The sequence below is a fragment of the Microbacterium sp. genome, assembly GCF_047605725.1.
In the GTDB taxonomy this organism is placed as follows: domain Bacteria; phylum Actinomycetota; class Actinomycetes; order Actinomycetales; family Microbacteriaceae; genus Microbacterium.
This window is the reverse complement of the sequence record NZ_JASGFE010000001.1, coordinates 112,013-167,458: the sequence shown is the minus strand read 5'-3', so window position 1 is coordinate 167,458 and position 55,446 is coordinate 112,013. Positions and strand designations below refer to the sequence as shown.

Annotated in this window: 48 protein-coding genes (1 of these 48 running past the window's edge); 24 read left to right on the top strand and 24 right to left on the bottom strand. The window is 71.3% G+C overall.

Features of this window, described 5'->3' with window-relative positions:
- The coding region (gene groL, locus QM641_RS00780; RefSeq protein ID WP_415112448.1) for a chaperonin GroEL at window positions 1–1,214 on the top strand (1,214 nt) is incomplete at its 5' end.
- 129 nt (window positions 1,215–1,343) lie between these two features.
- Here the strand turns inward: groL and QM641_RS00775 are convergent.
- From QM641_RS00775 to QM641_RS00745, 7 genes are all read right to left on the bottom strand, one after another.
- The gene (locus tag QM641_RS00775; RefSeq protein WP_415112446.1) at window positions 1,344–1,772 is read right to left on the bottom strand and encodes a TA system VapC family ribonuclease toxin; all 429 of its coding nucleotides are present in this window, start codon (window positions 1,770–1,772) and stop codon (window positions 1,344–1,346) included.
- Window positions 1,773–1,774: 2 nt separating this feature from the next.
- On the bottom strand, window positions 1,775–2,014 hold the full coding sequence (locus QM641_RS00770) for a ribbon-helix-helix protein, CopG family (RefSeq protein ID WP_415112444.1): 240 nt from the start codon (window positions 2,012–2,014) through the stop codon (window positions 1,775–1,777).
- A gap of 80 nt (window positions 2,015–2,094) precedes the next feature.
- A complete protein-coding gene (locus QM641_RS00765; protein ID WP_415112441.1) occupies window positions 2,095–2,487 on the bottom strand; it encodes a type II toxin-antitoxin system VapC family toxin in 393 nt (130 codons plus the stop codon).
- 37 nt (window positions 2,488–2,524) lie between these two features.
- Window positions 2,525–2,740 carry a type II toxin-antitoxin system Phd/YefM family antitoxin gene (locus QM641_RS00760; RefSeq protein WP_415112439.1) on the bottom strand — a complete coding sequence of 72 codons (216 nt, stop codon included), beginning with the start codon at window positions 2,738–2,740 and terminating at the stop codon, window positions 2,525–2,527.
- Window positions 2,741–2,787: 47 nt separating this feature from the next.
- Window positions 2,788–3,075: a WXG100 family type VII secretion target gene (locus QM641_RS00755; RefSeq protein WP_415112437.1), complete on the bottom strand. Its 288-nt coding sequence runs from the start codon at window positions 3,073–3,075 to the stop codon at window positions 2,788–2,790.
- A gap of 127 nt (window positions 3,076–3,202) precedes the next feature.
- Complete coding sequence (locus QM641_RS00750) at window positions 3,203–4,870, bottom strand: sensor histidine kinase (RefSeq protein WP_415112435.1); 1,668 nt, start codon at window positions 4,868–4,870, stop codon at window positions 3,203–3,205.
- A gap of 84 nt (window positions 4,871–4,954) precedes the next feature.
- On the bottom strand, window positions 4,955–5,647 hold the full coding sequence (locus QM641_RS00745) for a response regulator transcription factor (protein WP_415112433.1): 693 nt from the start codon (window positions 5,645–5,647) through the stop codon (window positions 4,955–4,957).
- Between the two features lie 119 nt (window positions 5,648–5,766).
- Here QM641_RS00745 and folP point away from each other — a divergent pair, with 119 nt between their 5' ends.
- Entirely contained in the window at window positions 5,767–6,681 is a 915-nt protein-coding gene (folP, locus tag QM641_RS00740) for a dihydropteroate synthase (RefSeq protein WP_415112431.1), read from the top strand.
- Complete coding sequence (locus tag QM641_RS00735) at window positions 6,681–7,397, top strand: pyrimidine reductase family protein (RefSeq protein ID WP_415112429.1); 717 nt, start codon at window positions 6,681–6,683, stop codon at window positions 7,395–7,397. The genes folP and QM641_RS00735 overlap by 1 nt, the downstream gene beginning before the upstream one ends.
- 190 nt (window positions 7,398–7,587) lie before the next feature.
- Here QM641_RS00735 and QM641_RS00730 read toward each other — a convergent pair whose 3' ends face one another.
- A complete protein-coding gene (locus QM641_RS00730) occupies window positions 7,588–8,331 on the bottom strand; it encodes a class I SAM-dependent DNA methyltransferase (RefSeq protein ID WP_415112427.1) in 744 nt (247 codons plus the stop codon).
- A gap of 71 nt (window positions 8,332–8,402) precedes the next feature.
- Between QM641_RS00730 and QM641_RS00725 the strand changes: the two genes are divergently transcribed.
- The 6 genes from QM641_RS00725 to QM641_RS00700 all read left to right on the top strand — a co-directional run bounded on the left by QM641_RS00725 (window position 8,403) and on the right by QM641_RS00700 (window position 11,932).
- Window positions 8,403–8,627: a type II toxin-antitoxin system VapB family antitoxin gene (locus QM641_RS00725; protein WP_415112425.1), complete on the top strand. Its 225-nt coding sequence runs from the start codon at window positions 8,403–8,405 to the stop codon at window positions 8,625–8,627.
- Window positions 8,627–9,037 (top strand): PIN domain-containing protein, encoded by a 411-nt coding sequence (locus QM641_RS00720; protein ID WP_415112423.1) that lies wholly within the window; start codon window positions 8,627–8,629, stop codon window positions 9,035–9,037. Before QM641_RS00725 ends, QM641_RS00720 begins: the two co-directional genes overlap by 1 nt.
- Before the next feature lie 23 nt (window positions 9,038–9,060).
- Complete coding sequence (locus tag QM641_RS00715) at window positions 9,061–9,507, top strand: methyltransferase family protein (protein ID WP_415112421.1); 447 nt, start codon at window positions 9,061–9,063, stop codon at window positions 9,505–9,507.
- 5 nt (window positions 9,508–9,512) lie between these two features.
- Window positions 9,513–9,848, top strand: coding sequence for a YchJ family protein (locus tag QM641_RS00710; protein ID WP_415112419.1), 336 nt, complete (start codon window positions 9,513–9,515; stop codon window positions 9,846–9,848).
- 3 nt (window positions 9,849–9,851) lie between these two features.
- Complete coding sequence (locus QM641_RS00705) at window positions 9,852–10,253, top strand: GNAT family N-acetyltransferase (protein ID WP_415112417.1); 402 nt, start codon at window positions 9,852–9,854, stop codon at window positions 10,251–10,253.
- A 110-nt stretch (window positions 10,254–10,363) separates the two neighbouring features.
- Window positions 10,364–11,932, top strand: a complete 1,569-nt coding sequence (locus QM641_RS00700; protein ID WP_415112415.1) for an HNH endonuclease signature motif containing protein — start codon at window positions 10,364–10,366, stop codon at window positions 11,930–11,932.
- A gap of 44 nt (window positions 11,933–11,976) precedes the next feature.
- Here QM641_RS00700 and QM641_RS00695 read toward each other — a convergent pair whose 3' ends face one another.
- Genes QM641_RS00695 through QM641_RS00685 form a run of 3 tightly spaced genes read right to left on the bottom strand, consistent with a single transcriptional unit; the run spans window position 11,977 to window position 15,772 of the window.
- Window positions 11,977–13,620: a DNA repair helicase XPB gene (locus QM641_RS00695; RefSeq protein WP_415112413.1), complete on the bottom strand. Its 1,644-nt coding sequence runs from the start codon at window positions 13,618–13,620 to the stop codon at window positions 11,977–11,979.
- A gap of 42 nt (window positions 13,621–13,662) precedes the next feature.
- Window positions 13,663–15,498 carry a helicase-associated domain-containing protein gene (locus QM641_RS00690; RefSeq protein WP_415112411.1) on the bottom strand — a complete coding sequence of 612 codons (1,836 nt, stop codon included), beginning with the start codon at window positions 15,496–15,498 and terminating at the stop codon, window positions 13,663–13,665.
- Between the two features lies 1 nt (window position 15,499).
- Entirely contained in the window at window positions 15,500–15,772 is a 273-nt protein-coding gene (locus QM641_RS00685; protein ID WP_415112409.1) for a multidrug ABC transporter ATPase, read from the bottom strand.
- Between the two features lie 102 nt (window positions 15,773–15,874).
- On the opposite strand from QM641_RS00685, the gene QM641_RS00680 reads away from it, so the two are divergent.
- Together QM641_RS00680 and QM641_RS00675 are read left to right on the top strand one after the other, a co-directional pair.
- A complete protein-coding gene (locus QM641_RS00680) occupies window positions 15,875–16,258 on the top strand; it encodes a cold-shock protein (RefSeq protein ID WP_415112407.1) in 384 nt (127 codons plus the stop codon).
- Window positions 16,242–16,862: a DUF3027 domain-containing protein gene (locus tag QM641_RS00675; RefSeq protein WP_415112405.1), complete on the top strand. Its 621-nt coding sequence runs from the start codon at window positions 16,242–16,244 to the stop codon at window positions 16,860–16,862. Before QM641_RS00680 ends, QM641_RS00675 begins: the two co-directional genes overlap by 17 nt.
- A gap of 71 nt (window positions 16,863–16,933) precedes the next feature.
- On the opposite strand, the gene QM641_RS00670 is transcribed toward QM641_RS00675, so the two are convergent.
- Both QM641_RS00670 and serC read right to left on the bottom strand, forming a co-directional pair.
- Complete coding sequence (locus QM641_RS00670) at window positions 16,934–18,220, bottom strand: oligosaccharide MFS transporter (RefSeq protein ID WP_415112403.1); 1,287 nt, start codon at window positions 18,218–18,220, stop codon at window positions 16,934–16,936.
- 122 nt (window positions 18,221–18,342) lie between these two features.
- Window positions 18,343–19,455, bottom strand: a complete 1,113-nt coding sequence (gene serC, locus QM641_RS00665) for a phosphoserine transaminase (RefSeq protein ID WP_415112401.1) — start codon at window positions 19,453–19,455, stop codon at window positions 18,343–18,345.
- 102 nt (window positions 19,456–19,557) lie between these two features.
- On the opposite strand from serC, the gene QM641_RS00660 reads away from it, so the two are divergent.
- The 6 genes from QM641_RS00660 to QM641_RS00635 all read left to right on the top strand — a co-directional run bounded on the left by QM641_RS00660 (window position 19,558) and on the right by QM641_RS00635 (window position 28,777).
- Window positions 19,558–20,265: a metal-dependent transcriptional regulator gene (locus QM641_RS00660; RefSeq protein ID WP_415112400.1), complete on the top strand. Its 708-nt coding sequence runs from the start codon at window positions 19,558–19,560 to the stop codon at window positions 20,263–20,265.
- 209 nt (window positions 20,266–20,474) lie between these two features.
- Window positions 20,475–21,359: a M23 family metallopeptidase gene (locus tag QM641_RS00655; RefSeq protein ID WP_415112399.1), complete on the top strand. Its 885-nt coding sequence runs from the start codon at window positions 20,475–20,477 to the stop codon at window positions 21,357–21,359.
- Window positions 21,360–21,534: 175 nt separating this feature from the next.
- Entirely contained in the window at window positions 21,535–22,863 is a 1,329-nt protein-coding gene (locus QM641_RS00650) for a carbohydrate-binding domain-containing protein (protein WP_415112397.1), read from the top strand.
- 222 nt (window positions 22,864–23,085) lie between these two features.
- A complete protein-coding gene (locus QM641_RS00645) occupies window positions 23,086–23,826 on the top strand; it encodes a hypothetical protein (protein ID WP_415112395.1) in 741 nt (246 codons plus the stop codon).
- The gene (locus QM641_RS00640) at window positions 23,826–25,352 is read left to right on the top strand and encodes a DNA polymerase Y family protein (protein ID WP_415112393.1); all 1,527 of its coding nucleotides are present in this window, start codon (window positions 23,826–23,828) and stop codon (window positions 25,350–25,352) included. The genes QM641_RS00645 and QM641_RS00640 overlap by 1 nt, the downstream gene beginning before the upstream one ends.
- The gene (locus QM641_RS00635) at window positions 25,352–28,777 is read left to right on the top strand and encodes an error-prone DNA polymerase (protein WP_415112391.1); all 3,426 of its coding nucleotides are present in this window, start codon (window positions 25,352–25,354) and stop codon (window positions 28,775–28,777) included. The genes QM641_RS00640 and QM641_RS00635 overlap by 1 nt, the downstream gene beginning before the upstream one ends.
- Before the next feature lie 68 nt (window positions 28,778–28,845).
- Here QM641_RS00635 and QM641_RS00630 read toward each other — a convergent pair whose 3' ends face one another.
- The 9 genes from QM641_RS00630 to QM641_RS00590 all read right to left on the bottom strand — a co-directional run bounded on the left by QM641_RS00630 (window position 28,846) and on the right by QM641_RS00590 (window position 38,902).
- Complete coding sequence (locus QM641_RS00630) at window positions 28,846–29,637, bottom strand: polyphosphate polymerase domain-containing protein (RefSeq protein WP_415112388.1); 792 nt, start codon at window positions 29,635–29,637, stop codon at window positions 28,846–28,848.
- Window positions 29,634–30,230: a DUF4956 domain-containing protein gene (locus QM641_RS00625; protein WP_415112386.1), complete on the bottom strand. Its 597-nt coding sequence runs from the start codon at window positions 30,228–30,230 to the stop codon at window positions 29,634–29,636. The genes QM641_RS00630 and QM641_RS00625 overlap by 4 nt, the downstream gene beginning before the upstream one ends.
- Complete coding sequence (locus QM641_RS00620; RefSeq protein WP_415112460.1) at window positions 30,227–31,348, bottom strand: glycosyltransferase; 1,122 nt, start codon at window positions 31,346–31,348, stop codon at window positions 30,227–30,229. The genes QM641_RS00625 and QM641_RS00620 overlap by 4 nt, the downstream gene beginning before the upstream one ends.
- Before the next feature lie 5 nt (window positions 31,349–31,353).
- Window positions 31,354–32,319, bottom strand: coding sequence for a phosphodiester glycosidase family protein (locus QM641_RS00615; protein WP_415112384.1), 966 nt, complete (start codon window positions 32,317–32,319; stop codon window positions 31,354–31,356).
- 78 nt (window positions 32,320–32,397) lie between these two features.
- Entirely contained in the window at window positions 32,398–34,398 is a 2,001-nt protein-coding gene (locus QM641_RS00610) for an ABC transporter ATP-binding protein (RefSeq protein WP_415112382.1), read from the bottom strand.
- Window positions 34,395–36,128 carry an ABC transporter ATP-binding protein gene (locus QM641_RS00605; RefSeq protein ID WP_415112380.1) on the bottom strand — a complete coding sequence of 578 codons (1,734 nt, stop codon included), beginning with the start codon at window positions 36,126–36,128 and terminating at the stop codon, window positions 34,395–34,397. Before QM641_RS00605 ends, QM641_RS00610 begins: the two co-directional genes overlap by 4 nt.
- A gap of 2 nt (window positions 36,129–36,130) precedes the next feature.
- Window positions 36,131–36,712, bottom strand: a complete 582-nt coding sequence (locus QM641_RS00600; protein WP_415112378.1) for a TetR/AcrR family transcriptional regulator — start codon at window positions 36,710–36,712, stop codon at window positions 36,131–36,133.
- Between the two features lie 85 nt (window positions 36,713–36,797).
- Complete coding sequence (gene fbaA / locus QM641_RS00595; protein WP_415112376.1) at window positions 36,798–37,820, bottom strand: class II fructose-bisphosphate aldolase; 1,023 nt, start codon at window positions 37,818–37,820, stop codon at window positions 36,798–36,800.
- A gap of 17 nt (window positions 37,821–37,837) precedes the next feature.
- A complete protein-coding gene (locus QM641_RS00590) occupies window positions 37,838–38,902 on the bottom strand; it encodes a LacI family DNA-binding transcriptional regulator (protein WP_415112374.1) in 1,065 nt (354 codons plus the stop codon).
- 80 nt (window positions 38,903–38,982) lie between these two features.
- On the opposite strand from QM641_RS00590, the gene QM641_RS00585 reads away from it, so the two are divergent.
- From QM641_RS00585 to QM641_RS00565, 5 genes are all read left to right on the top strand, one after another.
- On the top strand, window positions 38,983–40,020 hold the full coding sequence (locus tag QM641_RS00585) for a substrate-binding domain-containing protein (protein ID WP_415112372.1): 1,038 nt from the start codon (window positions 38,983–38,985) through the stop codon (window positions 40,018–40,020).
- Between the two features lie 79 nt (window positions 40,021–40,099).
- Window positions 40,100–41,095 carry an ABC transporter permease gene (locus QM641_RS00580; RefSeq protein ID WP_415112370.1) on the top strand — a complete coding sequence of 332 codons (996 nt, stop codon included), beginning with the start codon at window positions 40,100–40,102 and terminating at the stop codon, window positions 41,093–41,095.
- A 15-nt stretch (window positions 41,096–41,110) separates the two neighbouring features.
- Entirely contained in the window at window positions 41,111–41,908 is a 798-nt protein-coding gene (locus QM641_RS00575) for an ATP-binding cassette domain-containing protein (protein WP_415112368.1), read from the top strand.
- The gene (locus QM641_RS00570; RefSeq protein ID WP_415112366.1) at window positions 41,901–42,812 is read left to right on the top strand and encodes a PfkB family carbohydrate kinase; all 912 of its coding nucleotides are present in this window, start codon (window positions 41,901–41,903) and stop codon (window positions 42,810–42,812) included. The genes QM641_RS00575 and QM641_RS00570 overlap by 8 nt, the downstream gene beginning before the upstream one ends.
- The gene (locus tag QM641_RS00565) at window positions 42,809–43,498 is read left to right on the top strand and encodes a nucleoside/nucleotide kinase family protein (protein ID WP_415112364.1); all 690 of its coding nucleotides are present in this window, start codon (window positions 42,809–42,811) and stop codon (window positions 43,496–43,498) included. The genes QM641_RS00570 and QM641_RS00565 overlap by 4 nt, the downstream gene beginning before the upstream one ends.
- Window positions 43,499–43,597: 99 nt before the next feature.
- On the opposite strand, the gene QM641_RS00560 is transcribed toward QM641_RS00565, so the two are convergent.
- Window positions 43,598–45,859 (bottom strand): hypothetical protein, encoded by a 2,262-nt coding sequence (locus QM641_RS00560; RefSeq protein WP_415112362.1) that lies wholly within the window; start codon window positions 45,857–45,859, stop codon window positions 43,598–43,600.
- Window positions 45,860–46,189: 330 nt separating this feature from the next.
- A complete protein-coding gene (locus QM641_RS00555) occupies window positions 46,190–46,633 on the bottom strand; it encodes an NUDIX domain-containing protein (RefSeq protein WP_415112360.1) in 444 nt (147 codons plus the stop codon).
- A 156-nt stretch (window positions 46,634–46,789) separates the two neighbouring features.
- On the opposite strand from QM641_RS00555, the gene QM641_RS00550 reads away from it, so the two are divergent.
- A complete protein-coding gene (locus tag QM641_RS00550; RefSeq protein WP_415112358.1) occupies window positions 46,790–50,671 on the top strand; it encodes a hypothetical protein in 3,882 nt (1,293 codons plus the stop codon).
- A gap of 4 nt (window positions 50,672–50,675) precedes the next feature.
- A protein-coding gene (locus QM641_RS00545; protein ID WP_415112356.1) for a hypothetical protein crosses the window boundary here: on the top strand, window positions 50,676–55,446 show its 5' portion. It continues 113 nt past the right edge of the window; 4,771 of the gene's 4,884 nt are visible here — the first part of the coding sequence; it begins with the start codon at window positions 50,676–50,678; its stop codon lies beyond the right edge, outside the window.

Genomic DNA, 55,446 nt, shown 5'->3' with positions numbered 1-55,446 from the left:
AGGTCGAGTCGAAGGAGCAGATCGCCGCGACCGCATCGATCTCGGCCGCCGACACCGAGATCGGCGAGCTCATCGCCGAGGCCATCGACAAGGTCGGCAAGGAGGGCGTGGTCACCGTCGAGGAGTCGCAGACCTTCGGCACCGAGCTCGAGCTCACCGAGGGCATGCGCTTCGACAAGGGCTACATCAACCCCTACTTCGTCACCGACCCGGAGCGTCAGGAGGCGGTGTTCGAGGACCCGTACATCCTCATCGCCAACCAGAAGATCTCGAACATCAAGGACCTGCTGCCGATCGTCGACAAGGTGATCCAGGAGGGCAAGGAGCTCGTCATCATCGCCGAGGACGTGGAGGGCGAGGCCCTCGCGACGCTGGTGCTGAACAAGATCCGCGGCATCTTCAAGTCGGTCGCCGTCAAGGCGCCCGGCTTCGGCGACCGCCGCAAGGCGCAGCTGCAGGACATCGCGATCCTCACCGGCGGCCAGGTCATCACAGAGGAGGTCGGCCTCAAGCTCGAGAACGCGACGCTGGACCTCCTGGGCCGTGCGCGCAAGGTCATCGTGACCAAGGACGAGACCACGATCGTCGAGGGTGCCGGCGACCACGCGCAGATCGAGGGCCGCGTGACCCAGATCCGTCGCGAGATCGACAACACCGACAGCGACTACGACCGCGAGAAGCTCCAGGAGCGCCTCGCCAAGCTCGCCGGCGGCGTGGCCGTCATCAAGGCGGGCGCGGCGACCGAGGTCGAGCTCAAGGAGCGCAAGCACCGCATCGAGGACGCCGTGCGCAATGCGAAGGCGGCCGTCGAAGAGGGCATCGTCCCCGGTGGTGGTGTCGCGCTCATCCAGGCCGGCAAGAAGGCCTTCGGCGGGCTCTCGCTCGTCGGTGACGAGGCGACCGGTGCGAACATCGTGAAGGTCGCCATTGAGGCCCCGCTCAAGCAGATCGCCCTGAACGCGGGACTGGAGCCCGGTGTCGTCGCCAACAAGGTGGCGGAGCTGGAGGCAGGTCACGGACTGAACGCGGCGACCGGCGAGTACGGCGACCTGTTCGCCCAGGGCATCATCGACCCGGCGAAGGTCACCCGCTCGGCGCTGCAGAACGCGGCATCCATCGCCGGCCTGTTCCTGACGACCGAGGCGGTCGTCGCGGACAAGCCCGAGAAGACCCCGGCCCCGGCCGGCGACCCCACCGGTGGCATGGACTTCTGATCCACCGCTCGTACGAAGGGCCCCTCCTCCGGGAGGGGCCCTTCGGCGTTCCCGCGCGCAGGCTCGGGCATCGGCATACCGCGCGTGGGACGTCATCGCGCGCACGACGTTCGGAGTGGACAGTGACGGTCACTGCGCAGGGTCGAACCAGCGCAGGCCGGGGAAGCGCGCGAAGCCTCGATCGCGGGTCGCGAGCCGGGCACCGTTCGCGAGGCACAGTGCGGCGATGTAGGCGTCGGGGACCAGATTGCCGCGGATGCCGGGATCCTCGACTGCGAGGCCGCCGAACTGCTTCCAGACCGGAGCGCCGTGCGTCAGCCACGTCGCGCGCGGGCTTTCGGCGAGTCGCTCGGTGAACTCCACGGCGCGTGCGATCGGGGCCGGTGCAGTGGTGATGCGGGAGTGCGTGACGATCCGGACGAATCCGCTCAGGATGACGTCGGCGAGGCCGATCGGTTCCGTCCCGATGGTGCGATTCAGCCATGCCGCGTATGCCTCGTGCTCCGGAGCGTCCGCACGGAACGCGTAGACGAGGACGTTGACGTCGGGGACGATCACGGTCAGGCGCCGCCGTCCAGGGCGTCCCAGAGGGCATCGCGATCGTCGATGTCGACGAGGAAGCGAGACGTCCCGGGATCGCCGAAGGTGGGGAGCGGCATGTGCGGTGATTCTGGTGTCTGACGGCGGAGACGGTCGCGGAGGGCTTCTTCGATGAAGCTGGTCAGCGTCCGGCCTTCGGCCGCGGCGCGCGCTTTCACCTCGCTGGCGAGAGCATCGGAGAGGTTGAGCGTCGTTCGCATGCATATCATCATACGATCCGGCGCAGATGTCTGACTATGCAGCATCACGGGACCCGCAACGAGACTCACGGCGGTCAACGCTATGACGGGGAGGCGACGTGCAGTCCGGCATCACGCGCGGCCGCGAGCTGTCGGCTTTCATACGAGATGAAGAGGTCTGCGCTGAGGCGGAGGGCGGTCGCGACATGCAGCGCATCCAGGGAACGGCGGGCATCGCCCGGGAGCAGTCCCGCCTCGACGAAGAGGGCGCGGTCCGCCAGGCCGAGTGAGAGCGCATCCAGCACAGTCGTCGCCTCGGCTTGAGTATGGCCATTGCGCTGAGCCATGCGGCGGAGCTCTGTCTCGAGCAGCACGCTCGACCAGACCGAGTCGCCGCCGTCCGAGGACTCCGCCAAGCAGGTCCGAAGCGCGAGGCTCTCTGCCTCCATCGTCATGAGTTTCGCTGCCGCGGATGCATCGAGGTAGACCTTCATCGATCGCCCCGGAGATCGTCAAGGATCGCGGCCGTGCTCAGGCCGTTCGGCGCCGGGCGGGGACGGAGCTGGCGCCAGCCGCCCGGGTTGCGCGCGGGGTACACGCGCAAGGGGGCTCCTCGGCCTGCGGCGGGATGAGGGTCGCGACGACGACGCCGTGGTTGGTGATGTGGATCGTCTCGCCGCGGCGGACCTCGTCGAGGATCCGGCTCGAGTTGTTGCGCAGCTCGCGATGCGGGATCGTGCGTGCCATGATCGCTCCCTCCGGTGAAGGTGTAGCAATCGCAGCAACGCCCCGCATCAGCGGAACAGGCCGGCCGCCGCCAGCTCGGTCTCCGCGTAGTGCTGGCCGGCCACGGCGAGCGCGCCGCTGATGTCGGTCAGCGCCGATTCGACCTCGTGCTGCGCGACCCGCCAGCGGTCGATGACCGACTGGAACGCGACGGCGGCACCGCCCGTCCAGCTGCCCTGCAGTTGGGTGAGCTGGGCCAGCATGGCTGCCGTCTCGCCCTGCAGTCGGTCGCCGGTGGCGCGGACGGCCGCGGTGGCGGCGAGGACGGCGTCGCTGTCGACGGAGTACATGACCATGGGAGGGCTCCTTCGCGGGTGTTCGTGCGGCCACGGTAGTCCGCGGCATCCGCGTGCGAAGGCCGATGCGGGCGATCCGTGGACAGCCGGGCGGAATCCGCGATCGGGGAGGGATCCTCGCGCAGGCTCAGAGCTCTGCGCCGCGCACGCGCGGCATGGGGCGCGTCTCGATGTGCAGGTGCTCGTCGGCATCCCGCTCCTGCGCCAGCGGGAACGCGACGCGGAACGTCGCGCCGCCCCCGGGCGTGTCGCCGACGTCGATCGAGCCGTGCAGCGCCTCGACGATGGATGCCACGATCGACAGGCCCAACCCGGAGCCGCCGGTCTCGCGCGTGCGCGACGTGTCGGCCCGCCAGAACCGTTGGAAGATCTGCTCGCGGATCTGCTCGGGGATCCCCTCGCCGTGGTCGATGACTGCGATCCACCCGGCGCCGGCCTCGCGGTCGACGCCGACGGCCAGCTCGATAGGCGAGTCGGGCGGACTGTAGCGGCGGGCGTTTCCGAGCAGGTTGGCCACGACCTGCCGGATGCGATTCTCGTCGCCGAGCACGATCGGCGAGGGCTGCTCCTCGGGCGCGGCCGCCGCGGCCGGCGGCGGGGCCGGCTCGTGACCCGCGGAGACGACCACGGGCCGCGGCCTGCGCCGCAGCAGCGACAGCCGTGCGGCCGCGAAGCCGGTCGTCGGGGTGGCGCGTCCGCGGCGGGCGGGCTCGGCCGCCGCGATGGTGCGCGGCACCGGCGCGGGTGCAGGGGAGCCGAACGCGTGCGGAAGGTCGACCACGGTCACGCTGCGCTCGGGCGCCGCCGCCCGCGCGTCGAGAGCGGCATCCGAGGCGATCAGACGCAGATCGACCGGGGCGACGGCGAGGCCGCGGCGTTCGTCGAGCCGGGCGAGGGCGAGGAGGTCCTCGACGAGTGCGCCCATCCGGGTCGCCTCCTTCTCGATGCGCGTCATCGCCTGGGCGGTCTGCTCCTCGCCGCTGATGGCGCCCATGCGGTACAGCTCGGCATAGCCGCGGACGGTCACGAGGGGAGTGCGCAACTCGTGGCTGGCGTCGCCGATGAAGCGGCGCATGTGCTGGACCGTGGTGTCGCGCTGGGCGATCGCGCCGTCGACGCGGTCGAGCATCGCGTTGATGGCCGACTTGAGCCTGCCGACCTCGGTGCCCGGGCTGATGTCGCTCATCCGCTGCCCGAAGTCGCCCGCGGCGATCGACATCGCCGTCTGCTCCACCTGTCCGAGCCCCCGGAAGGTGAGGGTGACGATGCCGCGCGTGGTCAGCGCTGCGGCCAGCACGGTCAGCAGCGCGAGGATCGTGTAGATGCCGATGTAGGTGCCGACGGTCTGGTTGACGGGGGCCAGCGGGAGCGCGACGAGCTGGGTGAGGAGGTCGCGCGCGCCGGGCACCTGCAGCGTGTCGACGCTGGCGCGGAACGTGGTGTCGCCTTCGGTCGCGTCGAGGGCGAAGGGCTCCACGCCGCGCGAGACGGTCGTCGCCAGCGGGAAGGTCTCCGGGAAGGCCGCCGTGGCACCGGCGCTGCCGCCGGCAGTGGCAAGCAGGTTTCCCGCCGCGTCGTACACGGCGACCTGGAACTGCGTCGGCGCGGCCGTCTGCTTGAGGCGGAACGACGGCACGCCGTCGTCGACCGAGACGTCCAGCAGCGAGCTGGTCACGTCGTTGGAGACCAGGGAGCGCAACTGATCGTCGAGGGCGGCCTCCTGGGCGTTGCGGAGGAAGACCATCGTGCCGACGCCCGCGGCGAACAGGCCGAGCGTGAGGACCGCGACGGTCACCCCGGTGACCTTGGCCCGCAGGCTGATGCTGCGCCACCACCGGGTGACCCGGTCGGACTTCTTCGCGCTCAGTGGGACGCCTCGTTACGCGCTCTTGCCGGCTTTGAGCATGTAGCCGAAGCCGCGTTTGGTCTGGATGAGGGGCTCGGTCGAATGCGGGTCGATCTTGCGGCGCAGGTAGGAGATGTAGCTCTCCACGATGCCGGCATCGCCGTTGAAGTCGTACTCCCACACATGGTCGAGGATCTGCGCTTTGCTGAGCACCCGGTTCGGGTTCAGCATGAGGTAGCGCAGCAGCTTGAACTCGGTGGGAGACAGGTCGATCGGCACGTCGCCGACGAGCACGTCGTGGGTGTCCTGGTCCATCGTGAGCTCGCCCGCGCGGATCGACGACTCCTCGTCGGCCTGCATCGTGCGGCGCAGGATCGCCTGGATCCGCGCGACGATCTCGTCGAGGCTGAAGGGCTTGGTGACGTAGTCGTCGCCGCCGGCGTTGAGCCCTTCGATCTTCGCGTCGGTCTCATCCTTGGCGGTCAGGAACAGGATCGGAGCGGTGTAGCCGGCACCGCGGAGCCGCTTGGTGACGCTGAAGCCGTTCATGTCGGGGAGCATGACGTCGAGGACGATCAGATCGGGCTCCTCCTCGAGGACGGCGGAGATCGTCTGCGCGCCGTTGGCGACGGCACGGACCTGGAAGCCTGCGAAACGGAGACTCGTGATGAGCAGGTCTCGGATGTTGGGCTCGTCGTCCACGACGAGGATGCGCGGTGCGGTCATGTGCTCATTATGGTGACCGAATCGATGCATGTGCTGGAAATCGGGCGGGATCGGACGGAATCGCGCCCTCCCGGCAGGGGAGGGAGTACGTTCTGGCATAGGCGAGAGAGGCGGGGCGCATGACGGATGCCGTCGACCCGGGGTCGACGCGCGCCGGTGCGCCGGCCGTCGTCCGCCTCGGCGACCACGCGTTCGACCTCTCGCGCCGCGTCGCCGTCATGGCGATCATCAATCGCACGCCCGACTCGTTCTACGACCGTGGCCGCACCGACTCGCTCGACGCGGCCGTGCGAGCGGGTGCCGCCGCGTTCGACGCGGGTGCCGACCTGGTCGACGTCGGCGGGGTGAAGTTCGCGCCCGGCCCGCCGGTGCCGGTCGAGGAGGAGATCGCCCGCGTCGTGCCGGTCGTGCGCGAGCTGGCACCGCTCGGCGCGGTGAGCGTGGACACCTTCCACCCCGAGGTCGCCCGCGCCGCGATCGATGCGGGGGCGAGCGTCGTCAACGACACCACAGGCATCCACGATCCGCGCATGGCCGACGTCGTCGCCGACAGCACCGCTGCGATCGTCGTCGCGCACAGCCTGGCCGCGCCCCGCACGCAGTTGCCGCTGCCGCACTACGACGATGTCGTGGCCGAGGTGGCCGTGTTCCTGCGGCAGCGCGTCGCGCTCGCGGAGGAACGCGGCATCCCGCGCGAGCGCATCGTCGTCGACCCCGGGCACGACCTCAACAAGAACACGCTGCAGACGCTCGAGCTGACCCGGCGCCTGGACGAGGTGACCGATCTCGGCCTGCCGCTCCTGGTCGCGCTCTCGAACAAGGACTTCGTCGGCGAGAGCATCGGCCGCGACCGCGACGACCGCCTCGCCGGGTCGCTCGCAGCGGCGGTCTACTGCGTGCTGCACGGGGCCCGCATCGTGCGCGTGCACAACGTGCGCGAGAGCATCGACGCCGTGCGGATGGTCGAGGCGATCCTGGGCTGGCGCGAGCCGGTGCTGCTGCGTCACAACCTCAGGCCGGAGGGGAACGACTGATGAGCGGGATGCCGGCTCGCGACGAGCTGCTCGCGGCCTACGCGCTGCCCGACCGCGACACGCCGCGGCTGCGGATGAACGTCGTCGCCAGCGCCGACGGCGCGGTCGCGCTGGAGGGCCGGAGCGGCGCGCTGGGGGGCGCGACCGACCGGCGGCTCATGCAGGTGCTCCGCGCCATGGCCGATGTGATCCTCGTCGGCGCCGGCACGGTGCGCGCCGAGGGGTACGGCGGCACACGGGTGTCCGAGGCGGACGCCGAGTGGCGCGTCGCGCGTGCACTGCCGCCGCAGCCGCGCCTCGCCGTCGTCTCGCGCGCGCTGGAGTTGGAGCCGCGGCATCCGTTCTTCGCCGAGGCGGTCGTCCGACCGGTCGTCGTGACCTGCGCGGCCGCGCCCGCCGGGCGCCGGGCGGTGCTGGCGGAGGTCGCGGACGTCCTCGTGTGCGGCGAGGAGACCGTCGACCTCGCGGCGGTGCGCGCCACGTTCGCGGATCGCGGCTGGACCCGGACGCTGTGCGAGGGCGGCCCGCACCTGTTCGGCACGCTCCTGGCCGCGGGGCTCGTCGACGAGGTGTGTCTGACGCTCGCACCGCGGTTCGTCGGGGGAGACGCGCAGCGCATCGTGCGGGGTGCGGCCGAGGCCGACCGTCGCTTCGCGCTCACCGGGGTGCTCGCCGACGACGAGGGCTTCGTGTTCCTCCGCTATGCGGCGCGCTGAGCGGATCCGGCGGTTCACACGTCCCGCTTACAGGGCCAAGTGCGCCTATCCGTGCCCTCCGGGCGTCATCGCGCCGATTCGCCCTGTAAGCGGAACAGAGAACTCGCTTGACCGGACGGCTCGGACCTGCCTCCAGCCCGGCACGGCGCTGTCCGGATGGTCGTGACCGTGCGCGACCGGCACGGCGCGGTCAGCCCGGCTTCCGCCATACCGAGACGTGCGAGGTGCTCTCGGAGTCGAACGGCGCGCGGTCCCAGTCCGCGTAGCGAGCCTCGAGCTCAAGCCCTGCGAGCTGGCCCATGAGGTCGAGCTCGGAGGGCCAGACGTACCGGTAGTTGTGAGGCGCATACCGGAAGGCGCCGTCTGCCCGGCGGAGGTAGTGGTGCGAGACGGCGCGCTGTGTCGATAGATCGAACGTGTCCAGGCCGACATGGTCCTCCGCGACTGCGAATGGGACCGCGGACTGTCCCGGTGGCAGTGAGCGCAGCGGCGGTACTCCCACCTCGACGACGAAGCGTCCTCCCGGCCTCAGGTGCTTCGCGGCGTTGCGGAAGCACTGCACCTGGGCCTGCTGGGTGTAGAGGTTGCCGATGGTGTTGAACACGAGATACACGAGCGTGAAGTCGCCGTCGACCTCGGTGGTCGCCATGTCGCCGATGACCACCGGGATGCCGGTCGTCTTGCGCCTGAGGACGTTCGCCATGGCTTCCGAGTATTCGATGCCCTGAACGGCGACGCCCTTGCCGCTGAGCGGGATCGCGATCCGGCCGGTGCCGATGGCGAACTCCAGTGCGGGTCCGGAACCGGCCAGTTCCGCCAGGAAGCTGCTCGTCCGCTCGATCACCGCCGGAGAGAACGGGCCGTCCGTCGCGTCGTCGTAGGTATCCGCCTGCACCTCGGTCCACAGGTCGCTCGGCACGTCTTCGTCGTCCATGCGGTCATCCTGGCATCCTTCCGGCATCATGACCCGCAGTGATGTGTAGAGTCCTGTGTAAGGAGGCGCACATGGCGACGAACCTGGGGATCGACCCGGTCCTCCTGGACCGCGCACTCAAGGCCGGTGGCGAGCGCACGAAGAAGGCGACTGTCACGGTGGCGCTCGAGGAGTACATCGCGCGACGAGAGCAGGCGAAGATCGTGGCGCACTTCGGTTCCTTCGACTGGGACGAGGGCTACGACTACAAGGCCGACCGCGCCGCTCGTGAACGCCGGAGCGGGGCCGCGAGCTGATGCCGCTGCTCGTGGACACGAGCGTGTGGTCGCTCGCCTACCGGCGTGATGCCCTGCCCGATGTGCCCGAGGTTCGCGCTCTGCGCGAAGCGCTCGGCGGCGGCGATGCCGTCGTGACCACCGGAATCATTCTGCTCGAACTACTGCGTGGCTTCGTGCCCGAGCGCGCGCAGCAGACGATCTGCGCAGACCTCGGCGTGCTGGAGTCCGTCGAACCGCGCTGGGCGGACTACGAGGCGGCGGCAGAGCTGCGCAACGCCTGTCGCAGGCACGGTGTCCATCTCGGCGCGGTCGACTCGCTTCTCGCGCAACTCGCGATCGCGCATGAGTTGACGCTGCTCACGACCGACCGCGACTTCGTCCACGCCGCCGCGTGTATCCCGCTGCGGGTCTGGATGCCAGGACAGTAGTGCAGTCGGGTTAGCGTCGAGGCATGACGAAGACTCCTCTTCCTCCTCCCGTGTGGGCGGCGGCGACCGCCGCGGCGCAGCTCGTGATCGTGAGGCGGCGGCGGGCCACCACGGCATCGGCGACCGCTGCCAGCCTCTTGGCCGGCGCGGCCGGAGCCGTCGCGTTCGCCGCGGTCTCGGAGTTCGCGCACGCTCGCACGACGATCGACCCCGAGCATCCGGACCGGGCTTCGGCGCTCGTCACCGGCGGTCCGTTCCGGTTCACGCGCAACCCGATGTACGTCGCGCTGACCGGCCTGCTCGTCGCCCATGCCGTCTACCGGCGCTCGTGGTGGGCGCTTCTCCCCGCCGTCGGGTTCGTCGCGGTCATCGACCGGATGCAGATCCCCAGCGAGGAGGCGGCGCTTCGCGCGCGCTTCGGGCGGCGCTACGACCGGTACCGCTCGCGCGTGCCGCGGTGGCTGGGGTAGGGCGGATGATCGACGAGCCGCGGACCGCCGAGGAGCTCATGCGTTCCCGGTTCGAGGCGTTCCGGCGGGCGGATGCCGCCTGGTTGCTGCGCACGTGGCATCCGTCGACCCGGCCCGCAGACCTCGATCTGACGGACAACCCGCGCTGGCGCGGACTGCAGATCGTCGCCACCGAGCGCGGCGGGGTCGCCGATGCCTCCGGCGTCGTGGAGTTCCGCGCGACGTTCCTCGCCGACGGCGGCGGCGTCGGCATCCTGCACGAACGCTCCCGCTTCGTGCGCGAGGACGGACGCTGGTTCTATCTGGACGGCGATATCGCGCCATCCGAGGGGAGCAGGTGACGGATGCCGCTGGAGTTCCGCGTCTCACCGGCCGTCGATGACGAGCGGCTGTCCGACCTGCACCGCCGCGCGTTCGGTTCCGGCTCGGCGGCGTCGACGCCGTGGTCGGTGCGCCTGCACCGGCACAGCCTGCTGTGGGTCACCGCCGAGGACGAGTCGGGGCTGGTGGGCTTCGTGAACGTCGTCGGCGACGGCGGCGTCCACGCGTTCCTCCTCGACACGGTCGTCTCTCCCGATCGCCAGGGCGAGGGGATCGGTCAGAGGCTCGTCGACGTTGCGGCCGCCGAGGCTCGCGCGCACGGCTGCGAGTGGTTGCACGTGGACTTCGAGGCGCCTCTCGCGGGCTTCTACCTGGAGGGATGCGGATTCCGTCCGACGGTTGCGGGACTGCTCCGGCTTCTCTGACCGCCTGCGATTCGGGCGGGCTTCGATTCGTTATCGTCTTGTGATCTTTTCGCGCACTCGCGGGCTCGTACGGAAATACGAATGTCGGTGGTTGGTGAGATGCTTCAGCTATGGAGTTCTTCACGGAGATGGCGCGAGAGGTCGACGACCTGCGGGCGCTGCTCGGCGACCGCGTGTCGGTCGACGAGTTCGGTCGTGTCGTGAACGGGCTCGACGACGACGGCGTCGTCGCGGTGCTGGCGCAGACCACGGCCATCTGCCGGCTGGCGGAGACTCTGCGGATCGTCGCCTCAGGGGTCGCTGGGGCGAGGTCGACGCGCGAGCACGGACACGGAGGGCTCACGCAGAAGCGGGGGCATCGCAACGTGGTCTCGCTGGTGCAGGAGATCACGGGTGGTTCTCGCGCCGATGCGGCCAAGACGGTGCGGTTGGGGGAGTCGCTGCTGGAAGCGGCCGCGCCGCGAGAGCCCGATGACGATCGTCTGCTCGGCGAGGAGGTGGCCGCGGCCGTCCGCGCGCCGTGGCACACGCCGTTGTCGGAGGCACAGCTGGTGGGGACGATCTCCGCGACGCAGCATGACGTGATCCGGCGCGGACTGGGGGAGCCCCCGACCGCGAACCCGGCTGACATCGTGTGCGCGTGCGGAGCGGGGCGCGCGACGATCGACGACCCCTGCGAGCGGTGCACGACGGCGGCGAACCGCGCCGCCGAAGAGGCGTGGTCGACGGCGGCGGCAGAGCTCATCGCGGAGGCTGCGCATCGGACGGTGGAGGAACTGGGCGTCGCGGCGCGGACGGTGCGCGATCTGCTCGATCCCGAGGGCGCCGAGCGGCGATTCACCGAGCAGTTCGAGCGCCGGTCGTTCCGCGTGTGGACCGACCGCGACGGTGTGCGCCGTGGCTCGTTCGTCTTCGACCCGCACGGCGGATCGTGGGTGATCGCGTTGATCCAGGCGGCGATGCGTCCCCGCCGAGGCGGTCCTCGGTTCGTCGATCCCGACGAGAAGGCTCGCGCGCAGGAGCTGACCGACGACCCCAGGACGAACGACCAGCTCGTGTACGACCTGATCATCGACACCCTCCGCGCCGGTTCTCTCGCCGATGCGGCGAGCGTGTTCGGGACCAAGCAGGCGGGCGTGCGGGTGATCGCCACCGCCGACACGATCGAGAAGGCCGGAGCCGGTGTCGCGACAGCCGCGGTCGTGGAGGACGACCTGACGACGGTGCCCGGGTGGGTGGCTCTCATGCAGGCGTGCGACACCGGAACCACGGAGTTCACGGTCGACCGCGACGGGAACCCGCTGTATCTGGGCAGGGAGGCACGACTGTTCAGCGCACGGCAGAAGGTCACGCTTGCAGCACGGGATGGAGGATGCCGGTGGCCGAGGTGCGACCGGCCCGCGTCGTACTGCGAGTCCCATCACATCGACCACGTCAGCGAAGGCGGAGCAACCGATGTCGACCGGGGAATTCTCCTCTGCCGGTTTCATCATATGGTGCTGCACAACGGCGGGTGGCGCATCACTCGGGAGGGACTCGGCGAGTTCGTGCTGCATCCCCCGCCCGGCACGGGTCGCCCCATCGTCATGAAACCGAGACTGGCGCTCGCCTACGCATGGGCCGATCTGGATCCGCCGCCGCGCCGGTTCAGGCCTGGTTCGGTCGGTGCCGCCGCATGAACGGCCCGATGTGCGCTGCCCGCCGTGCGACGCATTGTCGGAAGCTACGCGGCGCGGACCTCGTCGGCGTCGAGGATCGTGTACGAGTACCCCTGCTCGGCGAGGAATCGCTGACGGTTCTGCGCGAAGTCCTGGTCGATGGTGTCCCGCGCGATGAGGGTGTAGAAGCTCGCCGTGGTGCCGTCGGAGGTCGGGCGCAGGAGGCGCCCGAGCCGTTGGGCCTCTTCCTGGCGGGAGCCGAAGGTCCCCGACACCTGGATGGCGACGGATGCTTCGGGGAGGTCGATCGAGAAGTTCGCGACCTTCGAGACCACCAGGAGCGGGATCTTCCGCTGCCGGAACGCGCTGTAGAGCAGCTCGCGCTCATCGACCGGCGTCGTCCCCGTGATCTGCGGGGCGTCGAGCGCGTCGGCGAGCTCGCCGATCTGGTCGAGGTACTGACCGATCACGAGGATCTGCTCGCCGGGATGCCGTGCGACGAGGTCGCGGACGACGTCGATCTTCGCTGCGGCCGTCGCCGCCAGGCGGTACCGCGCGTCGTCGGGGGCTGCGGCATACTCCAGCCGATCGTCCGGGGGCAGGTCGACGCGCACCTCGTAGCAGACCGCGGGCGAGATGAACCCCTGCGCCTCGATCTGCTTCCACGGGGCGTCGAAGCGCTTGGGGCCGATAAGGCTGAAGACATCGCCCTCGCGCCCGTCCTCCCGCACGAGCGTGGCCGTCAGGCCCAGGCGGCGCCGGGCCTGGAGGTCGGCCGTGAGCTTGAAGACCGGCGCCGGGAGCAGGTGCACCTCGTCGTAGACGATGAGCCCCCAGTCCAGGGCGTCGAGCAGCGCGAGGTGCGCATACTGCCCCTTCCGCTTCGCGGTGAGGATCTGGTAGGTCGCGATCGTGACCGGCCGGATCTCCTTCAGCTGCCCGGAGTACTCGCCGATCTCCTCCGGCGTGAGCGAGGTACGGGTGAGCAGCTCGTCCCGCCACTGCCGAGCGCTGACCGTGTTCGTCACGAGCACGAGGGTGGTCGTCTTGGTGCGCGCCATCGCGGCGGCCCCGACCAGGGTCTTGCCGGCGCCGCAGGGCAGCACCACGACCCCGGACCCGCCCTCGCTGAAGATGTCGACGGCCTGCCGCTGGTAGGGACGGAGGGTCCAGCCGTCCTCGCGCAGCTCGATCTCGTGCGGCGTGCCGGGCGTGTAACCGGCATGGTCCTCCGCGGGCCAGCCGATCTTCAGCAGCTCCTGCTTGATGTGCCCGCGCGCCCACGGGTCCACGACGTATGCGCCGGGGGAGGGATGGCCGATCAGCAGCGGCTGGATGCGCTTGTTGCGGGCGACCTCGGCCAGCACCGCGGCATCCGTCGAGCGGAGGATCAGAGCACCCTCGGCGTCGCGCTCGATCACGAGCCGGCCGTAGCGTCCCACGGTCTCACGCACGTCGATCGATACCGACGGAGGCACCGGGAACCGCGACCAGCGCTCGAGCGCGGCGAGCATGTCGTCGGCGTCGTGGCCGGCCGCCCGCGCGTTCCACAGGCCGAGCCGTGTGATGCGGTAGGTGTGGATGTGCTCGGGGGCGCGCTCCAGCTCGGCGAAGATCGCGAGCTCGTGGCGCGCGGTCTCGGCATCCGGATGCGCGACCTCCAGGAGCACGGTGCGATCGCTCTGCACGATGAGGGGGCCGTCAGCCATAGCGTTCGATTCTACCGGCGGCACCGCACCGTGCGCGCCGGCCTACGCGGAGCGGATGCTCACGATGCTGGCGACCGGGAGCGTGCGCTCGACGTCGGCGCCCTGGTCACGGCCGCGCAGGCGCCCGCCGCCGAGGCCGGTCACCTCCATCGTGAACGGTCGTTCGGAGCCGTCCGGCAGCCGCACGACCACGGTCATGACGGCGCGCGTGCGCACGGCGTGCTCGAGCTCGCGGCCCAGCCAGGCCGCGTCGGCATCCTCGCCGTGTGCAGCTCGCAGTCGGTCGATGAGGGGCCGGTAGACGTCACCGGCGTCGGGGCCGGGGGTCGACGGCGCGAGGCGGTGGCGATCGAGCACGCGCGTCATACCGTCCACGTCGACCGCGACGACCGGGTAGCGCGCGTCGGCGAGCATCCAGAATGCCGTCTCCGGCGCGGTGCGGGTCACCAGGGTCCCGTCCGCGTCGGTGATGAGCCCGAGCGGCCGCAGCGACTGGTCGACCACAGCGGTCTGCAGCAGCTCTGCGTCTCCCGACACGCGCGTGCGCCCTGACGCGTCCGGGCCGACACGCAGGCTCCCGTGCCGCGCGGCGGCCCGGTCGATCTCGTAGGCGAGGGGTTGCGGCAGGCCCGTCAGCGACAGCGACCCGAGGAACGCCCGCAGTGACGCAGCGGTCTCACCGGCGGCCAGGGCCGCATCGATCGTCTCGGCCGTGAACCGGTACATCGACGCCTGCGCGCGCGACTCACGCCGCGCCATCATCCGCAGCCGCACGTCCAGCTGCGGGGCGAGTGGCCCCGGTGCGATCGCGGTCAGGTCGTTCTGCAGGTAGAGGCGGTCGACCTCCGACGGCACGAGCGCCTGCAGAGCCTGCTCGTCGGCACCCTCGCCCGCGGCCAGGCCCGCCGCCCACGCCGGCGGCGTGTCGCCGATGACCATCGCCCACCGGCGCAGCAGCGCGCGAAGACGATCGCTGCGGTCCGGCCAGGTCAGGTCGAACGGGTAGGCTCCGCGCCACTGCGCGAGCGGCATCCATCCTGCGTCGCGAACGCGCACCCCGTCGGGGAGCGCGTCGCGCACGGCGCGGGCGACGAGGTGCCAGCGGCGCACCGCGCCCTCGTGCGTCCACGCGCGGCCCGCTTCGGTGACGAGCCAGCGTCGGTCCACGGATGCGACGAGCCCGGCGAGGTCGGCGATCGCCAGAAGCTCCTCGGCCTCGTCGCCGTCCTGGACCGCGCCGGAGTCGACGAGGCGGCGGCGGTCGGCGGCGCCCAGGGTGCCGGAGCCGACGCGCGCCAACGGGGCCGCGAGCGCGAGCTGCAGGATCTCAGCGAGCGCCGCCGATGCCGCGAACGCGCGTTCCGCCGCGTGCGCGTCGCTCTCGGCGGACGGCGCGTCGCTCTTGTCCGTGGCGGGCGTGTCGCCGGTGGCGGGTTCGTCGCCTGGGGTGGGCTTGTCGTCCGTGGCCGGCGCATCCTCCGTGGCCGGCTGCGCGCCCTCGGCCGGGTTCTCGCCCTCGGCCGGCGTGTCGCGGTCGGACCCGTCAACCGGGCCGGGCGGCCACGCGCGTGCGACCGCGGCGAACGGGATGCCGTCGGCGTTGCCGAGCCCGTACGCGGCCAGCGCGTCGCGCGCGGGGCCCTCGGCGACCGGCGCGCCGGTGCGCAGCGCCTCGGCGAGCGCATCGGCCTCGGCGCGGGTCAGTGCGGCAAGGCCCCACGCGAGCGAGGCGGGCTCGAGCATCGCCTCGGCGGCGTCGAAGAAGTCGGCCCACGCCGCCGACGGCGGCACCCGGCGCACCTGGAGCAGCCGGGCGAGGTCGTCGTCGCCCCGTGCCGCGAGCTGATCGGCGAAACCGCGCGCATCCGAGACCGCCATGTCAGCGCCTGTTGGCCCGTGCCCTCCGCACGAAGGTCATGACCAGCACGGTGGCCAGCATCACGAACGCGACGATCGGGGCGATGTAGACGGTCGTGCCGACCGCGGGCCACAGCCCGCCGGCGAAGTCGTCGTGCTTCATGCCGGCGGCGGTGCCCAGGAGGATCGCGAAGAAGCAGCCGATCGCCAGCACCAGCAGCCCGAGCGACATGAACGCGAGGATGCGGTCGATCCTGCGGACCGGAACGTCGTCGCCGTGGTTGCGCGTGCTCATCCGCCTCAGCCTACTGCGTCGCAGTGGTGCCGTAGGCTTGAGGAGGGGCCGGATCGGCCCCGGTAGCATGCCCGCGACGCGGGCCGACGCAGCGAGGTCACGATGCCCACCGGCAAGGTCAGGTTCTACGACGACGAGAAGGGTTTCGGCTTCATCACCACCGATGACGGCCAGGATGTCTTCCTGCACGCCACGGCCCTTCCTGCGGGCACTACCGGGCTCAAGCCCGGTACTCGGCTCGATTTCGGCGTCGCCGACGGCAAACGTGGACTGCAAGCGCTCGCGGTGCGCGTGCTGGAGGCTCCGGTCAGCCTCGCCAAACGCAGTCGCAAGCCCGCCGACGACATGGCGGTGATCGTGGAGGACCTCGTCGGCCTCCTCGACGGCATCGGCGCGGACCTCCGTCGCGGCCGTTACCCCAGCGGCGTGCACAGCAAGAAGGTCGCCGCGGTTCTGCGCAAGGTGGCCGATGAGCTCGACGCTTGAGCCGGCCGACGAGCGCCTGCTGAACGCGCACGACCTGGCGCGCGCCGCGTTGGGCGAGATCACCCCGGCGGCGACCGTCGGCGATCCGGTCGGGCACACCATCGAGGACGACGGCGTGGTCTCGCTGCGGTTCCAGAACCGCCTTCCGGGCTACCCCGGATGGTTCTGGACGGTGAGCGTCGCGGTCGTCGAGGGCGCCGAGCCCACGGTGCTGGAGGTCGAGCTGCTGCCCGGCGACGGTGCACTGCTCGCGCCGGAGTGGGTGCCGTGGGCGGTGCGACTGGCTGAGTACCAGGCGGCCCAGGCCGCGCTCGCCGAGTCGAGCGACGACGGCGGGGTCGCGGCATCCGACGATGACGGCGCCGGCGACGACGTCGAGGCCGGTGACGATCTCGCCGACGATCTCGCCGACGTGGTCGACCTGGATGCCGCCGACTTCGATGCCGACGGCTCCCCGCTGCTGCACTCGGGCGATGTCGACGGCGTGGACATCGATGAGCTCGACGAGGACGCCGACGCCCTCGACGAGGACGCCGAGTTCGAGGATGGCGAAGACCCCGAGGACGGCGACCCCGAAGACCCCGAGGGCGACGACGCGGACTGAGCACCGCGTCCGCTCACGCAAGCGCCCCCGATCCCTTGCGGGACCGGGGGCGCGTGCGTCGATGACGACGTCTACGCGGCGACCTTGGCCGACTCGCGACGGGAGTCGCGGACGAACGGATCGCCCTGCACGTCCTGGTCGTCCTTCTTGAGTGCGAACCATGCCCACAGACCCGCGCACGCCACGACGCCCGAGATCACGAGGAACGTGGGCTGGAAGCCGAGCGCGTCGCGGATGTAGCCGAACGGCGTCGAGAAGAGGGCGCTGCCCAGCTGCGCGGCGATCTCGAAGCCGACCATGTACAGCGTCGCGGACAGCGCCGACGGGAAGTGCAGCGTCAGGTACCGGAAGATGCCGAGCACGAACAGCGGCACCTCGATGGCGTGGAACATCTTGACGACCGACACGATCACCGGGTCGGTGAAGACCGCGGAGCCGAGGATGCGCAGGCACATGACCGTGACGCCCAGGAGCAGGATGTTCCGCACGCCGACCTTGCGCATCAGGATCGGCACGAGCATCATGCAGAAGCCCTCGAGGAAGACCTGCGCCGAGTTCAGCACGCCGTAGGTCTGCAGGCCGATGTCTTCGTTCGGGAACAGGCCCCGGTAGAAGTTCGGGAACATCTGGTTGTCGTACAGGTTGTAGAACGTCCAGCTGAAGATGACGAAGCCGATGATGATCCACAGGTGCTTGAACCTCAGCACCGACACGATCTCGTGCAGGGTCGGTGCGGCCGGGTGGTCGCTGTGCCCCGGTGCGAGCGGCACCTTGTCGGTCTTCCAGAAGACCTGGATCAGCAGGCTGATGACGCCCAGCGCCGAGCCGATGTAGAAGTTGATGTGCGGGTTGACCGTGAAGATGAAGCCCGTGAACAGCGCAGCCACGGCGTAGCCGAGCGATCCCCAGCCGCGGGCGCTGCCGTACGCGAACCCGTAGGTGCGGCTCAGCCGCTCCGAGAACGCCTCCATGAGGCCCACCGCGGCGGTGTAGCCGAACGGCAGGTAGATGGACCCGACGATCAGTCCCAGCACGAACGCGTTCTTCAGCAGCGGCTCGTAGAGCCAGATCGCGAAGGGCGCGAGGCAGGCCATCACGACGGATGCCGTGATCACGAGGTGGCGTCGCAGCACGAGGCGGTCCTGCGTCATGCCGTAGAACAGCAGCACCACCATCGAGGTGATCGAGTTCACCGAGTAGATCATGCCGATCTCGCCACCGCTGAGCCCGAGGGTCTTGTCCAGCCAGGTGGAGAAGAACGACCACCAGATGCCCCAGGAGGCGAAGAAGATGAACAGCGTCGTCGAGCTTTGCAGGTAGGCGCCGTTCTTGAACAGATTCTGTTTGGCTGCCGCCATGGGGGGACCTCTCCGTCGAGTGAACCTAAATCGTGTGAGGTCCGAGGCTAGCATAGCGCGGCATTCCCAGGCAACGCTCAGGTTGAGTGGGAATGCGGCCGCCGCTCGCGCGACGCGCCCGGCTACAGGCGCTCGACGATGTAGTCGATGCACTCCGTCAGCCGTCGCACATCGTCGGGGTCGATCGAGACGAACGTCGCGATGCGCAGCTGGTTGCGCCCGAGTTTGCGGTAGGGCTCGGTGTCGACGACGCCGTTGTCGCGCAGGCTCTGCGCGACGGCCGCGGCATCCACGCTCTCATCGACGTCGATCGTCACCACGACCGACGACCGATGAGCGGGGTCGGCGACGAACGGCGACGCGAACGGCGAGGCCTCGGCCCACTCGTACAGCACGGTCGAGGACTCCTCCGTGCGCGTGCTCGCCCACTGCAGGCCGCCCTGGTCGTTGATCCATTCGACTTGCGAGTCGAGCAGCTGGAGCGTCGCGATGGCCGGGGTGTTGAGCGTCTGGTCCTGGCGGGAGTTGTCGAGCGCGTCCTTCAGGCTCAGGAACGCGGGGATGTAGCGGTCGGATGTCGCGATCCGCTCGATCCGCTCGATCGCGGCCGGGGAGAGCGCCGCGAACCACAGGCCGCCGTCGGAGCCGAGATTCTTCTGCGGCGCAAAGTAGTACGCGTCGCACTCCGAGATCGTCAGATCGAGGCCGCCCGCAGCGCTGGTGGCGTCGATGACGGTGAGCGCGCCCTCGTCGCCGTGCACGCGCTCCACCGGAGCGGACACCCCGGTGGAGGTCTCGTTGTGCGTCCAGGCGTAGACGTCCACGCCCTCGACGGGCTCCGCGGTGCAGCGGGTGCCGGGATCGGCGGCGCGCACGTCCGGCGCCTGCAGCCACGGGGCGCTCGCGGCCGCGGCGAACTTCGCCCCGAACTCGCCGAAGACCAGGGCCTGGGCGCGACGCTCCACGAGCCCGAACGCCGCGGCATCCCAGAACGCCGTCGACCCGCCGTTGCCGAGCACGATCTCGTAGCCCGCGGGAAGCCGCAGGAGCTCGCCGAGGCCCGCGCGCACCCGACCCACGAGCGCACGGATCGGACGCTGCCGGTGCGAGGTGCCCAGCAGCGCCGACCCCGGCCCGGCGAGGGCTTCCAGCTGTGCGGGACGGATCCGGGCGGGCCCGCAGCCGAAGCGACCGTCGGCGGGCAGGATGTCGCGGGGGAGCGTCACGTGCGGCATCCCCCGAGTCTAGAGCGGCCCCCGCGGGCGCTCCGACCGGCCGATGTCCCCCGCAGCCAATAGGCTGGAGGTCACGCCGACCCCAGGACGTAGAGGCTGCACATGACCGACCTGATCGACACCACCGAGATGTACCTGCGCACGATCCTCGAGCTCGAAGAGGAGGACATCGTCCCGCTGCGCGCGCGGATCTCCGAGCGGCTCGGCCACTCCGGCCCGACCGTCTCGCAGACGATCGGGCGCATGGAGCGCGACGGGCTCGTGGTCGTCTCCGAGGACCGCAGCCTCGAGCTCACCGAGAAGGGCAGGCAGAAGGCGGTCGACGTGATGCGCAAGCACCGCCTCGCCGAGCGGCTGCTCAGCGACGTCATCGGCCTGGACTGGGCGTACGTGCACGAGGAGGCCTGCCGCTGGGAGCACGTCATGAGCGAGCTCGTCGAACGCCGGCTCATCGAGCTGCTCGACCACCCCACGGAGTCGCCGTACGGCAACCCGATCCCCGGCCTCGACCAGCTCGGCGACCTGCCGGCGCACACGTTCGACGAGGGTGTCGTGGGGCTCGTCCGCCTGCTCACGGCCGTGGGCGGACCGGTCGCCGGCACGGTCCGACGTCTCGCCGAGCCCGTGCAGGTCGACCCTGAGCTGCTGCAGCAGCTGCTGTCGGCGGGGGTGGTGCCGGGGGCGAGCGGTCAGTATCGGTTCAGCGAGGGATACGTCCTCGTGCAGATGGACGGGAACGACGAGGGACTGGAGCTTCCGGTCGAGGTCGCATCGCACATCTTCCTCGTAGACGCCTATGAGCGAGTCTGAGCATCACCTGAGCGTGCGGACCTCGGCGTGACACAGTCGTTACCTTCCGCTAGCCTCTCAAGAGTCCAACGGCGAGAAGCCCGCCCCCGGACCGCCGCGCGAACTGCCTCTCCGGTTCGTCGTTCACGCGGTGAAACCCGTACATCACGTGCCCGACACTGAGTGCCGACGAACCAGCGTCCACGACGCGGAGGCGCCGGAGGATTAGCTTGGCTGAACAGTTCGACTCGTCGATCGACGCACCTGAGACCGGCCGGACGGGCGACGCCGTCTCGCTTCGCTCCCGCGGAACCGTGCAGCGCGTCGATGCCGAGACTCCCGCGGTCCGCACGACCGCGCTGAGTGGCGCCCGTGCGCCGCGCCGGCCGAAGCACGCCGTGCACCCCCTGCGTCGCCTGCTCACGGTGACCGCCGTCGCGGGCCTGGTCGCCACCGTCGCGATCCCCGCGTTCGCCGCGGTGCGCGGCACGTCGGCCGAGGCCGTCACCCTGCAGCAGGTCGCCGCCTCCGACGCGCAGTCGCTCGTGGTCGCCTCCGAGGCCGAGCCCGGCACGCTCGAGCGGGGCGGATACTCGGCGACCACTCCCGAGGAGATCGCCGCGAAGAAGGCCGAGGAGGCCGCCAAGGCCGCCCTCGCCGCGCGCCTGGCCGCCGGCGGTGAGACCGCGAGCCTCAGTTCGGATCTGCCGCTCGTGCTGGCCGGGTCCGGCTCCGTGCGCCGCCCGCTGCCGTACTTCGACAACTTCGGCACGCCGTACGCGGGTCACAAGGGCGTCGACTACATGGTCGCCCGCGGCACCCCGATCTACGCGGTGGCCGACGGCGTCGTCGTCGCCTCCAGCGAGGAGGGCCCGGGCTGGGGCGTCTACGTCAAGATCCAGCACAACATCGGCGGCCAGGACGTCACGACCCTCTACGCGCACATGCTCTACGGCTCGCGACGCGTCTCGGTGGGCGACACCGTCACGGCCGGCCAGCTGATCGGACAGGTCAGCGACACCGGTCGCGCCTACGGCACGCACCTCCACCTGGAGGTCGTCGTCAATGGCACGTACGTCAACGGCGAGAGCTGGCTGACGGCCAACGCCGGCTGAGCCTGCAGAGCGGATGCCGCGGGCTGCGGCATCCGTCGACGGACGTCTCTGTGCGTTCCACCACGCGGTTCTTCCACGGAGTTCCCACGTCGGGCCAAGGGTAGCCATAGGTGCTTGGCAGCCGTGAAGGGTGAAGTGATCTTCCAAGACACGACGTCCAATGGAAGGGCACATCATGAAAAGACAAGTGATCATCGGCGGGTCGCTGGCCACGGCACTCGCTCTCGGCGGCATCTCGACCGCCGCCGTGGCTGCTGTCGAGCCGACCTCCTCCGCGACAGCCGTCACCGCGAGCACCTCGGCCCAGGCGACGACGGCCAGCACCGCGGAAGCGGTCGACTGGAGCAGCCTGCCGACCACGGATGTCACGCTCACGGACGCCGGCCTGACGATCACGGACGCCGGAACCTACGTGCTGTCGGGCAGTTCCACCGGCCAGGTCGTGGTGAACTCGGAGGGCGCGGTGCGTCTGGTGCTCGACGGGGTCGCCATCGCCAGCGGCACCGGTGCCGCGATCCAGGTGGACAACGCCGAGCTCGTCGTCCTGGAGCTCGCCGACGGCAGCACGAACACCGTGTCGGATGCGAGCACGCGCGCCGACGAGGACATCGACGGCGCGATCTACTCCGCGGACGGCCTCGTCGTCACGGGCACCGGGGCGCTGACCGTGACGGCGAACTTCGCCGACGGCATCGTCGGCAAGGACGACCTGTGGATCGACTCCGGAACGATCGCCGTCACGAGCGTCGATGACGGCATCCGGGGCAAGGACTCGCTGAACATCAGCGGCGGCGAGATCACGATCAGCGCGACCGGCGACGGCATCAAGTCCAGCAACGACACCGACCTGGGCGCCGGCCAGCTGAACATCAGCGGCGGCACCCTGTCGATCACCTCCGGCGATGACGCGATCAAGGCCGAGCAGAGGATCTGGATCACCGGCGGCACGATCGACATCCCCGCCTCCGTCGAGGGCATCGAAGCGCCGGTCATCGTGATCGACGGCGGCGACATCACGCTCGCCGCCTCCGACGACGGGATCAACGCCGCGGCGTCCGACATCATCACGAGCGGCCTGAGCATCACCATCAACGGCGGCGACATCACCATCGTCATGGGCGCAGGCGACACCGACGCGATCGACAGCAACGGCGACCTCACGATCACCGGCGGCACGCTGACCATCACCGCGCAGTCGGCATTCGACTACGACGGCACCGGCACGCTCACGGGCGGCTCCATCACCGTGAACGGCCAGCAGGTCACCCAGCTCACCAACCAGATGATGGGCGGGGCGGGCGGTGCTCAGACCGGCGGGACGACCGGCGGCACGAGCGGCGGCGCTCAGACCGGCGGGACGACCGGCGGAACGGGCGGCGCTCAGACCGGCGGGACGGGCGGCGCCCAGGGCGGCGGCGCCCAGGTCGGCGGGAGCGGTGGTCCTCGGGCCGGCGGTAGTGCTCAGGCCAGCGGTGGTCAGATGCGCGGGGTGCTGCACCGGTAGCCGTCCCCACACCGGGATCCCCCGGCACGGATAGCGGAGGGTGCGACGGTCATCGTCGTGGTTCCTTTCGAGACGGATGTGAAGAGTTCTCGAAGGATCACGCGGTGACCGTCGCCTCGTTCAGAGCGACTGCTTCTGCTCCCCAGGGCGATGTCGGAGGGAAGAGATAGGTTCGATCCTGCTTCGAAGAGCTTAGAATCGATGTTCTAATGCGGAAAGTGGGTGACCGTGCGGGCAGTGCGCGCCGTCAGCGGCGAGATTCTTCGGCTCCGTGCCGAGCTGGAGCGGGTGCAGGGGAGCCGGCTGGACCTCTCCGTGCTCCCGGTCGCCCCCGCGCTGGCGGGGCTGCTGCCCGGGGGAGGACTGCGTCCGGGGGCCGCGTACTCGCTCGGCGGCTCGATGTCGCTGCTGAGCGCGCTGCTGGCGCCGCCCTCGCGGGCGGGGTCGTGGTGCGGAGTCGTCGGCATGCCCGCGCTGGGGGCCGAGGCCGCCGAACGGGCCGGGGTCGACCTGTCCCGGCTCGTGCTGATCCCCGACCCGGGACCGCGATGGCTCGCGGTGACGGCGACGATCGCCGAGGTGCTGCCGGTCGTGGCCGCCCGCCCCGCCTCGCGGGTGCGGGATGCCGACATCTCCCGGTTGGCGGCCCGCCTGCGCGATCGCGGCACGGTGCTGCTGGTGCACGGGCCGTGGGCGCAGGCCGAGGCGGTGATCGACGTCGCCGAGCCGCACTGGTCGGGGCTCGGCGACGGGTACGGCCATCTCGACGGGCGGGAGCTGACCGTGACGGTCTCCAGCCGACGGTTCCCGCGACCCCGGCGAGGACGGCTGCTGCTGCCCGCGGCCGACGGCGGGGTCCGCGCCCCGGAGATCGGGGGATCCTCGAGCATCGATGCCGTCGCGGCGATCGGCTCCCCGGCGCCGTCGCTCCGACCCGTCGAGTGGATGCGGGAGGCCGGCTGATGGCCGCCGCACCGGTGCGCAGCCTCGTGGTGTGGGTGCCCGACTGGCCCGTCGTCGCGCTCGCCCGCGAGGGTGACGCCCCACTCGATCCTGCGGCGCCGATCGCCGTGCTGGAGCACGGATCGGTGGCATCCTGCTCGGCCGCCGCACGTGCCGGCGGCGTGCGGCGCGGCCAGCGGCGCCGCGACGCGCAGGCGCGCTGCCCGGGCCTGGTCGTGGTCGAGAGCGACCCGGTGCGCGATCAGCGGGCGTTCGCACCGCTGCTCGCGCGGATCGAGGCGCTCGCGCCGGGGGTGCAGCCGCTGCGCCCCGGGCTGTGCGCGCTGCGGGCGCGCGGTCCCGCCCGCTACTACGGGGGCGAGGCCGACGCGGCGCGCGTGCTGCTGGGTGCTCTGGAGGAGGCCGGAGTTCTGCAGGCGCGCGCGGGGGTGGCCGACGGACCGTTCACCGCGGAGCAGGCGGCCCGGCGTGCCGATCCGGTCCTCGTCGTGCCGCCGGGGGAGTCCGCCGCCTTCCTCGCACCGTTGCCGGTCACGGCGCTCGATGCGGAGCTTGCCGACCTGTTCGGACGGCTGGGCGTGCGCACCCTCGGGGAGGTCGCCGCCCTCGAGGCGGAGCGCCTCGTCGAGCGGTTCGGCCCTCGCGGCGAGCGCCTGCACGCCCTCGCCGCCGGCGCGGACTCGCGGCCGGTCACCCCGCGGACCCCGCCGCCCGAGCTGCACCGCGAGGTCGTGTTCGAGCCGCCGCTGGAGCTGGCCGAGCAGATCGCGTTCGGCATGCGGGTCGCTGCGGACCGGTTCGTCGCCGGACTCGGCGAGGCGGGTCTGGTGTGCACGGAGCTGCGCGTCGTGGTCGTCGGCGACCGGGGCGAGCACAGCGACCGCGTGTGGCTGCATCCGGGCTCGTTCGACGCGGCGGCGGTCGTCGACCGGGTGCGCTGGCAGCTGGCCGAGGCCGGGGAGCTCGGCAGCGGGGTCGCCCGGGTGCGGATCGAGCCCGAGGCGGTGGATGCGGCATCCCACCACGTCGCGACGCTCTTCGGCGCGGGTCCCGAGGAGCGCGTGCACCATGCGCTCTCCCGGGTGCAGGCGATGCTCGGCCACCGCGGTGTGCTCACCCCGGCCATCGGCGGCGGGCGATGGCTGGCCGAGCGTCAGGTGCTCGTGCCCTGGGGCGACCGGGCCGTCACGGCGGGGCGTGAGCGGCCGTGGCCGGGGATCCTGCCCGACCCGCTGCCGGCGACGGTGTTCGCCCCGGCGCCGGTGGTGGCCGTCACCGACGCCGCGGGCGATCCGGTCGCCGTCGACGAGCGCGGCGAGGTGAGCGCCCCGCCCGCTGCGCTGGCCGTCGCGGGGCGGCGCAGGGCGGTCGAGGCCTGGGCGGGGCCGTGGCCGGTCGTGGAGCGGGGGTGGGATGCCGCGCGATCGCGGCGCGCGCACCGGTTCCAGCTCGTGGACTGTGAGCAGTGCGCCTGGCTGCTGGTCTGCGAGAACGGCGCGTGGCACGCGGAGGGGAGGTACGACTGATGGGGTGGCACAACCCCGCTGTGCCGTGGTCGGAGCTGGAGCGGCTGCTCAGCGACCGGCGGCGTCCCACGGGCGTGCCGGCCGGCGCCGACGGCGGGGACAGCCCCGGCTGGTCGCGCAAGCGGGGGAGCTACCGTCCACCGCCGATCGAGCGGCCGGAGCACGCCGTGCCCTACGCCGAGCTGCACGCCCATTCGTCGTTCTCGTTCCTCGACGGCGCCTCCTCGCCGGAGGAGCTCGCCGAGGAGGCCGAGCGGCTCGGACTGCACGCCCTCGCGATCACCGACCACGACGGCTTCTACGGCATCGTGCGGTTCGCCGAGGCCGCCGAGCGGCTCGCGGTGAAGACCGTGTTCGGGGCGGAGCTGACCCTCGGGCTGCCCGAGCAGGGCGTGGTCGCCGACCGGCTGCGGCACGCGCCCGACCCGGAGGGCGAGCACCTCCTGGTCCTCGCCCGCGGAGAGGAGGGCTACCACCGCCTCGCCGGCGCGATCACCCATGCCCAGCTGGCGGGGGCGGAGAAGGGCAGGCCCCGCTACGACCTCGACGACCTCGCCGCGCGCGCGGGCGCACCCGGCGACCCGCACTGGGCGGTGCTGACCGGATGCCGCAAGGGGTTCGTGCGCAGGGCTCTCGCCGCGGGCGGGGCGGAGGCGGCGGGCGCGGCGCTCGATGCGCTCATGGACCGGTTCGGGTGGGTCGAGGTGGAGCTCATCGACCACGGGAACCCCCGGGACACGCGCGACAACGACGTGCTGGCATCCCTCGCCGCCCAGCGCGGGCTCCCGGTGCTGGCGACCAACAACGTGCACTACGCGGCGCCGGAGCGCGTGCAGCTGGCCGCCGCGATCGCCGCCGTCCGGGCGAACCGCAGCCTCGATGAGCTCGACGGGTGGCTGCCCGCCCACGACGGAGCGCACCTGCGGTCGGGGGCCGAGATGGCCCGGCGCTTCCGGCGGTATCCCGGCGCCGTCGAGCGGACCGTCGCGCTGGCCGACGAGCTCGCCTTTCCGCTGCGCCGGGCCCGGCCCGCCCTGCCGAAGCTCCCCGTCCCGGAGGGGCACACGCCGATGTCGTGGCTGCGCGCGCTGGTGCAGCAGGCGATGCCGCGCGTCTACCCTCGGTCGGGGCACCGGGAACGGGCGCGCATCGAGCGCGAGCTGGCGGTCATCGAGCAGAAGGACTTCCCGGGCTATTTCCTCATCGTGCACGGGATCGTCGCCGAGGCCCGGCGGCGCGGCATCCTGTGCCAGGGGAGGGGCTCGGCCGCCAACAGCGTGGTCTGCTACCTCCTCGGCATCACCGCCGTCGACCCGATCCTGTACGACCTGCCGTTCGAGCGGTTCCTCTCGGCGCTGCGCGACGAGGAGCCCGATATCGACGTCGACTTCGACTCCGGCCGGCGCGAGGAGATCATCCAGTGGGTGTACGACGAGTACGGGCGCGACCGGGCGGCGCAGGTGGCGAACGTCATCCAGTACCGGCCGAAGAACGCCGTGCGCGACATGGCGAAGGCCCTCGGGCACTCGCCCGGTCAGCAGGACGCCTGGTCGAGGCAGGTGGAGCGTGGGCCCACGGGGCCGGAGGCTCCACACAGCGACATCCCCGACCGCGTGCTCGCGTACGCGAGCGCGCTGCTGAAGGCCCCGCGGCACCTCGGCATCCACTCCGGCGGCATGGTGCTCACCGACCGCCCGGTCGGCGAGGTCGTGCCGATCGAGCACGCCCGCATGGACAAGCGCACGGTCATCCAGTGGGACAAGGACGACGCCGCCTGGATGGGCCTGGTGAAGTTCGACCTGCTGGGCCTCGGGATGCTCGCCGCCCTGAGGCACTGCTTCGACCTGGTCGCGGATGCCACGGGGGAGTGCTGGGAGCTGGAGACCATCCCCAAGGAGGAGGCCGCCGTCTACGACATGCTGTGCCGGGCCGACTCGATCGGAGTGTTCCAGGTCGAGTCGCGCGCGCAGATGGGTCTGCTGCCGCGGCTGCAGCCGCGATGCTTCTACGACCTCGTGATCGAGATCGCCCTCATCCGGCCCGGCCCCATCCAGGGCGGTGCCGTGCACCCGTATGTGCGGCGCAAGCTCGGGCGTGAGCCGGTCGCCTATGCCCACCCGAAGCTCGAGCCGGTGCTCAAGCGCACCCTCGGCATCCCGATCTTCCAGGAGCAGCTGATGCAGATGGGGATGGCGATCGGGGGGCTCAGCGGCGAGGACGCCGACCTGCTGCGGCGGGCGATGGGCTCCAAACGCGGTGTGGAGCGCATCGAGTCGCTGAAACAGCGACTGTACGCGGGCATGGCCGACAACGGTCTGGTGGGGGATGCCGCCGACGAGATCTACGCGAAGATCCAGGCGTTCGCGAACTTCGGGTTCGCCGAGAGCCACTCGCTGTCGTTCGCGCTGCTGGTCTACGCGTCGTCGTGGCTGAAGCTGCACTATCCGGGCGCGTTCCTGGCAGGGCTGCTGCGGTCCCAGCCGATGGGGTTCTACTCACCCGCGACCCTCGTCTCCGACGCCCGACGACACGGGGTGGAGGTGCGTCGCCCCGACCTGCTGCGCTCCCAGGCGGAGGCCGGGCTGGAGCCGCGCGACGACGAGCCGGGAGCAGGGAACCGGCGGGGACGGGACTCGTGTCTGCGGCGCCCGCAGCCCCCGGTCGGGCCGTTCGACCCCGCCGCACCGGACGAGTCCGCCGCGCACCGCCGCGACGCCCACGTCGCGGTGCGGCTGGGGCTGGCGGGGGTGAAGGGCATCGGCTCTGAACTGGCGGGGGCGATCGTCGCCGAGCGCGAGCGGAGCGGCCCCTATCGGGACCTGCGCGATCTGGTGCGCCGCACCGGGGCGAGCGCGGCGCACCTGGAGGCGCTCGCCACCGCCGGGGCGTTCGACTGTCTCGGGCTGTCCCGGCGGGAGGCGCTCTGGCTCGCAGGATCCGCCGCGCAGGACCGGGTCGAGTTCCTCCCCGACTCGGTCGTCGCGGTCCAGCCGCCGCTGTTTCCCGATCCCACGAGCTACGAGGTGCTCGCCGCGGACCTCTGGGCGACGGGCATCTCCACCGACGACCATCCGCTCGCCCACTACCGGTCCCAGCTGGACGCGCGCGGCGTGCTCGCCTCACGGGAGCTGCGCGCGCACGAGACCGGGCGGAGGGTCGAGGTCGCGGGACTGGTGACCCATCGGCAGCGGCCGGCGACGGCATCCGGGGTGACGTTCCTGAACCTGGAGGACGAGCACGGCCTCGTGAACGTCGTGTGCTCGATCGGGGTGTGGACCCGGTACCGGCGGATCCTGCGCGATTCGCCGGCCCTCATTGCGCGGGGGATGCTGGAGCGCTCGCCGGAAGGGGTCACGAACCTCCTCGCCGACGCCTTCGAGGACCTGCGCGTGGGGGTGCGCCATCGTTCGCGTGACTTCCAGTGACCTGCGTGAACGGGGCCCCTGCGTGAACGCAGGGGCCCCGTCGGTGCGGCTCGGGCGACCGCACGTCTTCAGCGCGCCGGATCGCGGCGCTGCAGTCGCGCCCGGCGCTCGGGCGCGAACGGACCGCGCAGCAGCCGCGCCCACCGGTTGCGGGGGAGGTTGTGGTCGAGCGCGGCGAGGCCGGTCGCGTACTTGCTGACGACGGCGGGACGGCGCCCCCGCCGCCACAGCAGGTGATCGAGCGGTGTGACCGACGAGGCGGACTTCGTCTCGATGATCACGACCTCCGGGAGTGCGAAGCCGGATCCGTCGGGCTGGATCCACTCCAGCCCGGTGTCGATGGTCGCACGGCCGCCGCCGTCCGGGGCGAGGAGGGTCGTCCTCCGGTAACGGGTGGTGAGGGTGGGGGCCAGCTCGACGACGCGGTCGGGCGCGACCCCGATGCCCTCCAGCGCGGCCGCCACGTCTTCACGGGCCTCGGCGGTGAGCTCGGCCCGGCGTGATGCCTCGTACGCGTCGCGCTCCTTGACGGTGGTGCCGCGGGCGCCACGGGTCTTGATCTCCAGGAACGACGATCCGGTGTCGAGGTAGCTGCGCGTGCGCAGCTTGAAGCGGCGTCGACGCGGCTGGGCCGCCATCCGGAAGCTCAGCAGGTCGGGGGTGTCGAAGTACACCGACTCGTAGGCGAAGTCGCGGGCACCGTCGATCTCCAGCACGCGGGTGTGCGGATCGAGCGCGGCGAGCACCGGGTCCAGGTCTTCGCGCGGCACGACGTACTTGCGGTCGACGCGGGCCAGCAGGGAAGCCTCGGCGACGAGTTCGTCGAGGGCCACCGCGCCGAGGCGGTCGAGGCCGTTCATCGTGCCGCCCCCGTCCCGGCGAGGGCCACCCCGGCCGAGCGCGATGCGGTGATGCGGTAGCGGACGTCCACGAGCGTGGTGTCGTTGACGAGGTCCAGCTCCTGCAGCGAGATCGATGTCACCTCGGCGCCGAGGGTCGAGGACAGCTCGGCGCGCAGCTCGGTCTCGTCGGCGATCGCGCGATCGATGCGCACGACCTGGTGGCGGCTGCGGGAGAGCAGGAGCGGGTGGTCGGCCGCCCACATCACCACGAGGATCAGTGCGATCATCGCGGTGACCGGCCAGGGGTCGCTCTGCGGCAGTCCTGCGACGAGGCCGATCGCCAGTGCCGCGAAGTAGTACGCCACCTCGCGCTGCGAGATCTCCGAGGAGCGCAGGCGGATGATCGACAGCACGCCGAACAGGCCGAGCCCCAGGCCCATCGCCACCTCGGCGGTGCCGAGGACGGCCGCCACGACGAGCACGCCGACGTTGACGCCGAGGAAGGCGACGACGAGGTCGCGACGGTGGTGCCGGCGGTAGTACAGGCCGAGGCTCAGCACGAGGGCCGCAGCCACATCGACGCCGAGCAGGATGAGGGTGGTCGAGGTCATGGAAGTCTCCCGAGAGTGATCGTGTCGGCATTCATTCGAGCAGGGGCCGCTATGGGTTCTCTATGCTCCGTCCCTGCGTCCGGTAGGAGTCGGGCGGTTCCGAACACGAAGGTGCGCTGCGCTCCATAGCTGGTGACGAACAGCACGCCCTCGGTCGCGATCTTCGCCGCGATGAGCGGTACGCCCATGCCCGTGAGCGCCTCGATCCACACGACGTTCGAGGCCAGCAGTGCCACGGCCAGGATCCCGTAGCGCAGCGCCTGCCCGGCGGTGCGTCCGTGTGCGGCGCGGAAGACGACGCGCCGGTTCATCGCGAAGTTGACCGAGGCGCTCAGCACCCGTGCCGCGATGATCGACGGGACGAGCCAGCCGGTGAGGGCGGTCAGCACCAGCAGTGCGACGGTGTCGATGGCGAACGCGATCAGCGACGACCCGGCGAACAGCACGAGCGGCAGCGCGATGCGCAGCGAGTCGGCCACGGGCCGGAAGTGGCTGGATGCGTTCGCGTCGAGGTACACCGTCTCGATCGGCAGCTCTCGTGCCGTCACACCCCCGCGGCGGCAGCGCAGCAGCACCTGCTGCTCGTACTCGAACCGATCGCCGGGAACCTCCAGCATCCACGGCAGGAGAGGGGAGGGGATGCCGCGCAGGCCCGTCTGCGTGTCCGACAGCGACCAGCCGGCAGCGAGCCGGAACAGGCCCCGGGCGAGCGCGTTGCCCACGCGGCTGCGCAGCGGTACCTCCCCGCCGAAGTCCCGGCATCCGAGGATCAGCGCCGAGCGGCCCTCGACGGCATCCTCGCGCAGGCCGTCCGCCACACGCAGGATGTCGCGGGGGGTGTGCTGGCCGTCGGCGTCGGCGGTGACGATGTCCTCGCCGGGATGGGCGCTGGCCGCGTAGGAGAACCCGGTCTTCAGCGCCGCCCCCTTGCCGAGGTTGTGATCGTGGACGAGCACGGTCGCTCCCGCGGCCCGGAGCCGGTCGAACACAGCGGCGTACGCTGCGCCGCTGCCGTCGTCGACGATCAGGAGCTGCACGTCGGGGTCGGCATCGCGCAGCTGCGCGACCAGCGGCTCCAGCTGCGGGCCGGGCTCGTAGGCGGGGATGAGCACGATCATCGTCGTCACCCCGCCACGTAGAGGATGTCGCTGGTGCCGCGCTCGCCGCCGTTGGAGGGCTGGTTGACGACGGTGCCGTTGAAGTACATCGTCGACGAGCCGCCGCCGTCGAGGTTGTAGGCGGTGGTCGCACCCAGCCCGATCATGATGTCGGCGAGCTCGGTGAGCGTGACCCCTTCGCTGTAGCCGCTCTGCCGACCGTCGACGACGACGAACACGAGATGGTTCTCGTCGATCACGCCGACCGCGGTGCGCGGCTGGTCGCCCTGGATGGAGTGGTTGCCGACGTTCGTGTCGATCTCCACGTCCTCGATGCCGTCCACCACCGCGCCGTCCTCGACGATCGCGGGGCCGAAGCTCAGCGTGTTCCAGGCGCCGTCGGCGAGCAGCTCCTCGGCAGAGGTGGCCGTCTCGTCGTAGACCTCGACGCTGCCGTCGGTGTAGAAGACCAGGCCCTCCCGCGCCGGCTCGTCGCGGAAGACGACGCCGTTGCGGATCACGATGCCGGTGTCGCGGAAGCCGTAGTAGTCGCCGTTCACGGCGAACACCGCGCCGTTGTCGGCGGCGATCTCGCTGGTCGTCTCGATGATGTTCTCGCCGAACTGGTCTTTCGCGAAGGCGCTGCGCAGCGCCGTGGCGTCGGAGAGCACGACGTCGGCGACGTAGTAGGTGACGGTGTCGTCGCCGCTGCCGGTGGTGACGGTCGAGATCGTCACCGAGGTGCTGCCGTCGCTGTAGGAGGTGTCGGTGAGCACGGTCTCGGCGGTGGGGGTCGCGGTCGCGGTGGCCTCGTCGGTGGCCGTCGCTGTGGCGGACTGCTCGGCCTCGTAGGCCGACACGTCCGCGATCTCGACGTGCTCGACGAGGAAGCGGTCGGCGGCCCAGACCGCGGCACCGCCGCAGGTGAGGGTGAGGGCGAGACCAGCGGCGATGAGGGTCCGGCGGGTTCGTCGTCGTCGTGTGGCGTCCATGCTTCATGGATACGCGGCGCACCTCCGACGACCGCCTGTCCTCGCTATGAGCAAGCCATGGAACACGTGCGCGGTCGCTCAGCGCGGTGCGCCCGAGTCCTCATCCTCGTCGTCCATGGGCGCGTCGAACTGCGCGTCGTAGAGGCGGCGGTAGGCGCCCCGCGCGGCGAGCAGCTCGTCGTGGCGGCCCTGTTCGACGATCGCCCCGTGCTCCATCACCAGGATGAGGTCGGCGTCACGGATCGTGGAGAGCCGGTGGGCGATGACGAACGCCGTGCGGTTCTCGCGCAGCCGCGCCATCGCGCGCTGGATGAGCAGCTCGGTGCGGGTGTCCACCGACGAGGTGGCCTCGTCGAGGATCAGCAGGCGCGGATCGGCCAGGAACGCGCGGGCGATCGTGATCAGCTGCCGCTCGCCGACGCTGAGGTTGGTCGCCTCGTCGTCCAGCACAGTGTCGTAGCCGTCGGGGAGCATGTGGACGAACCGGTCGACGTAGGCGGCGGTGGCCGCCTCCACCAGTTCCTGCTCGGTGGCCTCGGGGCGCCCGTACGAGATGTTCTCCCGGATCGTGCCGGCGAACAGCCACGTGTCCTGCAGCACCATGCCGGTGCGGGAGCGCAGATCGTCGCGGGTCATGCGGCGCGTGTCCACGGCATCCGATCCGTCCTCGGCGGCGCCCAGCATGATCGCGCCGCCGCCGAGGTCGTAGAAGCGCATGAGCAGGTTGACCAGCGTGGTCTTACCCGCGCCGGTGGGTCCGACGATCGCGATCGTGCTGCCCGGAGGCGCGGTCAGGTTCAGCCCCTCGATGAGCGGCGTGTCCGGGGTGTAGCGGAAGGAGACGTCGTGCAGGTCGATCCGGCTGGCGGTGGGGGAGACCGTCTCGGCCGGGTCGGCGTCGGGGGTCTGATCCTGCTCGTCGAGCAGTTCGAAGACGCGTTCCGCGCTGGCGACGCCGGACTGGAGCAGGTTCGCCATCGAGCCGAGCTGGCTCAGCGGCTGGGTGAACTGCCGCGAGTACTGGATGAACGCCTGCACGTCCCCGATCGACAGGAGCCCGGATGCCACCTGGAGTCCGCCGACGACGGCGATCGCGACGTAGACGAGGTTTCCCACGAAGGTCATGCTGGGCATGATCACTCCGGAGACGAACTGCGCGCCGAAGCTCGCCCGGTAGACGCGGCGGTTCTCCTCTGCGAAGGCCTGCTCGACCTCCCGCTGGTGCCCGAAGACCTTGACCACGGCGTGCCCGGAGTAGGTCTCCTCGATACGTGCGTTGAGGATGCCGGTCTGCTTCCACTGCTCGACGAACAGCTTCTGCGAGCGGCGCGCCACGAGCACCGTGATCACGATCGTGAGGGGGATCGTGACCAGCGCGATGCCGGCCAGCAGCGGCGAGATCAGGAACATCATCAGCAGCACCCCGACCACGGTCAGCAGCGACGAGATGACCTGGGAGAGCGTCTGCTGCAGGGACTGGCCGATGTTGTCGACGTCGTTGGTGACGCGACTGAGCAGCTCGCCGCGCTGCACCCGGTCGAAGTAGTGCAGCGGCAGGCGGTGGATCTTGTCCTCGACCTGCAGGCGCAGCCGGTGCATCGCGCGCTGCACGACGACGTTGAGGATGCGGGCCTGTACGAGCGCGAAGACGCTCCCGAGCGTGTAGACGGCCAGCACGAGCAGGAGGATCGCGCCCAACCGCGCGATGTCGATCCCCGCACCGGGGACGAAGTCCAGGCCGCGCAGCAGATCGGCCTGGTCGGTGTGTCCGGAGGAGACCAGCTGGTCGATGACCTGCGCGCGCGTGAGGCCGGAGGGGAACTGCAGCGAGAGGAAGCCGGCGAACACGATGTTCGTGCCCTCGCCCAGCAGCTTCGGCCCGATCACGGTGAGCCCGACGCTCAGCACACCCAGCACGATGACGACGACCAGCTGCGTGCGGTCCCGCCGGAGGGTCCCTAGGAGGCGCTTCGCGGACGGCCCGAAGTTCTGCGCCCTCACCACCGGCGCGCCGCCTCCCATCGGACCGCGCGCCATCGGACCGCGCGGGGCGGCCGGAGCGCTCCTCGAATCGCTCACGATGCCGCCTCCACGCTCTCCTGGGACTCGACGATCTCCCGGTAGGTGGCACAGGAGCGGAGCAGCTCCCGGTGGCGCCCGATCCCGACGACCTCGCCGTGGTCGAGCACGACGATCTGGTCGGCGTCGCGGATCGTGGCCACCCGCTGGGCGATCACGAGGCGCGTCGCGCCCGGCAGCCGCGCCGTCAGCGCGCGCCGGAGCGCGGCATCCGTGGCGACGTCCAGAGCCGAGAAGGAGTCGTCGAAGAGGTAGATCTCCGGGCGTTTGACCAGCGCCCGGGCGATCGCGAGGCGCTGGCGCTGCCCGCCGGACACGTTCGTGCCGCCCTGCGCGATGCTCGCCTGAAGACCCTGCGGCATGGCCTCGACGAACTCGCGCGCCTGAGCGATCTCCAGTGCCTGCCACAGCTGTTCGTCGGTGGCATCCGGATCGCCGTAGCGGAGGTTCGAGGCCACCGTGCCGGAGAAGAGGAACGCGCGCTGCGGCACGAGCCCGATGCGGCGCCAGAGCTCGTCGGGGTCGAGCTCACGCACGTCCGCGCCGTCGACGCGCACCGCACCTCCGGTGACGTCGAACAGCCGCGGCACGAGCCCGACGAGGGTCGACTTGCCCGACCCGGTGGAGCCGATGATCGCCGTCGTTGTGCCCGGTGCGACGCGGAACCGGAGGTTCTTGAGCACCGGCTCCTCGGCGCCGGGATAGGTGAACTCGACACCGTCGAACACGATCTCACCGGCGGACGTGCCGGGGATCGCGGGCTCTTTCGGCGCGACCACCGACGGGTCGGTCCCCAGCACCTGTCCGATGCGGTCGGCGCACACCGCGGCGCGCGGGATCATCACGAACATGAAGGTCGCCATCATGACGCCCATGAGGATCTGCATGAGGTACTGGAGGAAGGCGAACAGCGTGCCGATCCGCGCGTCGCCGTCCTGAACCTCGAACGAGCCGAACCAGATCACCGCGACGCTGGACGCGTTCATGACGAGCATGATCACCGGGAACATCAGCGCCATGAGGTTGCCGGCGCGCACGCCCATCTCGGCGACGCCGTCGCTGGCGTCCTCGAACCGTTCCCGCTCCTGCGCCTCGCGCACGAATGCGCGGATCACGCGGATGCCGGTGAGCTGCTCGCGCAGGATCTGGTTGATCCGGTCGATGCGCTGCTGCATCGTGCGAAACGCGGGGACCATCCGCACGATGATGAGGCTCACGGCCACGAGCAGGACCGGGATGCTGACGGCCATGAGCCAGGACAGCCCGGCATCCTGCCGGATCGCCATGACGACCCCGCCGATCGCGAGCATCGGCGCCGACACCATCAGGGTCGCGGTCATCTGCACGAGCACCTGAACCTGCTGCACGTCGTTGGTGTTGCGCGTGATCAGCGACGGCGGCCCGAACCGGCCGACCTCGCGCTGGGAGAAGCCGACCACGCGGTGGAACAGCGCCGCGCGCAGGTCGTGCCCCAGGCCCATGGCGAGCCTGGAGCCGAAGTACACCGCCACCACGGCGCAGGAGACCTGCACGAGCGTCACGGCGAGCATCGCCGCGCCGGTCGCCCAGATGTAGCCGATGTCGCCGGTGACCACGCCGTGGTCGATGATATCGGCGTTCATGCTCGGCAGCAGGAGCGACGCGATCGACTGCACGAGCTGGAACGCCACGACGCCGACGATCAACGGCCACGCGGGCCGGAGGAAGCGGACCAGGAGCCTCCAGAGCACGATCAGTCCTTCCCGCCGCGGCCGGTCGCGGCCTCGTCGTGCGGGGGGCGTCCGATGATGCCGTAGAGCGCGATCTCGACGAGCTCGTCGTCGCTGAGCGGGGTTCCCCCCAGGTGCGGCGCCGAGGCGGCGATCACCAGCAGCCGCACGACCGCGTCGAGTCGTTCCGGCGAGACGTTCAGTTGCGCGGCATCCACCGCGAACGTGGAGGTCGCGTTCTTCTCGAACTGCCCGTACCGGCGCGTGCGCATGTACTCGCGGGCCTCGGCGGGGTCCAGCAGCGAGAGCATCGCGAACACGCCTTTCGCGCGTTCGCGAGTGCGGGCGATGAGGAGCCGCAGCTTCTCCTCCAGACTCGGCTCGGGCCCGTCGAGGGCCGTGCTGATCGTGTCACGGGCGGCGTTGAAGAACTGGTCCACGACGGCGTGCACGAGCGTGTCGCGATCGCCGAAGGCGCGGAAGATCGTCCCCTCGGCGATGCCGAGGTGCTCGGCGAGCTGGCGCGTGGTCAGCGACGCCCCGCGTTCGACGAACAGCGGGACCGCCGCCGCGGCGATCATCGCGCGCCGATCGTCGACGGACATCGGTCGTGCTCTGCGGCGCTTTGCGTCTTCTGTCGTGCTCACCGCATCAGACTAATGAGTGAGCACTCACTCCGCAAGGAGGGCGTCAGCGCATCGCGTTCCCTGCGGAGCCGAGCTGCTGGGCGGCCTCGACGACGCGCGCGGCCATGGCGGTCTCGGCGGGCTTTCCCCACGAGCGGGGGTCGTACGCCTTCTTGTCGCCGTAACCGCCGTCGACCTTGAGCACCTTGTTCCAGTTCGACAGCATGTGCCCGGCGATCGAGCCGGTGAACGCGTACTGCGTGTCGGTGTCGATGTTCATCTTCACGACGCCGTTCGCGACGGCGGCCGAGATCTCGTCGGGGGTCGATCCCGATCCGCCGTGGAAGACGAGGTCGAACGGCTTGTCCATGCCGGTCTCGGCGCCGATCGCCGCCTGGATCTCACCGAGCAGCTCCGGCCGCAGATGCACGGATGCCGGGTTGTACACGCCATGCACGTTGCCGAAGGTCAGCGCGGTGAGATAGCGGCCGCGCTCGCCGACCCCGAGCGCGGCGACCGTCGCGCGCGCATCGTCGACGGTGGTGTAGAGCTCGTCGTTGATGTCGTGCGAGATGCCGTCCTCCTCGCCGCCGACCACGCCGACCTCGATCTCCAGCAGCGTGCGCGCCCGGCCACTGAGCTCGAGGAGCCCCTCGGCGATCCGCAGGTTCTCGGCAAGCGGCACGGCCGAGCCGTCCCACATGTGCGACTGGTAGAGCGGGTCGAGGCCGCGGGCGCGACGCTCGATCGCGTCGGCCAGCAGTGGACGCACCCAGTCGTCCAGGTTCTCGCGCGGACAGTGGTCGGTGTGCAGTGCGATCGTGACGTCGTATCCTCGAGCGACCTCGTGGGCGTACAGTGCGAGCGCTCTGGAGCCCACCGCACGATCCTGCACACGGGCTCCGGAGAGGTAGAGCGCCGTGCCGAGCGAGACCTGCACGATGCCGTCGCTGTCGGCGTCGGCGAATCCCTGCAGTGCGGCGTTGAGCGTCTGCGAGCTCGTCACGTTGATCGCCGGGAGGGCGAAGCCTCGGGCCTTGGCGTTGTCGATCATCGCGACGTACTGGTCGGGGGTGGCGATGGGCATGGGTGTCCTCTCCGCGGTCACTGGCAGCCGCACGACGTGCGGACATTCAAGGTCGTCTCGATCACCCGGCGTCGGAACGGGTCGTCGGAGCCCGCGATGCGGGCGAAGAGCAGGTCGACGGCATCGCTGCCGACCGTCAGCACGTCCTGCGAGATCGCGGTCAGCCGCGGCTCGAACAGGTCGCTCCACTCGAAGTCGTCGTAGGCGGCGAGGGCGATGTCGCCGGGGATGCGAAGGCCGGCGTCGCGGATCGCGTGAATGGCGCCGATGGTCATCGAGTTGTTCAAGGTGACCAGGGCCGTGGGGCGGTCCGAGCGGCGCAGGAGAGCGGCGACCGCCGCGAAGCTGGTCTCGGTGCGGGAGTCGCCGGAGACGATGAGCTCCGGGTCGGCCTGGATCCCGTGCGCCGCGAGCGCCTCGCGCACGCCGGCCTCGCGCTCGACGGTCGTGCCGAGTCCGGCAAGGCCGACCACGACGCCGATCCGGCGATGACCGTGCTCGATCAAGTGCTCCACGAGCCGCCTCGACGACTCCCGGCTCTCCGAGAAGACCTGGTCGCACTCCAGCTCCATCCCGCGATCGATCAGCACGAGGGGGGTTCCGGCAGCGGTGATGCGGGGCGCGCCGGCGGTGAGGAACCCGCTGGAGGGAGCCACGATCAACCCGTCCACCCTGCGGTCCAGGAGCGAGTCGATCACGCGCTGCTCAAGCGCCATCTCGTCGTGCGAGTCGCCGAGCACCAGGACGTAGCCGGCATCGGTCACCCGGCGTTCCACCGCGTGCAGCAGGGGGGCGAAGTACGGGTTCGTCAGCCCCGAGATCACGAGCCCGATGATGTGGGAATCGCCGCCGGCGAGCGCGCGCGCCGTGCTGTCGCGGCGGTAGCCGAGGGTGGCGACGGCGTCCTCGACCCGGGCGCGGGTCTCGGGACGCACGAACCTGGTTCCGTTGAGCACGTGCGACACCGTGGTCGCCGAGACGGCGGCTCGTCGTGCCACGTCGTTGATGGTCACCACGATGCTGCCCTCCTCTTCGTGCTCTCGATCGCGTCGCGATTCCAGGATGCCGTGATGAAACGCCACGCAAACGCTTGCGCAAGCGTTTGCGTGTGCCTATCGTAGCCATCGTCGGACGTCCGACCCGAGAGCAAAGGAGCACTCATATGGATCGCAGGGTATCGAAGCGGCTACTGACGACGGCCACAGCGTTCGCGGCAGCGGCGGTGCTGCTCGGCACCACCGCGTGCAGCAGCGGCGGAGGAGGCGGTGATGACTCGTCCGGCGCCAGCGACTCGGGCGAGGGCATCAAGATCGGGCTCATCACGAAGACCGACTCGAACCCGTTCTTCGTGAAGATGCGCGAGTCCGCCGAGGCGGCGGCCGAGGCCGCCGGAGCGGATCTCATCCCGCTGGCCGGTGCGTTCGACGGCGACAACGAGGGACAGGTCGCGGCGATCGAGAACCTGGTCAGCCAGGGGGTGAAGGGCATCATGATCACCCCGAACTCGTCCTCCGGCATCCTCGCCGCCATCAAGCAGGCGCGCGATCAGGGCGTGCTCGTCGTGGCGCTCGACACCGCGACCGACCCCGAGGACGCCGTCGACGCGACGTTCGCGACCGACAACCTCGCTGCGGGCGTCGCACAGGGCGCGTGGGTCAAGGCGACCCTCGGCGACAAGGAGCCGAAGGTGCTGATGCTCGACGGCACGCCGGGCGGCACGGTCGACACCTTCCGCCACGACGGCTTCCTGGAGGGCATGGGTCTGACGGAGGACTCGCCTGAGATCCTCGGCATGGAGAACACCAACGGCGACCAGACGAAGGCGCAGACCGCGATGGAGAACCTGCTTCAGCGCGCACCCGACGCCAACGCGCTCTACACGATCAACGAGCCCGCCGCGGCCGGCGGCTACGCGGCGATCAAGGCGGCGGGCAAGCAGGACCAGATCACCATCGGGTCGATCGACGGGTCGTGCACCGGCGTCGAGAACGTCAAGAACGGCGTGATCGGAGCCACCGTGATGCAGTTCCCGACCAAGATGGCCGAGCAGGGCGTGGAGGCGATCGTGGCCTTCGCGAAGGACGGCACGAAGCCCAAGGCCGGGTTCAACGACACCGGCTCGGTGCTCATCACCGATCACCCGGTGGACGGACTGGAGTCCCAGGACACCACCTGGGGTGCGGAGAACTGCTGGGGCTGATCGGCTCAGCCTCTCCGTACACCGCGTTGCGAGGGGGCCGCAGGTCCTGCGGCCCCCTCCTCGGTAGAAGGGAACTTCCATGACCACCCCCACCATGGCCGCCACGACATCGCAGAAGCCGCCGCGCAACGTCGGGCGCTTCCTGCAGACGCCGCTGCTGGGGTCGGTGATCGCCCTGGTCGTCGCGATCATCGTCTTCAGCGTCATCTCCCCGCGCTTCCTGGCGCCGGGGAACCTCTCGCTCATCCTCCAGCAGTCGGTCGTCATCGGCATCCTCGCCGTCGCCCAGACTCTCATCATCCTGACCGCGGGCATCGACCTGTCGATCGGAGCGATCGCCGTGCTCGGCACCGTCGTCCTGGCCCAGGCGGGCGGGGCGCTCGGACCGGTCACGGCACTGCTGGTCACGCTGCTCGTGTGCATCGCGCTGGGCGCGCTCAACGGAGGTCTGGTCACGGCCTTGCGGCTCCCGCCGTTCATCGTGACGCTGGGGACCTTCACGGCGATCGTCGCGGGAACCCGTCTGTTCGCGGGCTCGCAGACCTTCCCGGTGAGCGACCCCCTGCTCACTCTCCTCGGCACGACCTTCAGCATCGGCGGGTTCACCACCACGTTCGGGGTGGTCACGATGCTGCTCGTCTACGCGATCATGGGGTACGCACTGACCCAGACCGCGTGGGGACGGCATGTCTACGCGGTCGGCGGCAATCCCAACGCCGCGCAGCTGTCGGGAGTGAAGACGAACCGCACGATCTTCTCGGTGTACATCCTCGCCGGTGTGATCGCGATGATCGCCGCGTGGGCGGCCCTCGGACGCATTCCGAACGCCGACCCCAATGCCTACCAGAACGCCAACCTCGAGACGATCACGGCGGTCGTGATCGGCGGGACCAGCCTGTTCGGCGGCCGAGGCGGAGTGCTCGGCACCCTCGTCGGCACCCTGATCGTCGGTGTGCTCCGCAACGGGCTCACCCTGGCAGGCGTCGACAACCTCTATCAGAACATCGCCACCGGCGCCCTGGTGATCGTCGCCGTCGCGGTCGATCAGTTCATGCGCCGCAAGACGGCTCGATAGGTCGGAGAAGAGACGATGAACGACCAGACGACGCAGACCCTCGCGCTCCAGGCGCGCGGCCTCGTGAAGCGCTACGGCAGCGTCACCGCGATCAACGGTGCGGACTTCGACCTCCGCCGGGGAGAGGTCCTCGCCGTGATCGGCGACAACGGTGCCGGCAAGTCGAGCCTGATCAAGGCGCTCGCCGGCGCCGTGATCCCCGACGAGGGCGAGATCCGCATGAACGGCGAGCCGGTGCACTTCCGCAACACCGGCGATGCGCGCGCAGCCGGGATCGAGACCGTGTACCAGGATCTCGCCGTGATCCCGGCCCTCGACATCGCGTCGAACCTCTATCTCGGGCGCGAGATCCGGCGCAAGGGCATCATGGGTTCGGTTTTCCGCCGGCTCGACATGCCTGCGATGCGGGCGGAGGCGTCCAAGCACCTGTCCGAGCTGAAGATCGGCATCAAGTCGGTCACCCAGGCTGTCGAGACGCTCTCCGGCGGCCAGCGCCAGGGGGTCGCGGTCTCGCGAGCGGCGGCGTTCGGCAAGGGCGTGATCATCATGGACGAGCCGACGGCGGCGCTCGGCGTGCGGGAGTCCGGTCAGGTGATCGAGCTGATCAAGTCGATCCGTGACCGCGGCATCCCGGTGGTGCTCATCAGCCACGACATGCCGCACGTGTTCGAGGTGGCCGACCGCATCCACGTGCATCGCCTGGGGCGCCGGGCCGCCGTCGTGAACCCGCGCGAACGGACCATGTCCGAGGTCGTGGCGCTCATGACGGGCGCGGAGCGTCCGACCGAGCTCGAGGCCGCGGGCGGTGCCTGACCCGCATGTGCGGAGTGGACTGTTCGTGGGGCTCGCCACCCTCGATGTGATCCATCGGGTGCAGGCGCCCCCCGGCCCCGACGAGAAGATCACCGCGACGGCGCAGTTCGTGGCGGCCGGGGGCCCCGCTGCCAACGCCGCCGTGACCTTCGCCGCGCTCGGCGGCGAGGCGGTTCTGCTGACCGCGCTCGGCACGAGTCCCATCGCCCGTGCCATCGTCGCCGAGCTGGCAGGCGTCGGCGTGCGCGTGATCGACATCGCCGAGGGGTTCGGCGGCGACGCACCGGTCTCCGCCGTGGCCGTGACCGAGTCGACCGGCGATCGGGCGGTGGTGGGCGGCGATGCCGCTGCGCTGGTCTTCCCGCCGCCGCCGGCCGACGAGCTTGCCGACCTGGTCGGCGCGGCAGACGTCGTGCTGGTGGACGGCCACCATCCGCTCCTCGCCCTGGCGGCGGTCGATGCCGCGCGGGCGGCCGACCGCCCGCGCGTGGTCGATGCGGGGCGCTGGAAGCCCGTGATGGCGGAGCTCCTCCTGCGGGTCACCGACGTCGTGGCATCCGCCGACTTCCGGCTTCCCGGCTCTCCGTCCACCGACGACACGATGCGTCGGCTCGTGGCCGCCGGCACCCCCGTCGTGGTCGCCACGGCCGGACGCGGCCCGGTGCGCTGGTGGACCGAGGGTCGCGGCGGCCGGTCGCCGGTCCCGCACGTCCGCGCGGTCGACACCCTCGGCGCCGGGGACGTGTTCCACGGGGCGTACGCGTACGCGCTCGCGCGCGGGGTGCCGCTGGAGGGGCGGATCGCATTCGCCGCCCGCGTCGCGGCTGCCCGGTGCGAGATGATCGGACCACGCAGTTGGCTGCACGCGGTCGCCGGGATCGCGCTGGGCGAGGGAGACTCATGAAGGAGCGGGACCAGGTGACGGGCAACGCGGATGCCACGGACACGACACTGGCGCAGCTGATCGAGCGCGCCCGCGCGCTCGCCTCTCGCGGAGAGCGCGCGATCCTCGGCATCACCGGGGCGCCCGGGGCGGGAAAGTCCACGCTCGCCGAGCGGCTCGTGGCCGCGCTCGGCGACGAGGCGGCCGTGCTCGTCCCCATGGACGGCTATCACCTCGCGAACGTCGTACTCGACGACCTCGGCTACCGTGCACGCAAGGGTGCTCCGCACACGTTCGACGCCTACGGCTACCTGGCGCTGATGCGGCGCATCCGCACACAGCGCGAGAACGTGGATGCCGGGGCCGACGGCATCGTCTATGCGCCGCAGTTCCGGCGCGACCTGGAGGAGCCGGTGGGCTCCGCGGTCCCGGTGCGCCCGGAGACGCCGCTGGTGGTGACCGAGGGGAACTACCTCCTGCTCGACGAGGAGCCCTGGCCGCGCGTACGGGCGCTGGTCGACGAGACGTGGTTCCTCGCGCCGCCCGAGTCGCAGCGGCTGGACCGACTCATCCAGCGCCACGTGCGGTTCGGCCGCTCGCCCGACGAGGCCCGCGAGAGGTCGCTGGGCAGCGATCAGCGCAACGCCGAGGTGATCGCGCCCACGGCCGCCCGCGCGACGGCCGTGTACCGGCTGATCGACGGCTGACGCCGAGCCCGTTCGCCCGTCGGCTCTCACAAGCGCCCGCACATACGGGAGGAGGGGACGCCCCCTCAGGATCGCCCCCTCCTCCGTGCGCGTCAGCGCTCAGCCGAGCTCAGAGCGCCGCCGGATCGACAGCAGCACCCCGGCGCCCAGCAGCAGCGCGCCGATCGTCGCAGCGAACCACGGCACCAGCGCGCCGGTGACGGCGAGCAGGTCCGGGATCACCGCGTGCGCGCTCGACGAGGCGCTCGCGGGCGCCTCACCGCGCGCCGGCACCACCGCGGCGGATGCCGTGTTGTCGACCGAGCCGGCCTTCACATCCGCCGCCGACAGCACGTAGCTCGCGGTGCAGACCGCCTCGTCGCCCGCGGCGAGCGGCTCGTCGGGGCAGACGATCGCGGACAGGTCGTTCGTGCCGGTGAAGGTGCCCTCGGTGACGGCGTAGTCGGTGAGGGTCACGTTTCCGGTGTTGGTCACCACGAACCGGTACGCGATCGTGTCGCCCGCCGAGCGCGCGGTGCCGACATCGACGAGCTTCTCGAACGTGAACGCCGGATCGGCGACGATCTCGACCTCGGTGGAGGACTCGCCGCTGGCGACGTCGCCGCCGTCCGGGTCGGTGCCGGTGGCCGTGGCGGTGTTGGACACCGAGCCGGCGTCGACATCCTCCTGGGTCAGCACGTACGTGGCGGTGCACTCCACCGTCGCCTCGGGCAGCAGCCGCGCGGCACCCTCCTCGCACGTGGCGGGGGAGAGCTCGCCGGTGCCGGTGAACTCGCCCTCGGCGATCGCGACGTCGAGCACCGGCACGTTGCCGGTGTTCTCGACCGTGAAGGTGTACGTCACGACGTCACCGGGCTTGGCGGCGCCGGCCTCGGCGTGGTCGGAGGTCTTGACGACCGACAGCGCCGGAGCGGGTGTGGTCGTGGGCGTCGTGACCGAGCCGGTCGTCGAGATGCGGGCCTCCGGGTTCTCGCTCCCCGGGGGCAGCGCGGATGCCGTGGCGGTGTTCTCCACGCCGCCGGCGGTCACGTCGGCCGGGGTGATCTCGTACGGCTCGACCGTGCGGCACACCGTGGACTCGTCCGGCGCGAGGGTCGTCGCCTCGCACGTGGTGGCCCCGGCCAGCGGGTCGGTGACCTCCAGCCCGTGCAGCTCCAGCTCGCCGTCGTTGGTGACGGTGAAGGTGTAGTGCTGCAGGTCGCCGGCGTCGAGCAGGCCGTCGTCGTTCACGTCGGTCCAGTCACCGGCCTCCTTGACCAGCGCCAGCGAACGCACCTTGGGGGTGTTGGTGATCGTGCAGACGATCGCGTCGCCCGGAGCGGGCGTCACGGTCTTGGTCACTCCCTCGCCGGAGGGCAGCTCGGTGTCGGATTCGGCAGAGTTCTCGCACGACCACGAGGACGTGTAGTTGTCGGCGACCATGTCGGACCCGTCGCTGACGGCCTCGGCCAGAGTGAACTCGCCCACCGGGAGCAGCGTCTGATCGTCGGTCGTCGCGCTCAGCGCGCCGTCGGTGGACGCGCTCCCCGCGTTCGTACCGGCCGGAGTCGTGATCGACAGGTCGACCGCGTCGGCCGGGTCGACCAGCTCGGTGAAGACCTTGCGCAGCTCGAGCTTGGTGAACTCGAACCCGAAGACCACGTCCTGCACGCCGCCGCCGTCGACGTCCGCGGAGATCCACGTGGCATCCGTCGCAGCCACGATCGGGGCGCCGTTCTGGCCGCCGTAGCAGATGACCTCGGTGGTGCCGAGTCCGTCGGGCACTGCGCAGCCGTAACCGGTCGGGACGAGATCGCCGACCTGGTAGAACGGCTGGTCGGAGTTCCAGGTGATGCCCTCGATCGGGCCCATCGCCTCGGCATCCATCGTCAGCATCGAGTAGCCGGTCACGTCCTCGCCGTTGGGATCGGTCACCGAGATGTCGCTGAGCGTGTAGCGGGTGGTGCTGGAGGCGCCTGAGGTCAGCGCGGGTCGGCCGGTCACGCCGACGTAGACGTCACGGCCGAACACCGAGCCGCTCCAGGTCGGGGCACTGCGTGCACCCGGGCTGCCGGAGCCGCTGAGCGTGTCCCACGTGAGGTCGAAGTCGGCCTGGTAGCCGCCCGGAAGCGGGATGGTGAAGTGCTGGCCGTCGGCCGCGTCCGCCTGGTCGAAGGCGCTGAAGTCGAGCCAGCAGATCGTCTCGGCGTGCGGCCCGCCCTCTCCGTACGAACAGCCCTCCGGATCGGCGGCGGCGGCCGGTGCCGCCGCGGCGAGGCCGGCCAGGCCGATCCCGCCGAGGGCCAGCGCGGTGCTGGCCAACTGGGCGATGCGCCGACGCAACGTCGTGCCGGCGGATCTCCCCTTCTCTGATGTCCGCATGCGCGAACTCCTCACTCAGACCCCCGTGGTCTGGCTACGTCGGGGCACGCCGGGGCGCGCCTCGTCCTGGGGAACGTGCGGACGCCCGTTCCGCGGTCGGGACGTGCTTGGGGAACGTCCCGCGCTCGAGTCGCGCTGGGGCGCCTCCCGAGGGGCGAGGTGCACTGGGGGGCGCCCTCGCCAGGGCACAGCCTATTGACAGGGGTGAACGCGCCGCCAGGCCCCTGAGCAAACTTTTTCCCGATCGCGGGAAATTCTCATGAAGCTCTCATATTCGCCTCGTTCGCCCGCGCGCACGCCGGCGGCCCCGGTCCGTCCCGACGGCACCGGTCACCGGTGTTCCAGCGCGATCATCACGATGTCGGCGAAGGGTCCGTCCGGCAGGTCCGTGAGCTCGAACCACTCCGCCTTGTCCGTGGTCCCATCCACCTCCACGACCCCGAGCGTGCCGCCCACGACACGCGCCTCGTACAGGACCCGCACCGACCTGAAGGGCCGCCTGCCGGGCGCGGCGGGCCGCGTGAACACATGCGTCGTGAGCGGCCGGCCCAGCTCGACGTGGTAGCCGGACTCCTCGTAGGCCTCGCGCACGATCGCGTCCTGCACGGACTCGTCGAACTCGACGCCGCCGCCGGGAAGCGACCAGCACGGCGTGCCGCCGTCGGAGCCGTTGAACCAGGTCAGCAGCACGCGCTCGTCTCGCACGATCAGCGCGTACGCGGCCAGGCGGGTGTCGTACTCGGAGTAGTGCAACGGGGCTCGTGCGGTGTCCATCCCCCCATCGTCGCAGGGCGCGTCGCCGGCGGCTCGCTGGCGTCGTGGCACCCCCCTGTCGGCGGGTGCAGAACGCGAGTAGCATGTGGCCCGTTCCCGCTCAGCGATGAGACCCGACGAGGACGCACGGCGCGTTTGAGTGATCGGGGGCCCGGCATGTCCGACGGCACTTCTCCAGGAGACATCGCGCGCGACCCCTCGTCGCGGATCGTCCGTGCGGACGCCGCGGAGCGGTTCCACGCCGGGTGGCGGTTCGTGCCGGATGCCGACCGCCTGACCCTGCCGCCGTGGCTGGGCGCGCCCCGCCAGCCCGACGTGTCGGTCGACGTCGTGCGCGGGCGCGACCTCGTCGCCCTCTCCGTCGACGTCTTCGGGGCGAGCGTCGTCACGGACGGCGACGGGCCGCCGCACCTGGCGCGCACCGGCGACGGGCCGTGGCTCATGGTCGTGACCTTCCCGTTCCAGCACGCGCACGAGGAGGCGCAGTACGTCACCGACACCGGCGCGTCGACCTATCCCGATCCGATGGACCCGACCAAGACCGTCGCCGCGCCGCCGGGGGCTCCTTCCACCGGCGTCTCGTCGAACCACGCGCCGTCGATGCCGGTCGGCTACCGCCCGGCGCGCAAGAGCAGGCTGGTGTTCGCGATCGGCCCGGACGATCGCGTGGAGTTCACCCGTGCCGGCATCCTGCGGGCGATGACCGAGCTGGAGCCGGTGCTGCATCCGAACGCCGCCCCTCCCGGTCGCGCCGGGTCGATCGACGACGCGACCGACGGCTTCCGCATCGTCTGGGTCGGGCCCGACCTCGTCGCCCGCTACACCGGGGCGCAGATCCTCGTCGAGCGCGCCACGGCCGCCGACCGGAGGGCGCAGCCGCCGCCGGATGCCGCGACCACGACCGGCGCGCTGCAGCTCGCGCAGAATCTCCGTGCCGTGCGGGTGGACGCCGCACGCACGCCCCTGGCCGCCGGTGCCGCGCTGGAGGCGGACGCCGCGCTGCCGGCCGCGCTGAAGGATCTCGTCGCGCGGCCCGAGCGCATCGCCGTCCCGCGCGCGAGCTACTCGCGCCGGCCCACCGAGGAGGAGACGGCGATCGAGGCGCCCTACCGCCTGGTGATCTCGCCCTCCAGCGAGGGGCGCTGGGTGCACGCCGACGCGCCGGTGGCCGCCGACGACACGCCGCGCAACGTCGAGCTGTGGCACAGCCGCCTGGGGCTGGCGAGCGGGCAGAGCGTCACCGAGCGCGGCGACGCGCGCCGCATCGTACGGGCGATCTGGACGCGCGACCGCGACGGGCTGACCCAGGCCCAGTGGCGCACCAACGAGGACAGCGACCTGAACCATCCGCTGTCCACTCCCCAGGGCGGTGCCGACCAGCCCTTCCGCGGCTCGCTCAACCGCGCCGATCGGCACCGCATCGTGCGGCAGACCGCGGAGCGCTGGCCCGGCATCCGCGACCCGCGCTCGGTGCGGCCGGTGCGCGCGGACAAGCTGTGGCTCTCGTCGCTCGGCGCCTGGCTCGACCTGCACGGCTCCTGGTACACCAAGGAGTATTCGAACCTCGATCCCGGGATGCCGTCGGTGCTGGCGTGGGACCACATCGCCCCGCTCGGTCGAGACCAGTGGGTGCGGGTCGTCTACCCGGGGTACCTGTATCCGACCGGGCACGCGGCGGCGCTCGTGAAGATCACCGAGCGTCGCGTGACCGAGAACCCGGCGGTCGCGAGCCTCTACCAGATCAAGTTCCTCGTGGTGAGCGAGCCGAGCCGCACCTACGACGCGGCGGACTGGCCCTTCTCGCGCGTCGATCTGACCCCCACCACGACGCCGCCGCTGGCCGACCCCGATGCGGTGGCGGACGACGACTACAGCAGCCAGACCTACTTCTGGCCCGAGTTGGGCGACGGCTCCTCGTTCGCGTTCTCGCTCGACGTGTGGGACAAGGACGGCCGCCCGGGGAGCCTGCGCGCGCCCCTTCTGTGGGTCGCCGAGCACTTCGACAAGCCGGACGAGGTGGACGAGGAGTACGACGGCGATCCGCGCAGGGTGATCCCGGCATTCGGGCAGGCCTTCGCGTTCACGCCGCGTTCGCCTGCGGGCGACTCGGTGACCGAGACGCAGACGCTGCGCTTCCGGGGCCGCGCCGCACGCGGCGAGTCGACGCCGTTCCTGAGTTCCGCCGACGTCGTGATGGATGCCGCTCGGCGCCTGTCGAACGTCGGCCCGATCCGCATCGTCTACAACGACTCCTATCTCGCCAACGGCCTGGGCGCTCAGCCCGGCGCCGCCAACAGCGGCCAGGTGTGGGCGAACGTGCTGCTTCCGGAGGCGAAGACCGACCGGCAGGACGCCCTCGACGAGGTCGTGGCCCTGCCCGCGGTGTCGTTCGGCACCCCGGCAGCGGGAAGCGACCGCGCCGGCGGCTTCGTCACGCCGGATCTTCCCATCCGAGGCCTGTCGACCCTCACCGGCGCCGTCGGCGACGTGGCGAACATGGAGAACCTGACCTTCGAGCCGGAGGAGTTCTTCAAGGGCGCCTTCCCGAAGCTGTTCGGCCTCGTCGACCTGTGGGAGCTGATCGAGAGCGTCACCGACCTCGCGAACATGCCGAACCTCGCCAGCGAGGCGGTCGAGGCGATCACGAAGCTCGTCGGCGACATCGAGAAGCTCCTGTCCTCGCTCACCGAGGTCGTGGAGACGGCGCCGGCCGAGGCGGCCGCCGCGGCACAGGCGGCGCTGACGCCGATCGAGGGCGTGTTCGCGGCGATCGGCGACCTGCTCGCGCCGGACAATCCCGACCCGGTCAGCGATCGGATCGCCGGCCTCGCCGCCGCATTCCAGAACGTGGCCGCCTCCCTCGGGGCGGTGCCGGTGACGCACCCGCTCATCCCGCCGGTCGTGCGGACGACCCTCGCCTCGCTCGTGGACGCGATCGGCACCGCCGCCACCGCGACCGACATGGTCGCCCAGCTCACGCGGCTGCTGGAGACGTTCGAGCCGGGGCGGTTGGAGGCATCCTTCCGCTACGACTTCCACCCGAGGCTGTTCACGCACTGGCCCGACGCCGACTTCACTCTCATCGAGCTGGCCCCGGACGGGTTCACCCTCGCTGTGGAGGGCCGTGTCTCCGGCACCGGATCGGCGTCGGTGCGCGCGATGGCCGAGATCCGCGGGCTCACCCTGCACCTGTTCGGCAAGGAGGATCAGGATGCCGCGCCGCTGGTGCGCATCCCGTTCGAGAACCTCTCGTTCATCGCCGGCAGCGACGGCAAGGCCGAGGTCGACGTCAATCTCGGCGAGATCACGTTCCTCGGCGTCCTCAGCTTCGTCGAGGTGCTCAAGGACTTCATCCCGCTCGACGGCTTCAGCGACCCGCCGTTCCTGGAGGTCGACACGTCGGGGCTGAAAGCAGGCTTCACCCTGCCGATCCCGAGCGTCTCGGTCGGCGTCTTCAACCTGTCCAACATCTCGCTCGGCGCCGACGTGCAGGTGCCGTTCCTCGGCGAGGCGCTGAGCTTCGGGTTCAACTTCTGCACCAGGGAGCGGCCGTTCAACCTCTCGGTCATGTGCATCGGCGGCGGCGGCTGGTTCCTCATCCGGCTGAACCCCAAGGGGCTCACGGTGCTGGAGCTGGGCCTGGAGGCGGGCGTCATGCTCGCGGTCGACTTCGGCGTGGCATCCGGCTCCATCTCGGCGACGCTCGGGATCTACCTGCGGCTGGAGTCCGAGAAGGGGTCGCTCACCGGGTACTTCCGCCTGCGCGGCGAGGTCGACGTGCTCGGGCTCATCTCGGCGTCGATCGAGCTGTACCTGGAGCTGGTGTACCACTTCGACTCGGGCAAGATGATCGGCACGGCGCGGCTGACGATCGAGGTGTCGGTGCTGTGCTTCTCCGGCAGCGTCACGATCGAGTGCACGCGGCAGTTCGCCGGCTCCAAGGGCGACCCGTCGCTGCGCGACCAGCTGCTCGAACCGGACGGCACCGCCCCGGCATGGGACGAGTACTGGCGCGCGTTCGCGCTGGAAGGGGCGTGATCCCATGGTCGACGAGCACCTCATCTCGCTCGCCCTGCCGTACTCGACGCGGGCCGGCGAGGACTTCCACGTGTCCGTGTTCGTGACCCCGAAGCTGACGGGGGATGCCGCCACCGAGGCCTCGCCCGGAGGCACGACCCTCGCCGACTTCGCGGTCTTCCCGCACTGGGCGGCGGCCGCGCGCGACGGGCTCACCGTCGAGCTGCGCGACCAGGCCGGCGTCATCGCGTGCACGCCGGTGCTCGATCCGCTCGATGCGGCTGCCTGGGACGCGCTGTTTCCCGACTCCACGCCGGTGCGTGCGAACGTCGTCCCGCCGCTCGACGAGCGCCGCTGGCGCACGTTCGACGCGCGCACCGTGCACGACACCGGCAAGCTCATCGGCCTCCTCACCTCGATGTCGTCGATCGTCGACCCGCCCGCGCCCGGATCGCACCCGCTCGCGAACGAGCTCGTCGGCACGCTGCGCCAGCTGGAGGTGATCACGCGCGACCGGCGCGGCATCGGACCGGTCGACGACGAGCGCTGGACCGAGCTCCTCGACCGGGCGATCGGCGAGACCGGAGACGACCGCCGGGGCCCGCGCAGCGCCGACCGGTTCGCGAGCGTCGCCGGCAACGGGATGCTGGGGGTCCTGTCCGCGCTCCACGAGGCGCGTCGCTACTACGACCGGCCCGAGTCGGCGAACCCCTATCAGGCGGTGCCCGATGCTCCGCCGCCGGATCCGCTGACGCCCAAGACCCCCGAGTTCCACGAGCGCGTCGCGATGGTCGGAGATCACGGCGAGCTGCTGCGCCGGTTGGGGCTCGTGATCGACCTCGTCGTGACCGAGCCGGCGCGGCTTCGGACCTCGCGCTGGCTGGCGGCGACCTTGACCGTGCAGACCACAGCGGCGACGGTCACCGGCGCGGCACCCCGGGTGCGGTGCGAGGCCGTCGCCGACGGGGCCCTGGTCACCGTGCCGGCGACCGCCGAATGGCGCCGCGGGGCGCTGGCCATCGGCGACACCGACCGGTTCGCCGTGCTCGACACCGACGCCGATGGCACCGCGCTGAAGGCCGAGCAGTACCTGCGCGTGCTGCCCCGGCTCATGCTCGGGCAGGCCAACCGCGAACCGGGCGACGCGGCCTCGCCGGGGCTGCGATCGCAGGGGTTCACCGTCGCGCGCCGGGGCCAGGCATCCGCCCTGTTCGATCGGTTGGCCAGGCAGAAGCAGCTCGAGGCGCAGTTCGCCACGGCGACGCCTCCGGCCGGCGGTGGCCTCGAGCTCATGAGCGAGGACGTGGCGCGCGGTCTGCGGGTCGAGGTGTGGGACGTCCAGGATGCCGTGTGGCGGTCGCTGCACGCGCGGCGCACGGTTGCGCAGCTCGCCGGGCTCGACGATCCGATCGACCTCGGCGAGGGGCACGGCTTCACCCAGGGCGCGCCGGCGGAGGAGACCCCGGTCGCGCCGGATGCGCCCGCGCCGCCGGTCAACGTGCACGAGGCGGTGTTCGGCTGGGAGGGTTGGAGCCTGTCGGTGCCCAAGCCCGGCAAGCGCGTGCGCACCGAGCTCGTGACGCAGCCGGACGGCTCGACCCGGCTGGAGGAGGTCGTGGAGCCGCCGCCCGTCGACGTGCCGGTCGACGCCACGAACCCGATCGGGTTCACGAACACGATCGTGCCGGGCACGCTCCCGCGCCTGCGCTACGGGCGCGAGTACGCGTTGCGCGCCTGGCTCGTCGACCTCGCCGGCAATGTGCGGCCGCCGCGCCTGCCGGCGGAGGACGGCGAGCCGGCGGACGGCGGCGGTGCACCGGAGGACGGCGTGCGTCTGCGAGGGCGCCGTGAGGGCCGCCTGCAGCCACGACTGCGCGGACTGGACGCGGCCGCGCTCCGCGCGCGCCTGACCGCCGGACTCGGGCGGGTCACCCTCCCCGACGATCTGACCGCCCGGCTCGACACCACGCTGAACGCCGAGCTGACCCGGGATGCCGACCGGGTCGCCGCCGCGTCGGGACTCGGCCGCCTGGGAACGGTGGGCGAGGCCCTGCGCGAGGCCGCGGTGGCCGCCGTCGCCGACCCCGAGTCGGTCGTCCCCGATCGCCCCGCGCCGACCCTCGGCCGCCGGGAGCAGAGCACACTGCGCGCCGAGATCTCCTCGATCCTGGGTCGGGCGGACGTCGCCGCGACCCTCGGCGACGCGGACGTGCTCGCGGCATCCGTCTCCTCGAGGGCGAGCACCGTGACGGAGACCGTACGCCAGGCGTTCGTGACCGCACCGGGCGCGTCGTTCGGCGTCACCGCGTCGGCGGATCGGGCGACACTGTCGCCGGCGGTCGCGGCGCAGCTCGGGCGCGGCGTCGCCACGATCGATCCCGGGCTCATCGACCCGGGCCTGGTCCAGGAGGCGCTGCTGACGATGACGGCGCCGCGGCCGTTCCTGCGCTGGGATCCGGTGCCGCCGCCGACTCTCGTGCCGCGAGCCCGGTACAGCGAGGGGGAGTCGCAGCGGGTCGTCGTGATCCGCAGCGGCGTGACGCAGGATGCCGACTCGCTCGCGGTCACCGTCGCAGGCCCCGAGGCCTACCGGGGGACCGTGCTCGCCGCCGATCCGGAGACGGCGTTCCAGGCGGTCGGCCAGCGCCATCTCGTGCCGCCGAAGATCGGCCAGCTGCAGGCGGAGTACCACGGCGCGTTCGACGGGCTCGTCGGCGACGGCTCGCCCGCGGGGCTCACCGCCGCGCTCGGGGTGGCGCTGCGCGAGAACGGCGCCCTGACCGACATCGACGTGGCCGACCTCGACGCGCCCGGCGCTCGCACCCCGCTGAGCGGCGTCGCACTCGTGCACGACCCGGGCGTCGATCCCGCCGACCTCGTCACCCTCCCGCTGCCGCAGGGCGAGGCGCCGCCGGCCGGCCAGTACGTGGTCCACGACGTCGACGACCTCGTGCTGCCCTACCTGCCCGACCCGCTCGCGCGCGGCGTGTCGCTCGTCTTCCCCGACGCGACCACCGACCCGAAGCTGCCGATGCCGTTCGGCATAGAGGGCTTCACCGCCGACTACGCGCTCGACGAGCCCGGCTGGCCGCGCGTGCGGCCCTACCGCCTCACACTCACGGACGGGCCGACGCCGCGGGCCGTCGTCGACGGTCGCGTCATCGACATCGCGCTGCCGGCCGGCACGATCCAGCGGTTCCGGCTCTCCAGCTGCCTGCAGCCGCGGGCGCTGCGCGAGCTCGGCATGTGGCGGAGCCTCCCGGCGAGCGTGCAGGCGCTGGAGGTCGTCGCCGAGGCGGCGCGCGACGGATACCTGTGGTCGCTCACGCCGAAGGAGAACGTCCTGCTCGTCCACGCGGTACCCCGTCCCGTGCAGGCGCCCCGACCGGTCGGCATCCGCTCGGTCCGCCCGGCCGCCGCGACGTACGCGAGCTTCTTCGGCGGCGTGCACGTGCACGGCCCGAGCACCGAACAGCTCACGATCGAGGCGTCGTGGAGCGACCCGGTCGACGACCTGGGCCTCGCCGTCTGGGAGGAGCGGCCCAGCCGCGGCATCGCGGGGACGACGCGTGTGAGCGACCACGAGCGGCTCGGCATCCTGTTCGGGCAGGAGTTCCTGCCCGGCGGCGACCTCGACTGGGCCGCCGACCCGAGCATCCGTATCCACGGCACGCGGCACGAGTTCGGCGATACGAAGCACCGCATGGTCGACTATCGCCTGCGCGCCTCGACGCGGTTCCGCGAGTACTTCCCGCCGCCGCTGCTGACCCCGGCACCGGATGCCGCCGAGTTCGACGACGGGTCGAGCGTGGTCAGCGACGTGCTGCGGCTCTCGGTGCCCTCGTCGGCGCGGCCCGATCCGCCGGTCGTGCACTCGGTCGTGCCGCTGTTCCGCTGGTCGCACGACGACCCTGGTGCGGCGGCCCCGGCGGACGACGAGGGCACCGTGCAGCCCGGCCAGCCGATCGCCGAGCGGCATGAACGCCGCGCGGGCGTACGCATCTACCTGGAGCGGCCCTGGTTCTCGTCGGGGGAGGGCGAGCTCCTCGGCGTCGTGCTCGACGGCTCGTCGCCGGCCGGACCGTCGTCGCTGTGGGCGCAGGACCCGATCTGGCTCGGCGCCGGTTTCGACGACCCTCACCTGCACTCGCTGACCCTCGTGGACTTCTGGCGCGCCACCGGCATCGATGACGTGTGGCGGCCCGGGGAGCCGGTCGCACTCCGCACCGGGCTGGTGCTGCCGACCGGGGCGGGGAAGGACGCCACCTACACCGCGACCGCGCTCGGCTACCGTCCCCAGTACAACCCGCAGCGCCGGCTCTGGTACGTCGACGTCGCGCTCAACCCGGGCGCGGTGGCGTGGCCGTTCCTGCGCCTCGCCGTCGCGCGATTCCAGCCGGAGAGCCTGTCCGGGCTGGAGCTGTCCACGCCCGTCATCACCGACTTCGTGCAGGTGCCGCCGGAGCGCACCGCGCTGGTCAGCCGCCTCGACGAGCACGAGGCGCGCGTCGTGGTGAGCGGGCCGATCGTCCTGCGTCGCAACCCGGTGCGCGGCGACCAGGTGCAGGCCGATCTGGACGCCATCCGCCAGAACCGGCTCGTCGTGGCGCGGCTGCAGCGGGCCGACCCCGACCTCCCCGGCGACCTCGGCTGGATCACCGTCGACACCCGGCGCATGGAGGTCGCCGCCTTCGAGCGCGACCGCAACCTCATCGCGTGGGGGACCACCCTCGGTTCCGATGAGCTCGTGCCGTTGCAGCGGCCCGGGCCCGAGGCATCCGCCTGGCGCGTGACGG

What these genes read in the sequence shown, in the direction of transcription:
- QM641_RS00770 (WP_415112444.1), bottom strand. Translation starts at nt 2,014, where the DNA reads ATGCGAACGACGCTCAACCTCTCCGATGCTCTCGCCAGCGAGGTGAAA.
- QM641_RS00765 (WP_415112441.1), bottom strand. Translation starts at nt 2,487, where the DNA reads ATGAAGGTCTACCTCGATGCATCCGCGGCAGCGAAACTCATGACGATG.
- QM641_RS00760 (WP_415112439.1), bottom strand. Translation starts at nt 2,740, where the DNA reads ATGGCACGCACGATCCCGCATCGCGAGCTGCGCAACAACTCGAGCCGG.
- QM641_RS00755 (WP_415112437.1), bottom strand. Translation starts at nt 3,075, where the DNA reads ATGGTCATGTACTCCGTCGACAGCGACGCCGTCCTCGCCGCCACCGCG.
- QM641_RS00745 (WP_415112433.1), bottom strand. Translation starts at nt 5,647, where the DNA reads ATGACCGCACCGCGCATCCTCGTCGTGGACGACGAGCCCAACATCCGA.
- folP (WP_415112431.1), top strand. Translation starts at nt 5,767, where the DNA reads ATGACGGATGCCGTCGACCCGGGGTCGACGCGCGCCGGTGCGCCGGCC.
- QM641_RS00735 (WP_415112429.1), top strand. Translation starts at nt 6,681, where the DNA reads ATGAGCGGGATGCCGGCTCGCGACGAGCTGCTCGCGGCCTACGCGCTG.
- QM641_RS00730 (WP_415112427.1), bottom strand. Translation starts at nt 8,331, where the DNA reads ATGGACGACGAAGACGTGCCGAGCGACCTGTGGACCGAGGTGCAGGCG.
- QM641_RS00725 (WP_415112425.1), top strand. Translation starts at nt 8,403, where the DNA reads ATGGCGACGAACCTGGGGATCGACCCGGTCCTCCTGGACCGCGCACTC.
- QM641_RS00720 (WP_415112423.1), top strand. Translation starts at nt 8,627, where the DNA reads ATGCCGCTGCTCGTGGACACGAGCGTGTGGTCGCTCGCCTACCGGCGT.
- QM641_RS00715 (WP_415112421.1), top strand. Translation starts at nt 9,061, where the DNA reads ATGACGAAGACTCCTCTTCCTCCTCCCGTGTGGGCGGCGGCGACCGCC.
- QM641_RS00710 (WP_415112419.1), top strand. Translation starts at nt 9,513, where the DNA reads ATGATCGACGAGCCGCGGACCGCCGAGGAGCTCATGCGTTCCCGGTTC.
- QM641_RS00705 (WP_415112417.1), top strand. Translation starts at nt 9,852, where the DNA reads ATGCCGCTGGAGTTCCGCGTCTCACCGGCCGTCGATGACGAGCGGCTG.
- QM641_RS00700 (WP_415112415.1), top strand. Translation starts at nt 10,364, where the DNA reads ATGGAGTTCTTCACGGAGATGGCGCGAGAGGTCGACGACCTGCGGGCG.
- QM641_RS00695 (WP_415112413.1), bottom strand. Translation starts at nt 13,620, where the DNA reads ATGGCTGACGGCCCCCTCATCGTGCAGAGCGATCGCACCGTGCTCCTG.
- QM641_RS00690 (WP_415112411.1), bottom strand. Translation starts at nt 15,498, where the DNA reads ATGGCGGTCTCGGATGCGCGCGGTTTCGCCGATCAGCTCGCGGCACGG.
- QM641_RS00685 (WP_415112409.1), bottom strand. Translation starts at nt 15,772, where the DNA reads ATGAGCACGCGCAACCACGGCGACGACGTTCCGGTCCGCAGGATCGAC.
- QM641_RS00680 (WP_415112407.1), top strand. Translation starts at nt 15,875, where the DNA reads ATGCCCACCGGCAAGGTCAGGTTCTACGACGACGAGAAGGGTTTCGGC.
- QM641_RS00675 (WP_415112405.1), top strand. Translation starts at nt 16,242, where the DNA reads ATGAGCTCGACGCTTGAGCCGGCCGACGAGCGCCTGCTGAACGCGCAC.
- QM641_RS00670 (WP_415112403.1), bottom strand. Translation starts at nt 18,220, where the DNA reads ATGGCGGCAGCCAAACAGAATCTGTTCAAGAACGGCGCCTACCTGCAA.
- serC (WP_415112401.1), bottom strand. Translation starts at nt 19,455, where the DNA reads ATGCCGCACGTGACGCTCCCCCGCGACATCCTGCCCGCCGACGGTCGC.
- QM641_RS00660 (WP_415112400.1), top strand. Translation starts at nt 19,558, where the DNA reads ATGACCGACCTGATCGACACCACCGAGATGTACCTGCGCACGATCCTC.
- QM641_RS00650 (WP_415112397.1), top strand. Translation starts at nt 21,535, where the DNA reads ATGAAAAGACAAGTGATCATCGGCGGGTCGCTGGCCACGGCACTCGCT.
- QM641_RS00640 (WP_415112393.1), top strand. Translation starts at nt 23,826, where the DNA reads ATGGCCGCCGCACCGGTGCGCAGCCTCGTGGTGTGGGTGCCCGACTGG.
- QM641_RS00635 (WP_415112391.1), top strand. Translation starts at nt 25,352, where the DNA reads ATGGGGTGGCACAACCCCGCTGTGCCGTGGTCGGAGCTGGAGCGGCTG.
- QM641_RS00630 (WP_415112388.1), bottom strand. Translation starts at nt 29,637, where the DNA reads ATGAACGGCCTCGACCGCCTCGGCGCGGTGGCCCTCGACGAACTCGTC.
- QM641_RS00625 (WP_415112386.1), bottom strand. Translation starts at nt 30,230, where the DNA reads ATGACCTCGACCACCCTCATCCTGCTCGGCGTCGATGTGGCTGCGGCC.
- QM641_RS00620 (WP_415112460.1), bottom strand. Translation starts at nt 31,348, where the DNA reads ATGATCGTGCTCATCCCCGCCTACGAGCCCGGCCCGCAGCTGGAGCCG.
- QM641_RS00615 (WP_415112384.1), bottom strand. Translation starts at nt 32,319, where the DNA reads ATGGACGCCACACGACGACGACGAACCCGCCGGACCCTCATCGCCGCT.
- QM641_RS00600 (WP_415112378.1), bottom strand. Translation starts at nt 36,712, where the DNA reads ATGTCCGTCGACGATCGGCGCGCGATGATCGCCGCGGCGGCGGTCCCG.
- fbaA (WP_415112376.1), bottom strand. Translation starts at nt 37,820, where the DNA reads ATGCCCATCGCCACCCCCGACCAGTACGTCGCGATGATCGACAACGCC.
- QM641_RS00585 (WP_415112372.1), top strand. Translation starts at nt 38,983, where the DNA reads ATGGATCGCAGGGTATCGAAGCGGCTACTGACGACGGCCACAGCGTTC.
- QM641_RS00580 (WP_415112370.1), top strand. Translation starts at nt 40,100, where the DNA reads ATGACCACCCCCACCATGGCCGCCACGACATCGCAGAAGCCGCCGCGC.
- QM641_RS00575 (WP_415112368.1), top strand. Translation starts at nt 41,111, where the DNA reads ATGAACGACCAGACGACGCAGACCCTCGCGCTCCAGGCGCGCGGCCTC.
- QM641_RS00565 (WP_415112364.1), top strand. Translation starts at nt 42,809, where the DNA reads ATGAAGGAGCGGGACCAGGTGACGGGCAACGCGGATGCCACGGACACG.
- QM641_RS00560 (WP_415112362.1), bottom strand. Translation starts at nt 45,859, where the DNA reads ATGCGGACATCAGAGAAGGGGAGATCCGCCGGCACGACGTTGCGTCGG.
- QM641_RS00555 (WP_415112360.1), bottom strand. Translation starts at nt 46,633, where the DNA reads ATGGACACCGCACGAGCCCCGTTGCACTACTCCGAGTACGACACCCGC.
- QM641_RS00550 (WP_415112358.1), top strand. Translation starts at nt 46,790, where the DNA reads ATGTCCGACGGCACTTCTCCAGGAGACATCGCGCGCGACCCCTCGTCG.